The sequence below is a fragment of the Enterobacter cloacae complex sp. P2B genome (genome assembly GCF_014895985.1).
Taxonomy (GTDB): Bacteria; Pseudomonadota; Gammaproteobacteria; order Enterobacterales; family Enterobacteriaceae; genus Enterobacter; species Enterobacter bugandensis.
Genome location: NZ_JADBQQ010000027.1, coordinates 87,615 through 145,285, shown reverse-complemented (window position 1 = coordinate 145,285; position 57,671 = coordinate 87,615). Strand labels below are relative to the sequence as shown.

The 57,671-nt window shown below is 56.6% G+C and carries 52 protein-coding genes (2 of these 52 cut by a window edge); 26 read left to right on the top strand and 26 right to left on the bottom strand.

Annotated elements, in window-relative coordinates:
• The 9 genes from yejF to IM313_RS22095 form a co-directional block, all read right to left on the bottom strand.
• Positions 1-1,214 carry the 5' portion of a microcin C ABC transporter ATP-binding protein YejF gene (yejF, locus tag IM313_RS22135; protein WP_193034334.1) on the bottom strand. The gene continues 376 nt to the left of window position 1, outside the view, so the window shows 1,214 of its 1,590 coding nt (coding positions 1-1,214); its start codon is at positions 1,212-1,214; its stop codon lies off the left edge, out of view.
• A 1-nt stretch (position 1,215) separates the two neighbouring features.
• Entirely contained in the window at positions 1,216-2,241 is a 1,026-nt protein-coding gene (locus IM313_RS22130) for an ABC transporter permease (RefSeq protein WP_192971280.1), read from the bottom strand.
• A complete protein-coding gene (locus IM313_RS22125; RefSeq protein WP_028013880.1) occupies positions 2,241-3,335 on the bottom strand; it encodes a microcin C ABC transporter permease YejB in 1,095 nt (364 codons plus the stop codon). The genes IM313_RS22130 and IM313_RS22125 overlap by 1 nt, the downstream gene beginning before the upstream one ends.
• 9 nt (positions 3,336-3,344) lie before the next feature.
• A complete protein-coding gene (locus IM313_RS22120; RefSeq protein WP_028013879.1) occupies positions 3,345-5,150 on the bottom strand; it encodes an extracellular solute-binding protein in 1,806 nt (601 codons plus the stop codon).
• A gap of 74 nt (positions 5,151-5,224) precedes the next feature.
• Positions 5,225-6,781: a cyclic di-GMP phosphodiesterase gene (locus IM313_RS22115; protein ID WP_047367968.1), complete on the bottom strand. Its 1,557-nt coding sequence runs from the start codon at positions 6,779-6,781 to the stop codon at positions 5,225-5,227.
• Positions 6,782-6,909: 128 nt separating this feature from the next.
• On the bottom strand, positions 6,910-7,479 hold the full coding sequence (gene mepS / locus IM313_RS22110; protein ID WP_028013877.1) for a bifunctional murein DD-endopeptidase/murein LD-carboxypeptidase: 570 nt from the start codon (positions 7,477-7,479) through the stop codon (positions 6,910-6,912).
• Between the two features lie 415 nt (positions 7,480-7,894).
• Entirely contained in the window at positions 7,895-8,608 is a 714-nt protein-coding gene (locus IM313_RS22105) for a phosphatase PAP2 family protein (RefSeq protein WP_028013876.1), read from the bottom strand.
• 33 nt (positions 8,609-8,641) lie between these two features.
• Entirely contained in the window at positions 8,642-9,628 is a 987-nt protein-coding gene (locus IM313_RS22100) for a GTP-binding protein (protein ID WP_048960965.1), read from the bottom strand.
• Between the two features lie 123 nt (positions 9,629-9,751).
• Positions 9,752-11,218, bottom strand: coding sequence for a mannitol dehydrogenase family protein (locus IM313_RS22095; protein WP_045259725.1), 1,467 nt, complete (start codon positions 11,216-11,218; stop codon positions 9,752-9,754).
• A gap of 205 nt (positions 11,219-11,423) precedes the next feature.
• Here IM313_RS22095 and uxuA point away from each other — a divergent pair, with 205 nt between their 5' ends.
• The gene (uxuA, locus tag IM313_RS22090; protein ID WP_192971281.1) at positions 11,424-12,614 is read left to right on the top strand and encodes a mannonate dehydratase; all 1,191 of its coding nucleotides are present in this window, start codon (positions 11,424-11,426) and stop codon (positions 12,612-12,614) included.
• A 45-nt stretch (positions 12,615-12,659) separates the two neighbouring features.
• Here uxuA and yeiP read toward each other — a convergent pair whose 3' ends face one another.
• Positions 12,660-13,232, bottom strand: coding sequence for an elongation factor P-like protein YeiP (yeiP, locus tag IM313_RS22085; RefSeq protein ID WP_008500940.1), 573 nt, complete (start codon positions 13,230-13,232; stop codon positions 12,660-12,662).
• A 162-nt stretch (positions 13,233-13,394) separates the two neighbouring features.
• On the opposite strand from yeiP, the gene IM313_RS22080 reads away from it, so the two are divergent.
• Positions 13,395-13,649 carry a YkgJ family cysteine cluster protein gene (locus IM313_RS22080; protein WP_028013872.1) on the top strand — a complete coding sequence of 85 codons (255 nt, stop codon included), beginning with the start codon at positions 13,395-13,397 and terminating at the stop codon, positions 13,647-13,649.
• On the opposite strand, the gene setB is transcribed toward IM313_RS22080, so the two are convergent.
• Positions 13,646-14,827, bottom strand: coding sequence for a sugar efflux transporter SetB (gene setB, locus IM313_RS22075; protein WP_192971282.1), 1,182 nt, complete (start codon positions 14,825-14,827; stop codon positions 13,646-13,648). The two genes, IM313_RS22080 and setB, sit on opposite strands and share 4 nt — an antisense overlap.
• Positions 14,828-15,188: 361 nt before the next feature.
• Between setB and fruB the strand changes: the two genes are divergently transcribed.
• From fruB to fruA, 3 genes are read left to right on the top strand one after another with little or no spacing between them, the layout of a single operon-like run.
• Positions 15,189-16,319, top strand: coding sequence for a fused PTS fructose transporter subunit IIA/HPr protein (gene fruB, locus IM313_RS22070; protein WP_028013870.1), 1,131 nt, complete (start codon positions 15,189-15,191; stop codon positions 16,317-16,319).
• Complete coding sequence (gene fruK, locus IM313_RS22065) at positions 16,319-17,257, top strand: 1-phosphofructokinase (protein ID WP_010433510.1); 939 nt, start codon at positions 16,319-16,321, stop codon at positions 17,255-17,257. The genes fruB and fruK overlap by 1 nt, the downstream gene beginning before the upstream one ends.
• 16 nt (positions 17,258-17,273) lie before the next feature.
• A complete protein-coding gene (gene fruA / locus IM313_RS22060) occupies positions 17,274-18,959 on the top strand; it encodes a PTS fructose transporter subunit IIBC (protein ID WP_049000371.1) in 1,686 nt (561 codons plus the stop codon).
• A gap of 46 nt (positions 18,960-19,005) precedes the next feature.
• On the opposite strand, the gene nfo is transcribed toward fruA, so the two are convergent.
• Together nfo and IM313_RS22050 are read right to left on the bottom strand one after the other, a co-directional pair.
• Entirely contained in the window at positions 19,006-19,863 is an 858-nt protein-coding gene (gene nfo, locus IM313_RS22055; RefSeq protein WP_049000370.1) for a deoxyribonuclease IV, read from the bottom strand.
• Between the two features lie 64 nt (positions 19,864-19,927).
• On the bottom strand, positions 19,928-20,974 hold the full coding sequence (locus IM313_RS22050; protein WP_028013867.1) for a YeiH family protein: 1,047 nt from the start codon (positions 20,972-20,974) through the stop codon (positions 19,928-19,930).
• Positions 20,975-21,071: 97 nt separating this feature from the next.
• Between IM313_RS22050 and yieE the strand changes: the two genes are divergently transcribed.
• Together yieE and IM313_RS22040 are read left to right on the top strand one after the other, a co-directional pair.
• Positions 21,072-21,938 (top strand): DNA-binding transcriptional regulator YeiE, encoded by an 867-nt coding sequence (gene yieE, locus IM313_RS22045; protein ID WP_045629869.1) that lies wholly within the window; start codon positions 21,072-21,074, stop codon positions 21,936-21,938.
• A 158-nt stretch (positions 21,939-22,096) separates the two neighbouring features.
• Positions 22,097-23,566, top strand: a complete 1,470-nt coding sequence (locus tag IM313_RS22040; RefSeq protein ID WP_049000368.1) for an amino acid permease — start codon at positions 22,097-22,099, stop codon at positions 23,564-23,566.
• A gap of 55 nt (positions 23,567-23,621) precedes the next feature.
• Here IM313_RS22040 and IM313_RS22035 read toward each other — a convergent pair whose 3' ends face one another.
• Together IM313_RS22035 and fghA are read right to left on the bottom strand one after the other, a co-directional pair.
• A complete protein-coding gene (locus IM313_RS22035) occupies positions 23,622-25,607 on the bottom strand; it encodes a ligand-gated channel protein (protein WP_192971283.1) in 1,986 nt (661 codons plus the stop codon).
• A 268-nt stretch (positions 25,608-25,875) separates the two neighbouring features.
• The gene (gene fghA, locus IM313_RS22030) at positions 25,876-26,703 is read right to left on the bottom strand and encodes an S-formylglutathione hydrolase (protein WP_192971284.1); all 828 of its coding nucleotides are present in this window, start codon (positions 26,701-26,703) and stop codon (positions 25,876-25,878) included.
• Positions 26,704-26,841: 138 nt separating this feature from the next.
• Between fghA and IM313_RS22025 the strand changes: the two genes are divergently transcribed.
• From IM313_RS22025 to mglC, 7 genes are all read left to right on the top strand, one after another.
• Positions 26,842-27,990 (top strand): YbfB/YjiJ family MFS transporter, encoded by a 1,149-nt coding sequence (locus IM313_RS22025; RefSeq protein WP_041909011.1) that lies wholly within the window; start codon positions 26,842-26,844, stop codon positions 27,988-27,990.
• A gap of 102 nt (positions 27,991-28,092) precedes the next feature.
• A complete protein-coding gene (folE, locus tag IM313_RS22020; protein ID WP_047363083.1) occupies positions 28,093-28,761 on the top strand; it encodes a GTP cyclohydrolase I FolE in 669 nt (222 codons plus the stop codon).
• A gap of 18 nt (positions 28,762-28,779) precedes the next feature.
• Positions 28,780-29,937: a DUF418 domain-containing protein YeiB gene (gene yeiB, locus IM313_RS22015; RefSeq protein WP_047367961.1), complete on the top strand. Its 1,158-nt coding sequence runs from the start codon at positions 28,780-28,782 to the stop codon at positions 29,935-29,937.
• Positions 29,938-30,092: 155 nt separating this feature from the next.
• On the top strand, positions 30,093-31,115 hold the full coding sequence (gene galS, locus IM313_RS22010) for an HTH-type transcriptional regulator GalS (RefSeq protein ID WP_048960194.1): 1,023 nt from the start codon (positions 30,093-30,095) through the stop codon (positions 31,113-31,115).
• A gap of 294 nt (positions 31,116-31,409) precedes the next feature.
• Positions 31,410-32,408, top strand: a complete 999-nt coding sequence (gene mglB / locus IM313_RS22005; RefSeq protein ID WP_008500923.1) for a galactose/glucose ABC transporter substrate-binding protein MglB — start codon at positions 31,410-31,412, stop codon at positions 32,406-32,408.
• 79 nt (positions 32,409-32,487) lie between these two features.
• Positions 32,488-34,008 (top strand): galactose/methyl galactoside ABC transporter ATP-binding protein MglA, encoded by a 1,521-nt coding sequence (gene mglA / locus IM313_RS22000; RefSeq protein WP_028013859.1) that lies wholly within the window; start codon positions 32,488-32,490, stop codon positions 34,006-34,008.
• Between the two features lie 15 nt (positions 34,009-34,023).
• Positions 34,024-35,034 carry a galactose/methyl galactoside ABC transporter permease MglC gene (mglC, locus tag IM313_RS21995; protein ID WP_013097952.1) on the top strand — a complete coding sequence of 337 codons (1,011 nt, stop codon included), beginning with the start codon at positions 34,024-34,026 and terminating at the stop codon, positions 35,032-35,034.
• Between the two features lie 49 nt (positions 35,035-35,083).
• Here mglC and IM313_RS21990 read toward each other — a convergent pair whose 3' ends face one another.
• The 6 genes from IM313_RS21990 to IM313_RS21965 form a co-directional block, all read right to left on the bottom strand.
• Entirely contained in the window at positions 35,084-36,472 is a 1,389-nt protein-coding gene (locus IM313_RS21990) for a glutamine synthetase family protein (RefSeq protein WP_192971381.1), read from the bottom strand.
• Between the two features lie 121 nt (positions 36,473-36,593).
• The gene (gene sanA, locus IM313_RS21985) at positions 36,594-37,313 is read right to left on the bottom strand and encodes an outer membrane permeability protein SanA (RefSeq protein ID WP_028013857.1); all 720 of its coding nucleotides are present in this window, start codon (positions 37,311-37,313) and stop codon (positions 36,594-36,596) included.
• Between the two features lie 126 nt (positions 37,314-37,439).
• On the bottom strand, positions 37,440-38,324 hold the full coding sequence (gene cdd / locus IM313_RS21980; RefSeq protein WP_028013856.1) for a cytidine deaminase: 885 nt from the start codon (positions 38,322-38,324) through the stop codon (positions 37,440-37,442).
• A 129-nt stretch (positions 38,325-38,453) separates the two neighbouring features.
• Entirely contained in the window at positions 38,454-39,149 is a 696-nt protein-coding gene (locus IM313_RS21975; RefSeq protein WP_041909023.1) for a CidB/LrgB family autolysis modulator, read from the bottom strand.
• Positions 39,146-39,541: a CidA/LrgA family protein gene (locus IM313_RS21970; RefSeq protein ID WP_047363090.1), complete on the bottom strand. Its 396-nt coding sequence runs from the start codon at positions 39,539-39,541 to the stop codon at positions 39,146-39,148. Before IM313_RS21970 ends, IM313_RS21975 begins: the two co-directional genes overlap by 4 nt.
• 190 nt (positions 39,542-39,731) lie before the next feature.
• Positions 39,732-40,436, bottom strand: a complete 705-nt coding sequence (locus tag IM313_RS21965) for a type 1 glutamine amidotransferase (protein ID WP_028013853.1) — start codon at positions 40,434-40,436, stop codon at positions 39,732-39,734.
• A 59-nt stretch (positions 40,437-40,495) separates the two neighbouring features.
• Between IM313_RS21965 and IM313_RS21960 the strand changes: the two genes are divergently transcribed.
• From IM313_RS21960 to IM313_RS21945, 4 genes are all read left to right on the top strand, one after another.
• Complete coding sequence (locus IM313_RS21960) at positions 40,496-41,293, top strand: helix-turn-helix domain-containing protein (protein WP_049137320.1); 798 nt, start codon at positions 40,496-40,498, stop codon at positions 41,291-41,293.
• Positions 41,294-41,334: 41 nt separating this feature from the next.
• Entirely contained in the window at positions 41,335-42,267 is a 933-nt protein-coding gene (gene dusC, locus IM313_RS21955; protein WP_028013851.1) for a tRNA dihydrouridine(16) synthase DusC, read from the top strand.
• Positions 42,268-42,419: 152 nt separating this feature from the next.
• The gene (gene mdtQ, locus IM313_RS21950) at positions 42,420-43,838 is read left to right on the top strand and encodes a multidrug resistance outer membrane protein MdtQ (protein ID WP_192971285.1); all 1,419 of its coding nucleotides are present in this window, start codon (positions 42,420-42,422) and stop codon (positions 43,836-43,838) included.
• Between the two features lie 50 nt (positions 43,839-43,888).
• A complete protein-coding gene (locus IM313_RS21945; RefSeq protein ID WP_192971286.1) occupies positions 43,889-44,653 on the top strand; it encodes an SDR family oxidoreductase in 765 nt (254 codons plus the stop codon).
• A gap of 44 nt (positions 44,654-44,697) precedes the next feature.
• Here the strand turns inward: IM313_RS21945 and IM313_RS21940 are convergent, their stop codons facing one another.
• Complete coding sequence (locus IM313_RS21940; RefSeq protein WP_028013848.1) at positions 44,698-45,270, bottom strand: DedA family protein; 573 nt, start codon at positions 45,268-45,270, stop codon at positions 44,698-44,700.
• A gap of 157 nt (positions 45,271-45,427) precedes the next feature.
• Between IM313_RS21940 and IM313_RS21935 the strand changes: the two genes are divergently transcribed.
• The gene (locus IM313_RS21935; protein WP_028013847.1) at positions 45,428-46,015 is read left to right on the top strand and encodes a Yip1 family protein; all 588 of its coding nucleotides are present in this window, start codon (positions 45,428-45,430) and stop codon (positions 46,013-46,015) included.
• Positions 46,016-46,182: 167 nt separating this feature from the next.
• Positions 46,183-47,106: a D-alanyl-D-alanine endopeptidase gene (pbpG, locus tag IM313_RS21930; protein WP_028013846.1), complete on the top strand. Its 924-nt coding sequence runs from the start codon at positions 46,183-46,185 to the stop codon at positions 47,104-47,106.
• Between the two features lie 96 nt (positions 47,107-47,202).
• Here the strand turns inward: pbpG and IM313_RS21925 are convergent, their stop codons facing one another.
• Entirely contained in the window at positions 47,203-47,757 is a 555-nt protein-coding gene (locus IM313_RS21925; protein WP_028013845.1) for a GNAT family N-acetyltransferase, read from the bottom strand.
• A 112-nt stretch (positions 47,758-47,869) separates the two neighbouring features.
• On the bottom strand, positions 47,870-49,618 hold the full coding sequence (dld, locus tag IM313_RS21920; protein ID WP_192971287.1) for a D-lactate dehydrogenase: 1,749 nt from the start codon (positions 49,616-49,618) through the stop codon (positions 47,870-47,872).
• Between the two features lie 189 nt (positions 49,619-49,807).
• Here dld and bglX point away from each other — a divergent pair, with 189 nt between their 5' ends.
• The 5 genes from bglX to IM313_RS21895 all read left to right on the top strand — a co-directional run bounded on the left by bglX (position 49,808) and on the right by IM313_RS21895 (position 56,003).
• Positions 49,808-52,105, top strand: a complete 2,298-nt coding sequence (gene bglX, locus IM313_RS21915; protein WP_192971288.1) for a beta-glucosidase BglX — start codon at positions 49,808-49,810, stop codon at positions 52,103-52,105.
• A 146-nt stretch (positions 52,106-52,251) separates the two neighbouring features.
• The gene (locus IM313_RS21910) at positions 52,252-53,169 is read left to right on the top strand and encodes an ABC transporter substrate-binding protein (RefSeq protein WP_041909045.1); all 918 of its coding nucleotides are present in this window, start codon (positions 52,252-52,254) and stop codon (positions 53,167-53,169) included.
• Positions 53,170-53,181: 12 nt separating this feature from the next.
• Entirely contained in the window at positions 53,182-54,339 is a 1,158-nt protein-coding gene (locus IM313_RS21905; RefSeq protein WP_192971289.1) for an ABC transporter permease, read from the top strand.
• Complete coding sequence (locus tag IM313_RS21900; RefSeq protein WP_048957518.1) at positions 54,332-55,282, top strand: ABC transporter ATP-binding protein; 951 nt, start codon at positions 54,332-54,334, stop codon at positions 55,280-55,282. The genes IM313_RS21905 and IM313_RS21900 overlap by 8 nt, the downstream gene beginning before the upstream one ends.
• A complete protein-coding gene (locus IM313_RS21895) occupies positions 55,266-56,003 on the top strand; it encodes an ABC transporter permease (RefSeq protein ID WP_048957519.1) in 738 nt (245 codons plus the stop codon). Before IM313_RS21900 ends, IM313_RS21895 begins: the two co-directional genes overlap by 17 nt.
• Here IM313_RS21895 and IM313_RS21890 read toward each other — a convergent pair.
• Together IM313_RS21890 and mlrA are read right to left on the bottom strand one after the other, a co-directional pair.
• Complete coding sequence (locus IM313_RS21890) at positions 55,978-56,091, bottom strand: protein YohO (RefSeq protein ID WP_008500895.1); 114 nt, start codon at positions 56,089-56,091, stop codon at positions 55,978-55,980. The genes IM313_RS21895 and IM313_RS21890 overlap by 26 nt on opposite strands.
• 69 nt (positions 56,092-56,160) lie before the next feature.
• Entirely contained in the window at positions 56,161-56,901 is a 741-nt protein-coding gene (gene mlrA, locus IM313_RS21885; protein ID WP_028013838.1) for an HTH-type transcriptional regulator MlrA, read from the bottom strand.
• A gap of 218 nt (positions 56,902-57,119) precedes the next feature.
• Between mlrA and IM313_RS21880 the strand changes: the two genes are divergently transcribed.
• A protein-coding gene (locus tag IM313_RS21880) for a sensor histidine kinase (protein ID WP_192971290.1) crosses the window boundary here: on the top strand, positions 57,120-57,671 show its beginning. The gene runs 1,134 nt beyond the window's last position; only the first 552 of its 1,686 coding nucleotides appear in the window; the start codon lies at positions 57,120-57,122; its stop codon lies off the right edge, out of view.

Below are 57,671 nucleotides of genomic sequence, written 5' to 3'. Positions count from 1 at the left end.
ACCTCCTGTTCCCGCTGTTGCGCACTCAGGCCAGGCTGGTGAACGCGCAGGCCCTCTTCGATAATCTGCAACACGCTGAGGCGCGGGTTAAGCGAGGAGTTGGGATCCTGAAATACCACCTGCATGCGGGGCCGCACGGGCAGCATCTGGCGGCGGTTCCAGCGGTGCAGCGGCATATCGTCAAACAGGATCTCGCCCTGAGAGGCAATTAAGCGCAGCAGCGCCAGACCGGTAGTGCTTTTCCCCGAACCGGATTCGCCCACCAGCCCCAGGGATTCACCCGGTCGCAGCGAGAAGCGGATATTTTTCAGCACCGGGTTCTGGTCAACGATGCGCCGCAGAACGCCTTTGCGGATCGGGAACGAGACGGATAAATCATCGACGCGCAGCAGCGGTGTGCTGTCTGCCGTGAGAGGCACCGGGTCGCCGGAAGGTTCGCTGTCGAGCAGGCGCTGCGTATAGGGATGCTGCGGCGCGTTCAGCAGCGTGGACGCGGTATTCTGTTCAACGCAGCGTCCGTTTTGCATGACCTCGACGCTGTCGGCCAGCTTTTTCACGATGCTCAGGTTGTGCGTGATAAACAGCAGGCTCATGTCCAGCTCGTCACGCAGTTCCCTCAAGAGTGTCAGAATTTGCGCCTGCACCGTGACGTCCAGCGCCGTCGTCGGCTCGTCGGCAATCAACAGTTCGGGGCGCGTGAGCAGGGCCATGGCAATCATTACCCGCTGGCGTTCGCCGCCGGAGAGCTGATGCGGAAAATCATTCAGCCGTTTGGCCGCGTTGCGTATGCCTGTACGTTCCAGACAATCCAGAATTTCGCCCCGCGCGGCCTCTTTGCGCATCCCCCGATGAAGTGACAGCACTTCATAGAGCTGTTTTTCCAGCGTATGCAGTGGGTTGAGCGACACCATCGGCTCCTGGAAGATCATGGCAATCTTATTGCCGCGAATACCGCGCAGGGTATGTTCATCAGCGTGCAGCAGCGAACTGCCGTGGAACAGAATATCCCCTTGCGGATAGCTCACGGGCGGGGAGGGCAGCAGACGCAGGATGGAGAGCGCCGAGACGCTCTTGCCCGAACCGGATTCACCCACCAGCGCCAGCGTTTCACCGCGCTGGATCTGCAGCGACAGGTCGGTGACCACGGTACGGGTCTCGCCCTGCTTCGAGAAGGCAATCGACAGGCGATCAATACTGAGAAGAGGCTGCGTCATCTTATACCGCCTTGTTGGGATCGAAGGCATCGCGCACGGCTTCGCCAATAAAAATCAACAGCGAAAGCAGCACGGCCACGGAAAGAAAGGCGGTGATGCCCAGCCACGGCGCCTGCAGGTTGTTCTTGCCCTGCAGCAGCAGTTCGCCGAGCGACGGCGACCCCAGCGGCAGGCCGAAGCCCAGAAAGTCCAGCGAGGTGAGGGTGGTGATGGAGCTGCACAGAATAAAGGGCAGGAAGGTGAGAGTCGCCACCACCGCATTGGGAAGCATATGGCGGAAGATGATTGCGCGATCGCTCACGCCTAACGCCTGCGCGGCGCGAATATAGTCGAAATTACGGGTGCGCAGAAACTCTGCCCGCACCACGCCCACCAGCGCCATCCAGCCAAACAGAACGGTGATGCCCAGCAGCCACCAGAAGCCCGGCTGTACCACGCTGGAAAGCAGAATGATCAGAAACAGCGTTGGCATACCGGACCAGACTTCGATGATACGCTGCCCCCACAGGTCAATTTTTCCGCCGTAGTAGCCCTGAACGGCGCCGGCCACTACGCCCATTACGCTGGAGAAGACGGTCAGCATCAATCCAAAGAGAATAGAAATCCGCGTACCGTAGAGGATGCGCGCCAGCACGTCGCCGCCGTTGGCGTCTGTTCCCAGCCAGTTTTGCGCAGAGGGCGGAGAAGGGAAGGGGGTTGTGGTCGCGAAGTTAATGCTGTTGGCGCCAAAGCGCACCGGAGCCCAGAGGGCCCAGCCGTGCTGTTCGATCTGCTGGCGCAGCCACGGATCCTGGTACTCCGCCGGGGTGGCAAACGGGCCGCCGAAGTCGCTTTCACTGTAGTTAGCCAGTACCGGCACGTACCAGCGGTCGTTAAAGTGCACCAGCAACGGTTTGTCGTTGGCGATCAGCTCCGAACACATGCTCAGGACAAACAGGAAAGCAAAAATCCACAGCGACCAGTAGCCGCGGCGGTTATGGCGAAAACGGGCCCAGCGGGCCTGGTTAACGGGGCTTAAACGCGGCATCAGCGGCCCTCAAAATCAATTCGGGGATCGACCAGCGTATAGCTGATATCGCTGATGATATTCAGCAGCAGGCCAATCAGGGTGAAAATATAGAGCGTGCCAAACATTACCGGATAATCGCGCGATACGGTGGCTTCGTAGCCCAGCAGGCCGAGACCGTTGAGCGAGAACATCACCTCAATCAGCAGCGAGCCGGTAAAAAACATGCTGATGAACGTGGCTGGAAATCCGGCAATCACCAGCAGCATGGCGTTGCGGAAAACGTGTTTCCACATAATCTGCTTCTCGCTGACCCCTTTGGCGCGGGCGGTCACGACATACTGCTTGCGGATTTCATCGAGAAAGGCATTTTTCGTTAACATGGTCAGGGCGGCAAACCCGCCGATCACCGTCGCCAGCACCGGCAGCGTGATATGCCAGAGATAGTCGGTGATTTTCTGGTACCACGGCAGCGTGCTGAAATCGGCGGAGACCAGCCCCCGCAGGGGGAAGATGTCGAAATAGCTGCCTCCGGCAAAGAAGACAATCAGCAGAACGGCAAACAGAAACGCCGGAATAGCATAGCCGATGATGATGAAGGTGCTGCTCCAGATATCGAAGCGGCTGCCGTTATGCACCGCTTTTCGGATCCCGAGCGGTATAGAGACCAGATAGATAATCAGCGTGCCCCACAGCCCCAGCGTGACCGAAACTGGCAGGCTTTGCTTGATCAACGTTAATACGGACGCACTGCGGAACAGGCTATCGCCAAAATCAAAGCGGATATAATCCCAGAGCATCTTGAAATAGCGCTCGTGTATCGGCTTATCAAAGCCGTAGCGATGGGTGATCTCGGCGATCACTTCAGGATCCAGCCCGCGCCCGCCGCGGTAGTGGCTTTCACTAATATTCCCCACGCCGGTTCGCGCATGGCTGGCGCCCATGCCTTCTCCGCCGCCGCCGGGCATGCCGCCGCTGTTGCCAAACTCAATGGCGGCAATGGCCTGGTCGACCGGCCCGCCCGGGGCAATTTGCACGATAAAAAAGTTAATGGTGATAATGGCCCACAGCGTGGGAATGACCAGCAGAAGTCGGCGTATTAAATAGGCACCCATGAAAATTCCTTATCGCCGCTCGGCGGGCAGTCTGGCGGCTTTATTCACGTCATACCACCAGGTGTCAAAGCCCAGAGAATAGACAGGGCGCACGGCAGGCACGGAGAACTTGTCCCAGCGCGCAAGGCGGTCTTCGCCCATATACCACATGGGCAGCATGTAGTAGTTCCAGGTTAACACCCTGTCGAGGGCGCGACCAAGCGGCAAGAGCTTATCTTTATCGCCCTGCGCAGCCACAATTTTTGCAATCAGGGCATCAATCGCCGGGCTTTTTACGCCTGGCGCATTGTACGAGGAGTCGATGTAGCTGGAGGCCCAGGAGATTTGCAGATCCGAGCTGGGCCACGGCTGCGCGGGCCACAGGCGTTGCATCATGTCGTAATCGCGGCTGCGCATGCGGTTGGTGATCTGCGCGTTATCGACCTGGCGAATGTTCATGGTGATCCCCAGCCGCGCAAGGTTGTGCTTAAACGGCAGCACCCACTGATCGTTGCCGCCGGAGGAGAGCAGCAGTTCAAAGCTTAAAGGCTTGCCGGTTTTCGCATTGACGCGTTTCTGGTTCTTCAGCTGCCAGCCTGCCTCATCCAGCAGCTTGCTGGCCTTCAGCAGGTTGTCGCGGTCGTAGCCGTCACCCTTTGAAGCGGGCGGCTGAAACACCGTGGTAAACACCTCCGGCGGCACTTCCGCTTTCAGCGGCGCCAGCAGGAGCAGTTCGTCGGCTTTAGGGTAGTCGCGCGCGGCATATTCGGTGTTCTGGAAATAGCTGTTCGCGCGGCTGTATGCTCCGTAAAACAGGGCTTTGTTCATCCATTCAAAATCGAAGGCCAGGGAAATGGCTTCCCGAACGCGGCGGTCGGTAAATACCGGGCGCTGAATATTAAACGCCAGCCAGCGCGTGTCCTGGGCGGATTCGTTTTTGTGCTCGTCTTTCACGATGTAGCCTTTCGTGAAGTTTTTGCCGATATAGCGGGTCGCCCAGTTTTTGGCGCTGTTCTCCACGCGTAAATCGAAGGCGCCGGCCTTGAACGCTTCAAACGCCACGTTATCGTCGAGGTAGTAGTCATAGCGAAGGGTGTCGAAATTCCAGCGCCCGCGGTTTACCGGCAGGTTAGCCGCCCAGTAATCTTTCACGCGGGAATAGACCACGTACTGCCCCATGCGCCAGTCGGTAATGCGGTAAGGGCCACCGGCCAGCGGCGGCGTGGAGAGCGGGTCGCTTAACTTATGGTTTTTCCAGAACGATTCAGGCATAACCGGCAGCGAGAACAGGCTAAGCATATTCTCTTTGTTCGGTTCGCTCAGCTCAATGCGTACGGTGAGGGGGGCAATGGCGCGCACCGTTGCGCCTTTATACACAATGCGGAACTGAGGAACGCCTTCGGTCATAAATTTATGAAACGTAAAAGCGACGTCGCTGGCCTTGACCGGCGTGCCGTCGTGAAAGCGGGCCCGGGGGTTTAGGGTAATTTCGGCCCAGGCGAAGTTATCCGCGTAGCGCACGTTATCGGCAATCAGCGGGTAATAGCTGCCGGGCTCATCATCAGACGTGACAAAAAGCGTGTCATAGAGCGATTCCGTTCGCGCCGCGGCCACGCCGCGCAGGGCGAAGCGGTTAAAGTTGTCGAACGTTCCCGTAGCCGAGAGCGTGACCTTTCCACCCTTAGGGGCGGCAGGATTGACGTAATCGAAGTGCGTAAAATTGACCGCGTATTTTGGCTCGCCAATCACGGCGAACGCGATGTTCTCTTTGATGGTTTGCGCCTGGCTGGACAGGCTCACGACTGCCAACCAAAGCAACATAAAGCGCATAAACATCTCGCGGCGGCTCCCTCTTTTACAGACCGGCTCAGTTAAGCTGAATAATAAGTGACGCCACGGGCAATGTGAAATTATTCCCCGTCAGGCGACACCGTATTTTGCCACGTGCGGAACTGCTCCAGCGGCATCGGGCGGCTAATCCAGTAACCCTGCAGATAATTAACCCCATGCTCGCGCAGCCAGGCCGCCTGTTCCGGTGTTTCCACCCCTTCCGCAACGGTCGACATATTCAGTCGTCTTGCCAGCGTCAGTACGGCATCCAGCACCGGGGAGGTCACGGTTTCTGTGCCAATGGCGTTGACAAAACCACGGTCGATTTTCAGGTAGTCCATGGTGAAATGTTCAAGATAAATCAGCGCGCTGTGGCCGGTGCCGAAATCGTCGATGGCAATTTCAAACCCTTCGTTATGAAGCCATTCGAAGAGGCTGTTAGCTTCCCGATGGTTCAGCATGTCGCGCTCGGTAATTTCCAGTACGATCTGGAAGTAATCAGGCGGCAGCAGGGCTTTGAAGGTGCGCATATCGTCTTTGAAGCTTTCCGCATGCAGATGCCCCGGCGCGATATTAATGCCCACTTTGGCACCCGGCGGCAGCACGGTCTGTAGCACTGGCGCATCGTGAATAATCAGGTCAAAAAGATGCAGCGTGAGCGGAACAATCAGCTTCTGCGCTTCGGCAAAATTGATAAAGGCGTCCGGCGGGATTTCACCCATGGTCGGGTGCTTCCAGCGCATCAGCACTTCAAGCCCGGTCATCCTGAGCGATTTGGCGTCGACAACGGGCTGATAAACTACATAAAACTGGCCGCGCTTGATGGCGCTCAGAATCTCTTTGCCCGGATTGAGACGCGTCGTGAGGATGTAGAAGTTAAGCGACCCTGCCGCAATCCCGCACACCAGCCCGAAGAACAGGGCGTAAAGTATCTCATCGGTCGTCCACTCCTCGGCGTACAGGTTGATGGTCAGAGGAACGTCTTTGAGCGTCGCGGTGCGCGCCGGCGTTTCATGTAAATCCTTCGCTTTGACGAGGGCGCTTGAGGCAGTGGATAACGCATTGTCGCCGATGACGATCGCGATGCCTGCAAACTCGTCCTGGCGCGCGGTGTAAAGCAGGTAAGGCGTCAGGTTGAGATTCACCGAGGTGAATACGCCGCCGTCCTTCACAAGCGGATTACGATACCAGATGGCAATCGCGGGCTTATTGGGCAGCATGGGCGTGCCGGGGAGCAGTGCGATATCAACCTGCTTGTTGATGTGCAGCTCGGGTATCAGCTCCTCCATCGGGGCATTCATTGGCCCTGTGGCTGACGAGCAGAACGCCATTTTGTCTCTGACCAGCAGGAAGGCGCGTACGTTGAGGCTGAAGGCCGCGCGCGAGGTCAGCTCCGCGTTAACGTCCTGGCAATTATTGAGCGTCAGCGGCTGGAGCACGTCGATGGAGGCTTTCAGCTCGTCAAAATAGCTCTCCATGTAGATGCGCACATCCATGATCAACGTATCGAATCGGATTTCCCGCTTGTGGTAGCTCCAGAAAAATTGCAATGAACCCAGGAGCAGGGCGGCGATCAGGCCGGTAATGATACTGAGGAACAGTATCTTTCGATGACTGGAGAAGTAGCGGGTGAGCATAAACGTCGTGGTTCCTGAATTGCCGCTGATTGTATTCATTGTAACGGGCAAAAAAAAACACCGCCGAAGCAGTGCTTTTTTTTTATTGTATCGCCAGCCAAGGGATAACCAACGATACAATTATCATATTAACTGCGGGTCAGTACGCGGCGCGCTTCGTTGTAGCGCTTCTTCCAGTACGGTTCATTCATGCTGGAAATGGTCACACCGCTGCTGGTGGAGGCATGTACAAACTGGTCATTACCAATGTAGATGCCCACATGTCGACCGGTAGAACCTGCACGGAACAGCACTAAATCGCCGGTGCGCAGTTTGGTACGTGAAATCGACTTGCCCATCTCCTGCTGTTCGTAGGTCGAACGCGGAAGATCTAACCCAAATTGCTCGCGGAAGGTACGCTGTACAAAGCCGGAACAATCAATGCCTTTTTTAGTGCTGCCGCCAAGACGGTAACGCACGCCTTTCCAGTCAGCATACTGGTCCATAATGCGGGACTTCACGTCCAGATTACGTACCATATTTTCAAATTCATCCTGAGAGGCTTGCAGTGAAGAGGAATCTTCCATTCCCACAACACGCGTCTCAGGATGCATATTCTTTGCGGTGTTCGATGTACTACATGCAGATAACAGTACCGCGACTGCTATCGCCGGGATCCCCCGTAAGATATATCTCAGAAACGGTTGAGATTTGACCATTTTGTTTATTTTCCCTTGAAGTCCTTAACGACAAATATCGTTATAAAAATGCCAAACGTGACGAGACTAATTATCTGTTCACATTGAGACAATTGTTTCTGGTGACATTTGTGGTGCAGCGCACAAAATTATTCACCATCGAAATAATTATCTCCATGGGGCAAAACGAGTTCGAGATTAACCGATTGCCAGGGCTATTGCGAGTAAAAAGAGCCTTTTTTTTATAAGAAATTGTGATACAGAAAGTAAAAATTTGTCATTGCACAAAATAGCGGCAGATCCGCCGCGTAATCGTGCAATTGCTTCATTTTTATCACGAATGCGATGACAAGAATATGACAGCGCAGAAAGATCGCGGGAAGGGCATTATCAGGGATCGTGATGATCCCCGATAGTTTGCGTTAAAAAACGGTAATTATTTGTTCAATTTTTGTTGCTTTCTACGCGGAAGATAGCGATCGAAAAGGGTAATTAGGCGATCGCTCAAAGGCGTCATCAGAACCCACGGCAGACCAATCAGCACCGCGGAAAGGGAACCCACGACAATATCCGTCAGCCAGTGCGCGCCAATCATCACGCGTGGGAAGGCAAATATCACCACAATAAGCAGGGCGATTGCGAACGCCTTCTTACCGAAATAGCGCAGCATGAAGCCAGAAAAAATAAGCAGCATCATGCCGTGATCGCCCGGGAAACTGTCCTTCGAGGCATCTTTTGTTGGAATATGCAGCAGTTCACTCACGCGATAAATATTCGGGAAAGAGAGCGAAGGACTTGCACGTTTTACCGGCATCAGATGTTGTGCCAGCTGATTAATGATCACCGCAGCCAGAAGCATCACCAGTCCGATAATCAGGATGCGGCGACGCCCCGTGTCATCCTCTTTGAGCCAGAAAGAGAGCATCAGGCAGCCCATGGCCAGCAGGGAAAAGCCGTCAAAGGCGCGGTTATTGGTAATTGCCACCAGCCACAGAAAGGCGTCACTCTTCACCAGCCCCTGGTTGAAGAAATGAAACAGGGATGAATCCAGCGGGAACCAGAAACCGTGATTCACCGGGATATACCAGGAGAAAAAGAGCGCCAGACCGGCGACATTAAGCAGTAGTATCTGGGGAATTCGAGTCGTCATAACGTTCTGCATTGAGTGAAAACTGGGGCAACGTTAGCCGCCCGAACTTAAACGAAGCTTCAACAGGCTGGACTGCAGGGCATTCCAGTCGGCGTTAACCGCACTAATTAACTCTATTCGGCTGTCAGGTGGCGCGACGTTTTGCGTTTCGATAAAGAAATCGTCGCCCTGGCGGTTGATCCGAACCAGCCCGTCTGGCGTGCGCATGATCCCTTTCACGCGGTCGACCGGCGCAAGCCTGGCCCACTCAAGGATGCCAATGGTATCGAAAACGGTATCGGCATCGAAAATCCATCCGCAGGCCTGATACCCCTGACCGCTGTTAAGGTTACGACGCCAGCGCTGGTGTTCCGGCAGGCTAAGCGCGGCCAGACCCTGCTTTGCAGAATGGTGATGCGCATGCTCTGCGCTGGCCGGGAGTTGCGCCAGGTTCAGACGGGGAAGATCCAGCAGGGCGCTATCAATATTCCCTTGAGTGGCCTGCACCCGCGTCCGATTGCCGCCGAAATGTTGCCACCACGCGTCCAGCGCGGCCCGGCTTTCCGCCGTGGCGCGATCTTCTTTATTGGCGACAATAACGTCTGCTGCGGCGAGCTGATCGCGAAAGTTCTCATTGGCCACCGCTTTTTCATCCAGAAGCTGACGCGGATCGAGCAGGCACAGCGTGGCGCGAAGATCGATCCACGGCTCGTAAACCGGGGCGGTCAGTAAATCGAGGATCTGCTTCGGGTGGCCCAGACCGGTAGGTTCAATCAGCAGGCGGTCCGGTTTGCCCTGACGCAGCAGCGTATTGAGGCCTACCTGCATCGGTAAGCCGTTAACGCAGCACATGCATCCGCCGGGGATCTCTTTAATCATTGCGCCGCTGGATGACAGCAACGCGCCATCAATGCCCACTTCGCCGAATTCATTGACCAGCACGGCCCATTTCTCGGCGGGATCTTTATTCGCCAGCAGATGAAGAATAGAGGTGGTTTTACCGCTGCCGAGAAAACCGGTGATGAGGTTGGTTTTGGTCACGTGCGCTCCGCAAGAGAATTGTGATGCTATAACACTATGCTCTTATCCTGGCGAAAAACGGGCGCAATGAGAAGGGGGAGGGCGAACGGAGGCAATGTCCGTTCGCATTAAGCGCAATAATCGCTAAAGATTTAACGTTTCAATAACAGCCTGGCGTGCGCCACGGCGGATGATGCGCTGGTAGGCCTGGCTGACAGCCTCAGCGAAAACGCTATTTTGCGCGAGATCGTGACCGAAGACCTCGCTCAGCCCCAGCAGCGCATCTACGCGGTCGGCGTCGCTGCTGGCCTCGACAATCGTGCGGATTTTATCGCTGAGGGGATCGCGAACGTCAATCGCGTTGCCGCGTTCGTCGAACCCGCTGACGTAGCGTATCCAGCCAGCGACGCCCAGCGCCAGCAGCGGCCATTCTGTTTTACGCTCAAGGTGGACGCGGATGCCATCCAGCATTCGCTGCGGCAGCTTCTGGCTACCGTCCATCGCGATTTGCCAGGTACGGTGCTGCAGCGCCGGGTTAGCAAAGCGATCGATCAGACTGTCGGCATAAGCAGTCAGGTCGACATCCTTTATACGCAGCGTAGGCGCCTGTTCATCCAGCATTAGCCGCCGGGCGGCTTCGCGGAAGGTGGCGTCCTCCATGCATTCATTAATATGCGCGTACCCGGCGAGATACCCCAGATACGCCAGGAAAGAGTGGCTGCCGTTAAGCATGCGTAATTTCATCTGCTCCCACGGCAGAACGTCCTGCACCATCTGAACGCCCGCCACTTCCCACTCCGGACGCCCGGCGACAAAATTATCTTCCACTACCCACTGAATAAACGGCTCGCAGCTTATGGCGCAGGGATCGTCAACGCCGAGCGCGTCGGCGATTTCCGCAAGCGAGGCCTCCGTCGCGGCGGGAACAATTCTGTCGACCATCGTTCCCGGAAAACTCACGTGGCCCTCGATCCACTCCGCCAGCGCCGGGGAGCGCTTTTGCGCCATGCCAAGCACCGCATTTTTCACCACGTGGCCGTTGTCCGGAATGTTGTCGCAGGAAAGCACGGTAAACGCAGGCAAGCCGCGCTCGCGACGGCGATTAAGGGCTTCGACCAGGATCCCCGGCGCGGAATGCGGCTCAGCGGGATTTTCCAGATCGTGGACGATCCGGGCGTTTTGTAAATCCAGCTTACCGGTCGCGGGATCGATGCAGTAGCCTTTCTCCGTAATGGTGAGCGACACAATCGCCACCTGCGGCTCGCAAAACTTCTCTATTATCGCGGGCAGAGAGTCCAGCTTTGCATTCAGGCATTCATGTACGGCCCCGACAATAATCGGCTGATTTCCTTCAGCACCTTTCTCCAGCACGGTAAACAGGTGATCCTGCGCGCGCAGCTGGCTCATCAGCACGTCGCCGCTGAACAGGCTAATCTCACAAATTCCCCAGTCGCCGCCTTTTTCATTCAGCACCCGGTTTGTTAACAATGCCTGATGCGCGCGGTGAAACGCACCGAAGCCGAAATGGACGATGCGGGAGCGCAGTTGATGACGATCGTAGCGCGGTTGTTGAACCTGGGCTGGAAGGGCGGTTGAGGCAATTGTCTTCATGAAATACACACCTGATTAACCATTAATTAACAATGTCAGTCTAAAGTTATATGACAGCAAATAAAATTGGTAAGCCGTAAATATCCCCGTTCTGTGAGTTTGATCAATCAATGTGTGGCGGCGTGTTGACCCTTCACGGCAAACATGTATGGTAGTCGTCATTGCAGTAACCGATATTGGTATAACAACTTGAGAGGATGAGGCAATGGAACAAACCTGGCGTTGGTACGGGCCGAACGATCCGGTTTCTCTTGATGATGTGCGTCAGGCTGGCGCAACGGGTGTCGTCACGGCGCTGCATCACATTCCTAACGGCCAGGTATGGCCGGTTGAGGAGATTCAACAGCGTCAGGCGCTGCTGGCGGAGAAGGGGTTAACCTGGTCTGTGGTAGAAAGCATTCCGGTTCACGAAGATATCAAAACCCATTCCGGGGAATACCGGACCTGGATAGCAAACTATCAGCAGAGCATTCGCAACCTGGCGGCCTGCGGCATTGATACGGTCTGCTATAACTTCATGCCAATTCTGGACTGGACGCGTACCGACCTGGAATATCAGATGCCGGACGGCTCGAAAGCGCTGCGTTTTGACCAGATTGCCTTTGCGGCGTTTGAGCTGCACATTCTGAAACGCGCGGGCGCCGAAGCGGATTACACCGCTGAAGAGCAGCAGCAGGCCCTTGAATGGTTCAATGCCGCCAGTGAAGCGGACGTTGAGAAGCTGACCCGCAATATCATTGCTGGCCTGCCGGGTGCGGAAGAGGGGTACACGCTGGACCAGTTCCGCGCGCGTCTGGCGGAATACGGCAATATTGATAAGCAGCAGCTGCGTGAAAACATGGCGTATTTCCTGCGCGCTATCGTTCCGGTTGCGGAAGAAGCCGGCGTGCGTCTGGCGGTACATCCGGACGATCCGCCGCGTCCTATCCTCGGCCTGCCGCGTATCGTGTCTACGATTGAAGATATGCAATGGCTGAAAGAGACGGTCGACAGCATCTATAACGGCTTTACCATGTGTACCGGCTCCTACGGCGTGCGCGCTGATAACGATCTGGTACGGATGATTGAAACCTTCGGCGATCGCATTCACTTTACGCATCTGCGTGCGACCTGCCGTGAAGAGAACCCAAAAACCTTCCACGAGGCGGCGCACCTTGGCGGTGATGTGAATATGGTGGCGGTGGTCGACGCTATTCTGGCTGAAGAGGCGCGTCGCAAGCAGGCGGGCGATGTGCGTCCTATTCCGTTCCGTCCGGATCACGGACACCAGATGCTGGACGATCTGCGTAAGAAAACCAACCCGGGCTATTCGGCGATTGGCCGCCTGAAGGGGATGGCGGAAGTGCGAGGGGTCGAGCTGGCGCTGAAGATGACGAAGTATCCGGAGCTTCTGTAACCGGAATTGTCGGGTGGCGAAGCCGCCACCCGACAAATGCCATAATCAGTCAGCACGACCCATATAGCGTTTTTCTTCAATATGGATGCGGATCTTCTCGCCAGCGGAGAGATATTCCGGCACCTGCACAACCAGCCCGGTAGTCAGGGTCGCTGGTTTGTTGCGCGCACTTGCTGACGCGCCTTTGATGCCCGGCGCGGTTTCAACGATTTCCAGATCCACGGTCTGCGGCAGTTCAAGCGCCAGCAGCACGCCGTCCCAGGTCAGTACCTGCATGTCTGGCATACCGCCTTCAGGAATGAACAGCAGCTCTTCTTCGATCTGATCTTTGGTGAAGATGTACGGGGTGTAATCTTCTTTATCCATGAACACGTATTCGTTGCCGTCGATGTAGGAGAAATCAACGTAGCGGCGGGTCAGGGTCACGGTATCAACGATATCGTCACCTTTAAAACGTTCTTCCACCTTCAGGCCGGTACGCACATCGGCGAAACGCATTTTGTACAGCGTCGCTGCACCACGGGCGCTTGGTGCCTGAATGTCGATGTCTTTCACAATCAGCAATTTGCCGTTGTAATTCAGTACCATACCTTTCTTAATTTCGTTCGCTCTTGGCATTGCAGTAATCCTGTCTACGGGAGGTAAAAAATATCGCGCCAAATTACTCGCGCGCGGCCTTTCAGGCAAGTGGAATTCGTGGCTTTTGCTATCAATACGCAAAAGGTGTTACTGTGCGCCCGATGCCCGACTGTACGGGTGTTCGCCACCGAGAGAGCATGTATGGATTGTCGTCCAGATTGCGGCGCGTGCTGTACCGCTCCGTCCATTTCAAGCCCCATTCCAGGCATGCCTGAAGGCAAGCCCGCCAATACCCGCTGCGTTCAGCTCTCTGAATCCAACCTGTGTATGATCTTTGAGTCTCCCCTGCGCCCGAAGGTCTGTTCCGGGCTTCAGCCATCAGCTGAAATGTGCGGCAGCACGCGCGCGCAGGCAATGACATGGCTGCTGGAGCTGGAAGCGCTCACCGCGCCTTAAACGTCTTTGATCCTCGCCAGACAGCCAATCGTCAGCGTACACATCACCAGCGCAATCCAGAACACCGTGTGGTAGTTCCAGATCTCGGCAACGATACCTGCCATCGAGCCCGCGATAATCCAGCCCACGCGGGTGGTATTAGTATAAAGGGTGGTGGCGGCACCTGCCTGCCCCGGCATCAGATCCTGGAAGTAGAGCATGCCAATCCCCGCCAGGATGCCGATATACACGGCGTTCAGCAGCTGTAAAGCAAGAAGCAGGGCTGGCGCATGGACCGTCAGCATGCCAACGTAGAATAGCAGCCCGGCGACGGCCGCGATGCGCATTAAAAAACGCTTTCCAAAACGCTTCGCATAATAGCCTGCAATCAGCATGGTTGGGATCTCAAGACCCGCGGCGGTGCCCATCATAATGCCGGCCAGCTTCTCCGGCAGGTGTAGCTCATCAATAATAAACAGCGGCATGTTAATGATATACAGGCTGTTAGTGCCCCACATCAGCGTGCAGATAACAAACAGGAGCAGGGCATCGCGGCGGTTACGACGCGGCGCTTCCAGCACGCCCGTTGCCACTTTGGGCTCTTTGCGCATTGACGGCAGAAAAAACCATACCATTGCGCCGCACGCCACAAACGCGACCGCCGCGCTCAGGTACATCACCGTAAAGCCAAACCCCATCGCCAGCGCGTAGGCCAGCGGCGGGCCAATTACCCATGCCAGCGACACCTGAGCGCGCAATATCGAGCTGAACATCACCGCTTCCCGCCCGGTATGGTCGGCATGTTCGCGGGCAAGGGCAAACAGCTGCGGGTTGGCGGTTGAGCCAAAGCTGCTCAGAAAAACGCCGATGAACAGCAAAACGAAATAGTTACGGTTCCAGGCAAACAGGACGCAGGCCAGCACCCCCAGCAGACAGCAGAAAACGATCAGGCTTTTACGATCGCCTTTGCGGTCGGAACGACCGGCGAGAAACTGGCTGACGAGAATGCCGATGATGGCGCTTCCGGTAAAAAAGAAGCCAACCATCGCCGGACGAGCGTGAACTTCGTTAGTCAGGAACAGGCTCAGCGTCGGGGTTTGCAACGCACCGGCGATGCCCGTGAAGAAGGCAACAATCAGGAACGCCGTTGACGTCAAATCAAAGGGCTTCGGCGCGGTGGCCGCTGGGGTGTTATGCATGTTTTATAATTAGCGAGTAACAGAGAGGGGCGGAGTTTACGCCGTCAGTTAAAAAATAAACAGTGGGTGAAGTCAATTACCCCACGAAAAATCAAAATGGCATTTCAACTTACTCCCCACCTGGCTGAACTTAGCTGAAACTGGTTTGCTGAAGTTCAGCAAAATTCAGCTGAACGCAGAAGAAATGTGCAGTATCTCTAAATTCTGATATCGGAAATACGACATTTCTTGCAAGCCATTGCAGAAAGCGCAAGACTTTTTGAAACGTTTCAGCGCTATCTTGTTTTAACAAACGGAGCAGGCTAGCGCATTTTTTCTCATGTAAGCTGAAACGATTCACTTTCAGCAGGAGAGGAGAACCATGTTCCAGTTATCTGTTCAGGATATTCACCCGGGCGCTCAGGCCGGGGATAAAGAAGAGGCTATTCGTCAGGTTGCCGCTGCCCTTGTGCAGGCGGGTAACGTCGCGGACGGCTACGTAAACGGTATGCTGGCGCGCGAGCAGCAGACCTCCACCTTCCTCGGCAATGGCATTGCCATTCCGCACGGCACAACCGACACCCGCGACCAGGTGCTGAAAACCGGCGTTAAGGTTTATCAGTTCCCGCAGGGCGTGCTCTGGGGCGACGGCCAGGTGGCTTATGTTGCTATCGGTATCGCGGCGAGCAGCGACGAACACTTAGGCCTGCTGCGTCAGCTGACGCATGTCCTGAGCGATGACTCCGTGGCGGAACAGCTGAAGTCTGCAACAACCGCTGAAGAGCTGCGGGCGTTGCTGATGGGCGAAAAACAGAGTGAAGCGCTGAAGCTGGATAACGACACGCTGACGCTGGATGTTGTGGCCTCCGACCTGGTCACGCTGCAGGCGCTGAACGCGGGTCGCCTGAAAGAAGCGGGTGCCGCTGATGCCACCTTTGTGACGCGCGTGATTAACGATAAACCGCTGAATCTCGGCCAGGGCATCTGGCTGAACGACAGCGCTGAAGGCAACCTGCGCAGCGCAATTGCAGTGAGCCGCGCCGCCACCGCGTTCGACGTTGAGGGCGAGACAGCAGCCATGCTGGTGACTGTGGCGATGAACGATGAGCAGCCGGTTTCGGTGCTGAAGCGTCTGGGCGATCTGCTGCTGAACAATAAAGCTGAAAAACTGCTGAACGCCGATGCGGCGACCGTGCTGGCGCTGCTGACCAGCGACGACGCGCTAACGGACGACGTGCTGAACGCCGAGTTCGTGGTGCGTAACGAACACGGCCTGCATGCCCGTCCGGGCACCATGCTGGTCAACACCATTAAACAATTTGAAAGCGAGATTACCGTGACCAACCTGGATGGTTCGGGCAAACCGGCCAACGGCCGCAGCCTGATGAAAGTCGTCGCGCTGGGCGTGAAGAAAGGCCATCGCCTGCGCTTCACCGCGCAGGGCGCAGATGCTGAACAGGCGCTGAAAGCAATTGGCGACGCCATCGCGGCAGGTCTGGGGGAGGGCGCATAATGAGCAGACGTGTTGCGACTATTACGCTGAACCCGGCTTATGACCTGGTGGGGTTTTGCCCGGAAATTGAGCGCGGCGAAGTTAACCTCGTGCGTACCACTGGCCTGCATGCTGCGGGCAAAGGGATTAACGTCGCGAAGGTGCTCAAGGATCTCGGTATCGACGTCACCGTAGGCGGATTCCTCGGTAAAGATAACCAGGATGGCTTCCAGCAGCTGTTCAGCGAGCTGGGCATTGCCAACCGTTTCCAGGTTGTGCAGGGCCGTACCCGCATCAACGTTAAGCTGACGGAAAAAGACGGCGAAGTGACCGATCTTAACTTCTCAGGTTTCGAAGTGACGCCAGCTGACTGGGAGCGCTTTGTTACCGACTCCCTGACCTGGCTGGGCCAGTTCGACATGGTGTGCGTCAGCGGCAGCCTGCCGTCCGGCGTCAGCCCGGAAGCGTTTACCGACTGGATGACGCGCCTGCGCAGCCAGTGCCCGTGCATTATCTTCGACAGCAGCCGCGATGCGCTGGTGGCGGGGCTGAAAGCGTCTCCATGGCTGGTGAAGCCAAACCGCCGCGAGCTGGAGATCTGGGCAGGCCGCAAGCTGCCGGAATTAAAAGATGTGATTGAGGCCGCCCATGCGCTGCGCGAGCAGGGTATTGCTCACGTGGTAATCTCGCTGGGTGCAGAAGGGGCGTTGTGGGTTAACGCTTCAGGTGAATGGATTGCCAAACCGCCGTCAATGGAAGTAGTGAGCACCGTTGGCGCAGGGGATTCTATGGTTGGCGGCCTGATTTACGGCCTGCTGATGCGTGAATCCAGTGAACATACGTTACGTCTTGCCACCGCCGTTGCAGCCCTGGCCGTGAGCCAGAGCAATGTCGGTATTACCGATCGTACCCAGTTAGCCGCGATGATGGCGCGCGTTGACTTAAAACCTTTTAACTAACAGCAGGAGAGGAATAATGAAAACGCTGCTGATCATTGACTCCGGTCTCGGACAGGCTCGCGCCTACATGGCGAAGACCCTGCTGGGCGCGGCGGCACAAAAAGCACACCTGGACATCATTGATAACCCAGGCGATGCCGAACTGGCGATTGTCCTGGGCGATAAAATTCCCGCTGACAGCGCGCTGAACGGCAAAAAAGTGTGGCTGGGCGATATTAATCGCGCGGTGGCACACCCGGAACTGTTCCTGAGCGAAGCGAAAGGTCACGCGACCGTCTACAGCGCGCCTGTCGCGGCGGCTCCTGCTGCGGCCTCGGGTCCGAAACGCGTTGTCGCGGTCACGGCCTGCCCGACGGGCGTGGCGCACACCTTTATGGCGGCTGAAGCCATTGAAACCGAAGCGAAAAAACGCGGCTGGTGGGTGAAGGTTGAAACCCGTGGCTCCGTGGGGGCGGGCAATGCCATTACGCCGGAAGAGGTCGCTGAGGCCGATCTGGTGATTGTGGCGGCAGATATCGAAGTGGATCTGGCGAAATTTGCCGGCAAACCGATGTACCGCACCTCTACCGGCCTGGCGCTGAAAAAGACCGCGCAGGAGTTTGATAAGGCCCTGGCAGAAGCCAAACCGTATCAGGCCACCGGCGCAGTAAAAACGCCGACCGAAGGCAAAAAAGAGTCTGCGGGCGCATACCGTCACCTGCTGACCGGCGTGTCCTACATGCTGCCGATGGTGGTTGCGGGCGGCCTGTGTATCGCACTGTCGTTCGCGTTTGGTATTACGGCATTTAAAGAAGAAGGGACGCTTGCGGCTGCGCTGATGCAGATCGGCGGCGGTTCAGCGTTCGCGCTGATGGTGCCGGTGCTGGCGGGCTTTATCGCCTTCTCCATTGCTGACCGTCCGGGTCTGACCCCGGGTCTTATCGGCGGTATGCTGGCGGTGAGCACCGGCTCCGGCTTTATTGGCGGTATCATCGCCGGTTTCCTCGCAGGTTACGTCGCGAAGCTGATTAGCTCGAAGCTGAAGCTGCCGCAGAGTATGGAGGCGCTGAAGCCAATCCTGATCATTCCGCTCATCTCCAGCCTGGTGGTCGGTCTGGCGATGATCTACCTGATTGGTAAGCCGGTTGCGGGTATCCTGGCGGGCCTGACCCACTGGCTGCAAACCATGGGCACGGCGAACGCGGTGCTGCTGGGCGCAATCCTCGGCGGCATGATGTGTACCGACATGGGTGGCCCGGTGAACAAAGCGGCATACGCCTTTGGCGTTGGCCTGCTGAGTACCCAGACTTACGCGCCGATGGCGGCGATCATGGCGGCCGGTATGGTGCCACCGCTGGCGCTTGGCCTGGCGACGATTATTGCCCGTCGTAAGTTCGACAAAGCGCAGCAGGAAGGCGGTAAAGCGGCGCTGGTGCTGGGCCTGTGCTTCATCACCGAAGGTGCGATTCCGTTCGCGGCGCGTGACCCAATGCGTGTTCTGCCGTGCTGTATCGTCGGCGGCGCGGTAACGGGTGCCATCTCCATGGCGATTGGCGCGAAGCTGATGGCACCGCACGGCGGTCTGTTCGTCCTGCTGATCCCTGGCGCCATCACCCCGGTACTGGGTTATCTGCTGGCGATTGTTGCCGGTACGCTGGTGGCAGGCCTGTCTTACGCGGTGCTGAAACGTCCGGAAGCGGAAGTTGTGGCAAAAGCAGCGTAAGCAGTAAGCAATAAAAAAGCCGGGTGCTAATGCAACCCGGCTTTTTTTATGCCGCCTGTTCTGCGGTTTGCTGTGCCTTCAGCCAGGCAATCTCCTCCGCCCAGATATCCGGATTGATGGTTTCCAGCACCATCGGAATACCGTCGAAGCGGGCGTCCTGCATAATAAAGCGGAAGGCATCGTGACCGATATTGCCTTCGCCCAGGCTGTGGTGGCGGTCAACGCGGCTGCCGAACGCGCTTTTCGCATCGTTCAGGTGCATACCGCGAAGATATTTAAAGCCAACAACGCGCTCGAACTCCTCGAAAGTATTTTTCGTGGCCTCGGTGGTGCGCAGGTCATACCCGGCGGCAAACGCGTGGCAGGTATCAATGCATACGCCCACGCGAGACTTATCTTCCACGCCGTCAATGATTGCCGCCAGATGTTCAAACCTAAAGCCGAGGTTGCTGCCCTGACCAGCGGTGTTTTCAATCACTGCGGTGACGCCTTTGGTCTTATCCAGCGTCATGTTGATGGATTCGGCAATGCGCGCCAGACAGGCATCTTCATCAATCTGCATCAGATGACTACCCGGATGGAAGTTCAGCAGCGTCAGCCCGAGCTGTTCGCAGCGCTGCACTTCATCAAGGAACGCCTCGCGGGACTTATCCAGCGCTTCCTGCACCGGATGCCCGAGGTTAATCAGATAGCTGTCGTGGGGAAGGATCTGGCCCGGCCCGTAATGGTATTTTTCACAGGCGGCTTTGAAATCATCAATCACGTCGGCGGTGAGCGGCGCGGCGCGCCACTGGCGCTGGTTTTTGGTGAACAGGGCGAAAGCGGTCGCCTCAATTTCGGCGGCGCGAATGGCGGCATTCGCCAGGCCACCTGCAGCGCTGACGTGCGCTCCAACGTATTTCATAAAAAAACTCCTGTTAACCCGAAACGCTTATGATAGCGGGTTAACAGGAGAAGGACGAGATGGTTTATGCCATCAGGCTGTGCACGGCGAGGTTAATCGCACCGCCGCCGACAATCAGCCAGATGAAGAGTACCAGCGCCATCAGCAGCGGCTTCGCACCGGCTTTTTTCAGCGCGCTGACGTGCGTGGTCACCCCCAGCGCCGCCATCGCCATCGCCAGCAGCACCGTATCCAGCGTCACCAGCATCTCCACTACCGCTTTTGGCAGCAGGTGGAAGGAGTTAAAGATAGCGACCACGATGAACAGGATCGCAAACCACGGAATGGTAATTTTGCTCTTCTCGCTGCCGCCAGCCGGTGCCAGCTGTTTAACACGGGCCGCGAGGAAAATCAGGAACGGGGCCAGCATCATCACGCGCAGCATTTTGGCAATGACCGCCGCGTTTTCCGCTTCCGGGTTAATGGCGTGACCTGCCGCCACCACCTGCGCCACTTCGTGCATGGTTGAGCCAATATAAATGCCGTAGGTTTCCGGGCTAAACCAGTGCGCCACCAGCGGGTACATGGCCGGATACAGGAAGATTGCCAGCGTACCGAAGATAACCACCGTCGCGACCGCCACCGTCACTTTACTGGCTTCGGCTTTAACGACGGGTTCTGTTGCCAGCACTGCCGCCGCGCCGCAGATGCTGCTGCCTGCGCCGATTAACCAGCTGGTTTGCTTATCCAGGCCAAACACTTTCTGACCGATAAAGCACGCCAGTAAAAAGGTGCTGGTCAGCGTCAGGACGTCAATGGCAATCCCGCTGACGCCCACGTCCGCAATCTGCGAAAAGGTGAGACGGAAGCCGTAAAGGATAATCCCGAGACGTAATAAATGCTGCTTGGCGAAAATCACGCCGCCGTCGCAGGATTTCCAGATGTGGGGGTAAACGGTGTTCCCGACCACCATGCCGAGCAAAATGGCCAGCGTCAACGCGCTGAACCCTGCACCGGCCACTGCCGGAATACTGCCGCCCCATAAGGCCACGCCGGTGACGACGGCGCTGAGCGCAAGGCCGGGCACGAAGTGCCACACTGTACGATGATGTTGTAAGGTGATTTCTGACATAACCTTCTCCTTTGTCTGGCTAAAGGTTACGGCGCGCTGGCTTAAAAATAAAATTGATTATATATTTATAATCAATCTTTATAAGTGGTAAGCAACCATGCACATTACATTGCGTCAGCTGGAAGTGTTTGCCGAGGTGCTGAAAAGCGGCTCGACGACCCAGGCGTCACAAATGCTGGCGCTCTCGCAGTCTGCCGTCAGCGCGGCGTTGACCGATCTCGAAGGCCAGCTGGGCGTCCAGCTGTTTGACAGGGTAGGGAAGCGACTGGTGGTCAACGAACATGGCCGCCTGCTTTACCCGCGCGCGCTGGCGCTGCTGGAGCAGGCTATTGAAATCGAGCAACTGTTCCGCGAGGACAACGGCGCGATCCGCGTATTTGCCAGCAGCACCATCGGCAACTACATCCTGCCGGAAGTGATTGCCCGCTACCGCCGGGACTTCCCGACCCTGCCGCTGGAAATGAGCGTGGGTAACAGCCAGGACGTGATCAACGCGGTGATTGATTTCCGCGTGGATATCGGTCTTATCGAAGGTCCTTGCCACAACGTCGATATCATTGCCGAGCCCTGGCTGGAGGATGAGCTGGTGGTGTTTGCGTCTCCGGCCTCGTCGTTATTGCAGGGCGAGGTGACGCTGGAGCGGCTGGCGCAGGCGCAGTGGATCCTCCGCGAGCAGGGTTCCGGCACGCGCGAGATTGTCGACTACCTGCTGCTGTCGCATCTGCCGCATTTCCAGCTGGGAATGGAGCTGGGAAACTCAGAGGCGATTAAGCACGCGGTGCGTCATGGCCTGGGCATCAGCTGTCTTTCCCGGCGGGTGATTGCCGAACAGCTGGAGACCGGATCGCTGGTGGAAATCCCCGTTCCGCTGCCAAAACTGGTGCGCACGCTGTGGTGCATCCACCATCGTCAGAAACACCTGTCCAGTTCGCTGCAGCGTTTTCTGCGCTACTGCGAGATGTAAAAGCGCCCCTCACCCCAAAGGGGAGAGGGAAAAATAATGCGTTACTTATAATCCTGGACGCGTCATGAAGCTCTCTTATAACAGGGTATTTCTGCCGGAAGGAACGCAGATCGTCTGCTACAATCGCGCCTCATTTATTAAATGGACAGCATTTTCACATGGTTTCAGAAACTAAAACCACAGAAGCGCCCACGCTACGTCGTGAACTCAAGGCGCGTCACCTGACGATGATCGCCATTGGCGGCTCAATCGGTACAGGTCTTTTCGTTGCCTCTGGCGCAACGATTTCGGCAGCCGGCCCGGGTGGGGCATTATTCTCTTATATCCTGATTGGCCTGATGGTTTATTTCCTGATGACCAGCCTGGGCGAACTGGCGGCATACATGCCGGTGTCAGGTTCGTTTTCGACCTACGGACAAAAATACGTTGAGGAAGGCTTCGGCTTCGCGCTGGGCTGGAACTACTGGTACAACTGGGCCGTCACCATCGCCGTAGACCTCGTCGCCGCGCAGCTGGTGATGACCTGGTGGTTCCCGGACACGCCGGGCTGGATCTGGAGCGCCCTGTTCCTCGCCGTCATCTTCCTGCTGAACTACATCTCCGTGCGCGGCTTTGGCGAAGCGGAATACTGGTTCTCTTTGATCAAAGTGGCAACCGTCATCATCTTTATCGTCGTCGGCGTGGCGATGATCGTGGGTATTTTCAAAGGGGCTGAACCTGCGGGCTGGAGTAACTGGACCATCGGCGATGCGCCGTTTGCCGGGGGCTTCTCGGCGATGATTGGCGTGGCGATGATTGTCGGCTTCTCCTTCCAGGGCACGGAGCTGATTGGTATCGCGGCCGGTGAATCCGAAAACCCGGAGAAGAACATTCCTCGCGCGGTGCGTCAGGTGTTCTGGCGTATCCTGCTGTTCTACGTGTTCGCTATTTTGATTATCAGCCTGATCATTCCGTATACCGATCCAAGCCTGCTGCGTAACGACGTGAAAGACATCAGCGTCAGCCCGTTCACCCTGGTCTTCCAGCACGCGGGCCTGCTCTCAGCGGCGGCGGTAATGAATGCGGTGATCCTGACGGCGGTGCTGTCGGCGGGTAACTCCGGCATGTACGCCTCCACCCGTATGCTTTATACCCTGGCCTGCGACGGCAAAGCGCCGCGCATTTTCTCGAAACTGTCCCGCGGCGGCGTACCGCGCAACGCGCTGTATGCCACCACGGTGATTGCCGGCCTGTGCTTCCTGACCTCCATGTTCGGCAACCAGACGGTGTACCTGTGGCTGCTTAACACCTCCGGGATGACGGGCTTTATCGCCTGGCTGGGCATTGCCATCAGCCACTACCGTTTCCGTCGCGGCTACGTCATGCAGGGTCATGACCTGAATAACCTGCCGTACCGTTCAGGGTTCTTCCCGCTGGGGCCGATTTTCGCCTTCGTTCTGTGCCTGATCATTACTCTGGGTCAGAACTATGAGGCCTTCCTTGCGGACACCATTGACTGGGGTGCCGTCACGGCGACCTACATTGGTATTCCGCTGTTCCTGGTCATCTGGTTTGGCTACAAACTGACGAAAGGAACCCGCTTCGTTCGCTACAGTGAAATGGATTTCCCGGAACGATTTAAACAATAACCGCGCTTCCTCTCTTTCAGCCCGCTCACTCGAGCGGGCTTTTTTTATGGGCAGATCAGAAGCTGTAGGTCATGCCAACCGTATAGCGACGCCCGTCCAGCACGGTGTCATATGTGTCGTAGTCAATCTGCTTATCCAGCACGTTATACACACCGGCGGTAACCAGCAGGTTTTTGTTCGCGTTGTAGCGCAGACCGACATCAACCTGAGTGTAGGACGGTGTGCCCTGGGTCATTGACGTGCGGCTCAGGTACTCAGACGTTTTACCGCGAAGGTTCAGACGGCTCCAGAAACCTACGTCGGGCGTCGCCTGCCAGTCCAGGGTGGTGTTGAACATGTGCTTCGGCATCTTGTTCAGCGGCTTGCCTGAGAACTGACCGCTCTTCTGCTCAGATTCGGTATAGGTATAGTTTGCGGTCCAGTTTACATCGCGCGAGATTTTCCAGCCGAAGGAGGACTCCACGCCGCGCATGTTGGCTTTGTCCACGTTAACGCGGTCGCTCACGAAATCATAGCTGTGATCGCCAATCGTACAGGCGGGATCGGCGCTGCTGTTACAGCGGCGAACTTCCGTAATCTTGTCCTTGAAGTCGGTATTAAACAGCGTCACGCCGGCATTCAGGTTATCGTTGTTATCCCAGAGCAGGGCGAGCTCTTCGCTCAGGCTCTTCTCTGGTTTCAGATCCGGGTTGCCAACGATGATACCGTCAAGACGGCCGCCACCCGTTACCTGGCCCCAACTGGCAGACGACTGCCGCAGATCCGGCGCACGATAGCCAGCCGAAACCCCGCCTTTCAACGTCCAGTGATCGGCCAGGTGCCATACGCCGTAACCGCGCGGCGTCCAGTTCGTCCCGTAGTTTTGGTCTTTGTCCATACGCAGGCCGCCGGTCAATGTAAAGCTTTCCGTCATTGACCATTCATCTTCGGCAAACAGGGCCCAGCTCCAGCGCGTCAGTTTGTTCAGGCCGTCCGCAGCTTCCAGCTGATTGCCCTCGTCGCGCAGTTTCTCATACCGATACTGCCCGCCGAGGGTCAACGTATGATCGCCGAGGAAAATCTGGTTCTGGTTGTTGAAGGTGGTGTTATACGAGCGCATTTTGCGACCTGGATTATTGGTCTCTTCCTGCTGGATATAGCTGGTGGTATTGAAGTCGTCGTAATACCCGCTGTGGGTTAAGGAGTAAGTTGTGTGCTCATAGCGTGAGTCGCTTTTAGTATTTGGCGTACAGGTCGTTCCCCGGCAGGTTTCAGCCGCTTTCGACATCCCTGGCGTGCTGTTTCTGTCCTGAAGCTCGCGAGCAAAATCAAGATCGAAATCGTTCTTCTCATCCGGGGTGAAGTTCAGGGTAATGCCACCGTTACGCATTTTCTGCTCGTTATACCCGTTCACGATTTTATCTTCGGCGCGGCGTGACAACAGCCCCGTCACTTTTGCGCCAAGCAGACCGTCAATCAGGGGACCAGAAGCGTAGGCGTTGGTCTGGAAGATATCGCCGGAATCATGGTTTTCCTGGAAGGTTGCATCGCCGTGCAACGAACCGGTCCAGGCTTTAGTGTTTGAGACTTTTTTGGTAATGACGTTGATGACGCCACCCATCGCATCGGAGCCGTAAAGTGAGGACATCGGGCCGCGGATAACCTCAATGCGCTCAATGGACTCCAGCGGCGGCAGCCAGCCTTGTTCAATACCCGAGTTGTCGCTGTTTGGGCGGGTGCTTCGCGTACTGACGCGTTTGCCGTTCACGAGGAACAAGGTGTACTGAGATGCCATGCCGCGAATGCTGATATCACTGCTACTCCCGCCGCCGGTGACGACCACGCCCGGGACGTCTCTCAGGGCATCGGTAACATCACGGTAGGCTTTATCTTCAATCTGCTGTTTCGAAATAACAGAGATGGAGGCGGGGGCATTCTGGATCTTTTGTTCAAAACCCGTCGCGGTGACGACAACGGTGTCCTGATCGGCTGCGTGAACGAGAGGGGTGAATGTGGCAGCGCCAACGGCGACGGCCAGGAGCTTAATGCGGGGTATTGTCATTTGTACATTCCGTATAAAAATGAATAAAACTCCATCGGGATAACCCTGAGAACTGTATGTTTTTGTCTTTTAAGAACTCTTTAAGATGGAGAAGAGCCTGGAATTGTACAAAAGAATGTAGAATTGTAAACACAAATGATAATTGAAATCATTTGTGTTTGAAGGAGGTGAAAGGAAACCAGCCTGGATTCAAGCGGATAGAACTATGTAAATGAGGGGGAGGGGAAAGGCCCGGTATGCAGGAGGCTACCGGGCAAAAAGGCTGAACTTACCTGAACAGATGTTCCGCATGGAAGCGGAGATGATCTTCAATAAAGGACGCCATAAAGTAATAGCTGTGATCGTATCCCGCCTGAATGCGCAGCGTCAGCGGCCAGTCCTTCTGGCGCGCCGCTTCAGCCAGAACCGCAGGCTGTAACTGTCCGGCGAGGAACTGATCCGCATCACCCTGGTCGATAAGCATCGGAATCGCATCTTCCGTCCGGCTTGCCAGCATCAGCGCGCAGCTATCCCATTCCTGCCATTTCTCTTCATCTTTACCCAGATAGTTTGTGAAAGCTTTTTGTCCCCACGGCACCTGCGTTGGGTTCACAATCGGCGCGAACGCAGAGACGCTGGTGTATTTCCCCGGGTTTTTCAGCGCCATGATTAACGCCCCGTGCCCGCCCATGGAGTGGCCGCTGATGGCGCAGCGGTCGCTCACCGTAAATTCGGCCTTAATCAGCGCTGGCAGCTCGTCGCGAATGTAGTGATACATGCGGTAATGGCTCGCCCACGGCTGCTCGGTGGCGTTGAGATAAAATCCGGCACCTTTGCCCAGGTCGTACCCGGCATCGTCCGCCACATCATCGCCGCGCGGGCTGGTGTCGGGCATCACCAGCGCAATGCCCAGCTCGGCCGCAATACGCTGCGCGCCCGCTTTGGTAGTGAAGTTTTCGTCATTACACGTCAGGCCTGAAAGCCAGAACAGAACCGGCGGATTTTCCGTCGGGGGCAGGAAAATGCTAAACGTCATGGCGCAGTTCAGCGTGGTGGAGTCGTGCCGCCAGCGCTGCTGTCGACCTTCAAAACAACGGTGCTCTTCGAGCAGTTCCATGCAGGGCTCCTTAATGAGAATAGCTATTCATTAGAGCCATAATACAGCGTTTTCATTTACCTGTGAGCAACTTTCACTTTCGCGGAACGGCGAGATGCTGCATCATAAATTTACTTTTCTTTAACAATTGGAGCGGTCATGGCGCTGCGTATTGCGCTTAGTGGGTTTGTCGTTCTGGTGGTGGCGATGGGGATAGGGCGCTTCGCCTTTACGCCTCAGGTGCCGCTGATGATTGCCGCCGGGCAACTCACGCTCACCAGCGCAGGTCTGGTGGCGGCGATGAATTATCTGGGCTATCTGGTGGGCGCATGGGATGCCATGCGGGCGCACCGCTTTGTTGAAACGCGACTCTGGCTTGGCATCACCGGTGCGGTTGCGCTGACCCTGCTCTCCGCCGCCGCGGATAACGCCGTTGTGCACGGCCTGCTGCGCTTTGTGATTGGCTGCATGAGCGGCTGGTCAATGGTGCTGATTGCCGCCTGGAGCAACGAGCGGCTGGGGCAGCTGGGTAAACCGGGGCTCAGCGCCGCCGTGTTTGCCGGACCAGGCGCGGGCATCGCCCTGAGCGGCCTGCTCGCGGTCTATATTCAGGCGAAATCCCTTTCGGCCGGTGCGGCGTGGCAAATCTACGGCGTGCTGGCGCTGGTATTGGTCGCGCTGGTGGCGCGCTATCTGCCGCGTTCCGGACAGCTTCATCGACCCGGCAGCGCGCCAGAGCCGCTGGTGCTGACGACGGATCTCAAGCGCCTGGTCTGGAGCTACAGCCTGGCGGGATTTGGCTATATCCTTCCGGCGACCTTCCTTTCGCAAATGGCGGCGGTGCGTTTTCCCGGCAGCCTGTTTGCCCAGTTTGTCTGGCCGATTTTTGGTGCCGCGGCCGTGGTGGGGATTGCGCTCAGCATTCTTTTGCGCCACACCTCAACGGCTAACCGCAGGCTGGCTATCGTGCTGTGGTTACAGGGCGCGGGCGTGCTGGCGGCCTGGCTGCTGCCGGGCATTGGCGGCTTGCTGACGGGCGGGCTGCTGGTGGGAGGCGGGTTCCTCTGCGCGGTGCAGCTCTCTCTTTTATACGGCCGCGAGCTGGCACCGAACCACACGCGCTATATGGCGGGGCTGCTCACCACCGGGTATGCCATCGGGCAATTGGTGGGGCCGGTGACCTCGGCGTTATCAACCTGGCTAACCCACCGGCTGGAGCCTGCGCTGGGGCTGGCTGGCGTTGCGCTGTTTGTCGCGGGTGCCCTGGTCTGGAATCGCCACGCTGAAAGGCAACAGCAATTGCAATAATTATCGTCGTGAATACTGGATTATGTGCGTCGCCTCACGCACAATGAGCGCATACTTTTGCCACAACGAGGGCGAAAGACGCCACACCTGCAGGAGAACAAAATGTCATCACTCAGTAAAGAAGCTGCCCTGGTCCACGAAGCCCTGCTCGCGCGCGGTCTTGAAACGCCACTGCGTCCGCCCGTTCAGGATATGGACAATGAAACCCGTAAAAGATTGATTTCCGGGCATATGACCGAGATCATGCAACTGCTGAATCTCGATCTGAGCGATGACAGCCTGATGGAGACGCCCAAGCGTATCGCTAAAATGTACGTTGACGAAATTTTCTCCGGACTGGATTACGCCAACTTCCCGAAAATTACCGTCATCGAAAACAAGATGAAGGTGGATGAGATGGTGACGGTCCGTGATATTACGCTGACCAGCACCTGCGAGCACCATTTCGTGACCATCGACGGTAAAGCGACCGTGGCGTATATCCCGAAAGACACGGTGATTGGCCTGTCGAAGATCAACCGTATTGTGCAGTTCTTCGCGCAGCGCCCTCAGGTGCAGGAGCGTCTGACGCAGCAGATCCTGATCGCGCTACAAACGCTGCTGGGTACCAATAACGTGGCGGTCTCTATTGATGCGGTGCACTACTGCGTGAAAGCGCGCGGCGTGCGTGATGCGACCAGTGCGACCACCACCACCTCGCTGGGCGGCCTGTTTAAATCGAGCCAGAACACCCGCCAGGAGTTCCTGCGCGCAGTGCGTCACCACAACTAATCAGACAGGGCAGGGACCATGGAGCGAAACGTCACGCTCGATTTTGTTCGCGGCGTCGCCATTCTGGGTATCCTGCTGCTGAATATCAGCGCCTTCGGTCTGCCGAAGGCCGCTTACCTCAATCCCGCCTGGTACGGCGACATCACCCGAAGCGATGCCTGGACGTGGGCGATCCTCGACCTGTTTGCTCAGGTTAAATTCCTCACGCTGTTTGCGCTGCTGTTTGGCGCGGGCCTGCAGCTTCTGCTCAAACGCGGCACGCGCTGGATCCAGTCGCGCTTAACGCTACTGGCAATTCTCGGCTTTATCCATGGCCTGTTCTTCTGGGATGGTGATATTCTTCTCGCTTATGGGTTAGTCGGGCTAATCTGCTGGCGGCTGATTCGCGACGCGCACAGCGTGAAAAGCCTGTTTAACACCGGCGTGATGCTCTATCTCATGGGACTCGGCGTACTGCTTTTGCTGGGGCTGATCTCCGGTGACGCGACAAACCGTTCCTGGATCCCGGACGCCGCTAACCTCCAGTACGAGCAGTACTGGAAGCTGAAGGGCGGTACGGAAGCGATAAGCAACCGTGCGGATATGCTGGGCGACAATCTGCTTGCCTTGGGGGCGCAATACGGCTGGCAGCTGGCGGGCATGATGCTGATGGGCGCGTCACTGATGCGCACCGGCTGGCTGAAAGGGGAATTCAGCCTGCGTCACTACCGCCGCACCGGCGCGGGGCTGGTCCTGCTGGGCGTGCTGATTAACCTTCCGGCGGTGATGGCGCAGTGGCACCTTCACTGGGATTACCGCTGGTGCGCATTCCTGCTGCAGGCGCCGCGTGAATTGAGCTCGCCGTTCCAGACCATCGGCTATGCGGCGCTGATCTATGGTTTCTGGCCGCAGCTTTCTCGCCTGTGGATCGTCAGCGCCGTAGCCTGCGTTGGGCGGATGGCGTTAAGCAATTACCTCCTGCAGACGCTGATCTGCACCACGCTTTTCTATCGCTTTGGCCTGTTTATGAAATTCGACCGCCTCGGACTACTGGCGTTTGTTATTCCGGTCTGGATAGTAAACCTGGCGTTTTCTGTCATCTGGCTGCGTTATTTCCGCCAGGGACCGCTGGAGTGGGTGTGGCGTCAGTTAACCGCACATGCTTCGGGGGTATCATTGAGTAATACATCCAGATAACGATCTGGATCACAATCATTAACAAAACGGATGTAAGCGTTTTCATGAGTGTGAGCTTCTTCACGTAGTCCCCTTTCTCTCGCTGCCAAAATAGCCACCTTGCTAAACACAGGGGGTGTCTGTGAGTTGCTGCAATTCTTTGAAGGATGGTGAATATGATCACCATTCGTGACGTCGCCCGTCTGGCGGGCGTTTCTGTGGCTACCGTCTCCCGCGTGCTGAACAACAGCGCGCTGGTCAGCCCTGAAACCCGTGAAACCGTAATGAAAGCCGTGACTCAGCTCGGGTACCGGCCAAATGCCAACGCACAGGCGCTGGCAACACAGGTCAGCGATACCATCGGCGTGGTGGTAATGGATGTCTCGGACGCCTTTTTCGGTGCGCTGGTGAAAGCGGTCGATGTGGTCGCCCAGCAGCATCAGAAATACGTGCTGATTGGCAACAGCTATCACGAGGCGGAAAAGGAGCGTTATGCCATTGAAGTGCTGATCCGCCAGCGCTGCAACGCCCTGATTGTTCACTCAAAAGCCTTAAGCGATGAAGAGCTGGTCGGGTTTATGGAGCAGATCCCGGGCATGGTGTTAATCAACCGCATCGTCCCGGGCTATGCCCACCGCTGTGTCGGGCTGGATAACGTCAGCGGCGCCATGATGGCCACCAAAATGCTCATCAATAACGGCCATCAGCGGATCGGCTATCTGGCATCCAGCCATCACATTGAAGATGACGAGCTGCGGCGTGAGGGGTGGCAAAACGCCCTGAAAGAGCACGGTATTACGCCATCAGAAAGCTGGATTGGCACCGGCACGCCGGATATGCAGGGCGGTGAGGCGGCAATGGTGGAACTGCTGGGCCGCAATCTGCAGCTTTCTGCCGTGTTTGCCTATAACGACAGCATGGCGGCAGGTGCGCTGACTGCGCTGAAGGATAACGGCATTGCGGTGCCACAGCATTTGTCATTGATTGGTTTCGATGATATTCCGATTGCCCGTTACACCGACCCGCAGCTGACTACGGTGCGCTATCCCATTGCTTCTATGGCAAAACTGGCGACCGAGCTGGCGCTGCAGGGAGCGGCAGGGCTGCTGGATCCGGGGGCAACTCACTGCTTCATGCCGACGCTGGTGCGTCGTCATTCCGTCGCCGCCCGGCAAATTGTGGTTCCGATCACTAACTGATTACACCAGGTGATGTAACCGTTTTCAATCTGTGAGTAAATTCACAGTATCTTAACAAGGCGCTGACTATGATGTCAGCGTTTTAGGGGCTGAAACGCTATGTAACGGTGATTATTCGCTTTCACCATAGCCAATGTGCCGCAAACAACGAATAAAACGCATTTCTGGAGCGTTACCGACCACGGAAGATAGAAATTTTATAAGTGAACGTCGGCTGTCAGTAACGTTTTATTAACACCTGCCTGCCGATCGTTATTCACAAGAACTACCCTGCATAAAAAAACCGGAGATACCATGAATAAGAAGGTGTTGACCCTGTCTGCTGTAATGGCAAGCATGCTTTTTGGTGCAGCAGCGCACGCTGCGGATACCCGTATTGGTGTGACCATCTATAAATACGACGACAACTTCATGTCTGTTGTGCGTAAAGCAATTGAGAAAGATGCGAAAGCAGCGCCAGACGTACAGCTGCTGATGAATGACTCCCAGAACGACCAGTCCAAACAGAACGATCAGATCGACGTTCTGCTGGCTAAAGGCGTTAAGGCCCTGGCGATCAACCTGGTTGACCCGGCTGCAGCAGGCACGGTTATTGAGAAAGCGCGCGGCCAGAACGTGCCAATCGTCTTCTTCAACAAAGAACCTTCCCGTAAAGCGCTGGACAGCTATGACAAAGCGTATTACGTCGGTACTGACTCTAAAGAGTCCGGCATTATTCAGGGCGATCTGATCGCGAAGCACTGGGCGGCGAACCCGAACTGGGACCTGAACAAAGACGGTCAGATCCAGTTCGTGCTGCTGAAAGGCGAACCTGGCCACCCGGATGCTGAAGCGCGTACCACCTATGTTATCAAAGAGCTGAACGACAAAGGCCTGAAAACCCAGCAGTTGGCGTTAGATACCGCGATGTGGGACACCGCTCAGGCGAAAGATAAGATGGACGCGTGGCTGTCTGGCCCGAACGCGAACAAAATCGAAGTGGTCATTGCCAACAACGATGCGATGGCAATGGGTGCGGTTGAAGCGCTGAAAGCCCACAATAAATCGTCCATCCCGGTATTTGGCGTGGATGCCCTGCCGGAAGCGCTGGCGCTGGTTAAATCTGGCGCGATGGCCGGTACCGTTCTGAACGATGCCAACAACCAGGCGAAAGCGACCTTCGATCTGGCGAAAAACCTTGCCGACGGTAAAGGCGCGGCGGATGGCACCAACTGGAAAATTGACAACAAAATCGTTCGCGTACCTTACGTGGGCGTAGACCAGTCCAACCTGGCTGAGTTTATCGGTAAATAAGATCTTTGTTTTGTCTTCACTGGGCGCAATTCGTTGCGCCCTTTTATAACGCGATATGCGAGGCCAACAAGGTATAATTATGGTCAGCACAACTACTCAGTCGTCCGGTGAATACTTGTTGGAAATGACAGGCGTCAACAAGTCCTTCCCCGGTGTTAAGGCACTCGATAATGTTAATTTAAAAGTCCGTCCTCACTCTATTCATGCATTAATGGGGGAGAACGGTGCGGGTAAATCAACGTTATTAAAATGTCTTTTTGGGATCTATCAAAAAGATTCTGGCAGCATTCTTTTTCAGGGGAAAGAGATCGATTTCCATTCAGCGAAAGAAGCGCTGGAAAACGGTATCTCGATGGTTCACCAGGAATTAAACCTGGTACTGCAACGCTCGGTAATGGATAACATGTGGTTGGGACGTTACCCAACCAAAGGTGTGTTTGTCGATCAGGATAAAATGTATCGCGACACCAAAGCGATTTTCGATGAGCTGGATATTGATATCGATCCGCGCGCCCGCGTGGGGACATTATCCGTTTCCCAGATGCAGATGATCGAAATTGCCAAAGCGTTCTCCTATGATGCGAAAATCGTCATCATGGATGAACCTACCTCGTCATTAACGGAAAAAGAGGTTAATCACCTTTTTACCATTATTCGTAAGCTGAAAGAACGCGGCTGCGGCATTGTGTACATCTCGCACAAAATGGAAGAGATCTTCCAGCTGTGCGATGAAATTACCATCCTGCGCGACGGCCAGTGGATTGCCACGCAGCCGCTTGAAGGGCTGGACATGGACAAGATCATCGCCATGATGGTCGGCCGTTCCCTGAACCAGCGCTTCCCGGACAAAGAGAACAAGCCAGGTGAAGTAATCCTCGAAGTGCGCAATCTGACCTCGCTGCGCCAGCCGTCCATCCGCGATGTTTCTTTCGACCTTCACAAAGGCGAAATTCTTGGCATTGCTGGCCTGGTAGGGGCAAAGCGTACCGACATCGTGGAAACCCTGTTTGGCATCCGCGAGAAGGCCGACGGCACCATCACGCTGCACGGGAAGAAAATTAACAACCATAATGCCAACGAAGCCATTAATAACGGTTTTGCGCTGGTGACGGAAGAACGTCGTTCGACCGGTATTTATGCTTATCTGGATATTAACTTTAACTCGTTAATCTCTAATATTCGCAATTACAAAAACAAAGTCGGGCTGCTGGATAACTCCCGCATGAAGAGCGATACCCAGTGGGTAATTGACTCCATGCGCGTGAAAACGCCAGGCCACCGTACCCAAATCGGTTCGCTTTCCGGTGGTAACCAGCAAAAAGTTATTATTGGCCGTTGGTTATTAACCCAGCCAGAAATTCTGATGCTGGATGAACCGACCCGCGGTATTGACGTCGGCGCGAAGTTTGAAATTTATCAGCTGATTGCCGAGCTGGCGAAAAAGAATAAAGGGATCATTATTATTTCTTCCGAAATGCCGGAACTGTTAGGGATCACGGACCGTATTCTGGTTATGAGCAATGGTCTCGTTGCCGGTATTGTTGACACCAAAACGACAACGCAAAACGAAATTTTGCGTCTTGCGTCTTTGCACCTTTAAGATCAGGGGCTCCTCATGAGTGCGTTAAATAAAAAAAGTTTTCTCACTTACCTGAAAGAAGGCGGTATTTACGTTGTTCTTTTAGTCCTGCTGGCCATTATTATTTTCCAGGACCCTACGTTCTTAAGCCTGCTGAACCTGAGTAATATTCTGACCCAGTCCTCCGTGCGTATCATCATTGCGCTGGGCGTGGCGGGCCTTATCGTCACCCAGGGAACGGACCTTTCTGCCGGTCGTCAGGTCGGCCTGGCGGCGGTTATTGCGGCAACCCTGCTGCAGTCGATGGAAAACGCCAACAAGGTGTTCCCGGAGATGGCGACCATGCCGATTTTCGTGGTGATCCTGATTGTCTGCGCCATCGGGGCGGTGATTGGCCTGATCAACGGTATTATCATCGCTTACCTGAACGTGACGCCATTTATCACCACGCTGGGTACGATGATCATCGTTTACGGTATCAACTCCCTGTACTACGACTTTGTGGGCGCGTCGCCGATTTCGGGCTTTGACAGCGGCTTCTCCACCTTCACGCAGGGGTTTATCGCGCTGGGTAGCTTCCGCCTGTCGTACATTACCTTCTATGCGCTGATTGCGGTGGCGTTCGTCTGGATCCTGTGGAACAAAACGCGCTTCGGTAAAAACATCTTCGCTATCGGCGGTAACCCGGAAGCGGCGAAAGTGTCCGGGGTAAACGTTGCCCTGAACCTGCTGATGATTTACGCGCTGTCCGGTGTGTTCTACGCCTTCGGTGGGATGCTTGAAGCAGGCCGTATCGGCTCCGCAACGAACAACCTTGGCTTCATGTACGAGCTGGATGCGATTGCGGCCTGCGTGGTCGGCGGCGTCTCCTTCAGCGGCGGGGTGGGTACCGTGCTCGGCGTGGTCACCGGTGTGATCATCTTTACCGTCATCAACTACGGTTTGACCTACATCGGCGTGAACCCGTACTGGCAGTACATCATCAAGGGCGCCATCATTATCTTCGCGGTGGCGCTGGATTCACTGAAGTACGCCCGTAAGAAGTAATCGTCACTCGCCATACCCGGCCCGCTCACCGAGCGGGCTTTTTTATGGCCTATGCCAGATGGGACTCTTCTTGAGTCACAATGCGCTCAAACCACTCGAGTTCAGAAAGCTTGCAGGCGACCCACTGTTCGGAAAAGGCGTCGCCCAGGCTGTCGGTGAGATACTGACAGCGGGCGAAGGCCTCAATTGCCTCCTGCTGGAACAGCGGGAGTTCCGGATGGTCCTGCTGCGGTTCCGGGAGTTCCCCCTCGTCGATATGTTCCAGCCCGTACAGCATGCCAGTCAGGATTGTGGCCGCCACCAGATACGGATTCGCATCGGCTCCGGCCAGTCGGTACTCGATACGACGGTTGCTCACTTCCGAGCAGGGAATGCGCAGGGCAGCGGAGCGGGTGTTATAGCCCCACGAGTTAAAGACGGGTTCCGTCAGGTTTTTTCGCAGGCGACGAAACGCGTTGACCCCCGGCGCAAGAATGGCGACGGAGGCGGGCATCAGCGCCAGCTGGCCCGCGATGCACAAGCGCATCATGCTGCTCAGCGCGTTCACCGGCGAGGCAAAAACGTTCTCGCCACGGCTGTTGTTCAGGCTGAAATGGATGTGCAAACCGCTGCCGGAGAGCTGGCTGAAGGGCTTAGCCATAAAGTTAGCCTGAAGACCGTGCTTTTCAGCGACATAGCGGGTCAGGCGGCGCAAGGCCAGCACGTTATCACAGATCTCTACGACGCGCTGGCTGTGCTTCAGGTTTAATTCGTACTGTCCGGACTCGGCTTCTGCTACCACCCCTGACAGCGGGATGCGCTGAAGGTGCGCCAGCTGTTCCAGCTCGTCAAAAAGCGCCGCGTGCGCCGACGAGGTGTCCATGTGAAAACAGCCCTGATTTTGCGGATCGCGATCGCCCTGTCCCGTCAGGTAAAACTCGATTTCCGGGGCAATGACCGGGAAAAGGCCGTGCTGGTGGAAGCGGGCCACGACGTTCTGCAGTATCGCGCGTGGCTCAAGAGGGCAGGGGTTACCGTCGCTGTCCTTCATCGTCAGCAGGATCTGCGCGGTATGCTCCGGATCCTGCGGACAGGGACGCAGAGAACCGGCGACCGGGACGCACAGCCGGTCGGGTTCATCATAAACCGGGGCGGCGATTTTTCCCTTCTGATCCATGGAGTAGACGGAAAGCGGAAAATAACAGCCTTTTTCCAGACTCAGCATGCTCTCCACCGTGAGGCGCTTGCCGCGCATCGTGCCGTTGATATCGTTCAGGTAAACGTCAACGTGTTTCGTCTGCGGGTAGCTTTCAAGATAGTCGGCCACTTCCACGGCAATATTGTGCTGCAGGGCGTCAATTTTTTCATCCAGCCAGAGACCAGAATTAAGTGCGCCGGGGAGTGATAAACCGGGGAAGTTAAAATACGGGCGAAGACTTTTGAGGAAAAACGCATTCATTATCGAGTTCATAGTCATTCTTCAATGAAGCCGTAGCGGCAGTGAACTCAGGTTAAAAGAGCTGGCGTAAAGGGGGGATAAAAAGCGTCAGTACCGGCGTAAAGAAAGTATAAAAGCAGGCCTACTTTTTCTCTTTTTTCTGCATATCCAGCAGCTGCTCCGGCGTCACCGCCGGGTAACCCTGCGCGTCTTCCGGCACTTCATGCATCGCCGGAATGGGCACCAGAGGGCCTAAAAAACGCGGTTCGCGTTTGAAGATATAGAGATCGGCCAGGGCACCAAAGCGGGCACCAAACTCGCGGACGCGCACGCTCAGCATATCTTTTGGCGACGGCACCGCGTAGCACTGGGCCTGAATGCCCATGTGCAGGGCGATAAACAGCGCGCGCTCGCAGTGGAAGCGCTGGGTGATGATGATGAAGTCGTTGGTGTCGAAGACCTTACGGGTCCTCACGATGGAGTCCAGGGTGCGGAAGCCCGCGTAGTCGAGCACGATATCGGCCGGATCGACGCCTGCGGCAATCAAATCTTTACGCATCGTCACCGGCTCGTTATAGCTTTGCAGCGCGTTATCACCACTCAGCAGCAGGTAGTTCACCTTGCCGCTGTTGTAGGCGTTCAGCGCGCCCTGAATGCGGTAGCGATAATACTGGTTGATAACGCCGGTGCGGTAATACTTGGCGGTGCCGAGCACCACGCCCACCTGACGATAGGGGAGATCCTGCAGGTCATCAAAGATGTAGGGGGCGGTTTTCCAGCTCATCCAGCGGTCGAGACCCAGCACGATAAACAGCAGTATGCCGACCAGGACAGACAGGCTGTAAAAAACGCGCTTTAACATGAAGATGGCTCGTTCGTGGATGAAATTTAACTCAGGCTACTTTACCCGCCTGGTTAGCGCAAGAAACAGCGACTCAACTGAGGGGTTTTTCAGCAACGTGGCGGACATTTCTGTCCGCCGTAAGGTTTACGCCAGCAGGACGCGGTCGATCGTCGTGCAGCCTAACGCCTTGAGCGTTGCGGCGGTGGCATCCCACTGAATCAGCGGCGCATCGGCCTTTTCGGCCAGAACGGCACGCTGAATGTCCGGATAATCGTAGCCGTTCAGGCTCAGCAGGTTGAGTGCGCCCTGCAGCGGCGGCAGCGTTGGGTTAAACGCGGCGTTTTCCGCATAGCTGCCGGTGAAGATACGGCCATCGCGGCACTGCAGTGCCACGCCGCTCGGGGAGTTGCTGTACGGAGTGTGACTCTTGTTCGCCGCGCGTATGGCCGCCTGGTTCAGGTCATCGCCGGAAAGGGCGAATCCGTGATCCTGCTCGTCCATCAGCAGGGTTTTGATCTCCAGATCTTTCGGGCCGAAGGCGTCAGGCAGGTAGTCCCCCAGCGTGTGCGGCGCGCGGCCCGGCAGGTTAATGCGCAGCTGCAGCCCGCTGTTCAGCTCGTTCATAAACTGGCGGCAGTGGCCGCATGGGGTGTAGTTTACGGTGATGGCGCTCAGGGCTTTCTCACCGCGCAGCCAGGCGTGGCTGATGGCGCTCTGCTCGGCGTGAACGGTCTGCTGCATGGTTGCGCCGAGGAACTCCATGTTCCCGCCGAAGTACCAGGTTCCGCTGACGCCGCGCGCGATGGCGCCGACGTTAAAGTGGGAAAGATCGGCCCGGGCGCAGGCGGCAGCCAGGGGCAGCAGTGCGAAAGCCAGCGCGTCTTCATCCAGCCCGGTTGCCTGTTTAAGCACCGTGACCTGCTCCGCCGTCAGCAGGGCGGGGAAATGTGCGTCTGCCAGAACGGGAGCCAGGGCTGACTGCAAATTCTCTGCAAGCTGAGCGAAGGCAGCTTGAAAACGTGGGTGCATGGCGTTTGCCTCATAAAGGTTAATGGATCGGTAGTTTACGGAGCCGCAAGGCCTTTATATGTGATCCACATCTCATTATGTATGCAACTTATGAAATCAAAATGAAATTTGCGCGACGCATCGCAAATTTTAGCCCATCACCGCCAGAATCAGCGGGAAAATGAACGGGGCGAGCAGGGAGGTGATAATCCCGCAGATCACCAGCGCAAGCGAGCTAAACGCCCCTTCCTGATAGTCCAGCTCCGCGCAGCGGGCGGTACCCAGCGCGTGCGAGGCGGTGCCCATCGACAGACCGCGCGCCGCTTTGGTGTGAATACGCATCCCGTTCAGCAGAGTGTGGCCAAACACCGCGCCGAGAATACCGACGAAAATCACGCACATCGCGCTGATGGCCGGAATACCGCCGAGGCTGCCGCCTACCGCCATCGCGATAGGCGTGGTCACTGATTTAGGCAGGATAGAGGCGGCAATTTGCGGGGAGGCCCCCATCAACAGCGCCACCGACGTGCCGGTAATCATCGCCACCAGGCTTCCCACAAAACAGATAGTAATGATGGACTTCCACCGTGCGCGGATCTGGTGCAGCTGCTCATATAAAGGAAAGGCAAGCGCGACAACGGCGGGCTGCAGGAGGTCGTTTAAAATTTTGCTGCCCGCAAAGTAACGCTCATAAGGAATGCCGGTGAGCAGCAGGAAGGGAATAATCACCACCATCGCCACCAGCAGGGGGTTCAGCAAGGGCATTTTAAATCGTGCGGCAAGCTTGCGCGCGGCGAAGAATACCAGCAGGGTTAACGGCAGTGACCACCAGATATTAGCCATCATTTTTTTGTTTTCTCCCCGACCACGTTACGTTCTCCATGTACCAGATGAGAACTCCAGCTCACCACCAGGAAAACCACCAGCGTACTGACCGCGCAGGAAACGACAATCGGGCCGAACTGCGCCTTGAGCAAATCAAAATACTGCATGACGCCCACGCCGATAGGCACGAACAGCAGCGCCATGTAGCGGATAAGAATGAAGCAGCCTGGGTTGACCCACTTTGCAGGCAGAATTTGCAGCGCCAGTAAAACGAAGAGGATCAGCATACCGATAATGCTGCCGGGAATGGTGATGGGCAGCAGCGACGCGATGAAAATGCCGGCATACAGGCAGGCGTAAATCAGGACGAATGCGCGCAGATATTGCCAGATAATGTTCAATGATTTGCTCATGGTGATAGTCCTTGCTGAAACGCATTCATCATACAATTAAACCTAAAAATGTGCCACGGATCACATCATGAATTTTGAGCATACCAGACATTCCGGAATGGAACGTCCGGTATCACCTTACTGGTGCAGGCTACAGTTTAGAGGAAAGGGATTGCGCTGGCGAAGTCACGCGCCAGAGAAGGTATCAGCGTCAGGCGGTCAGTTTATCGAGAAAAGAAAACAGCACCTGGTTCATTTCGCGATAATCATGCGAGCGGAGTTTTTCCGCCGTTTCGACAAAACGGAATTCACCCGCACGGCGGAGGTCATTCTGCGAATGCTCAATCAGCAACTCTACCACCTCCGGCGTCAGCTCCATATGGCACTGGAAACCGTAAACCCGTTCGCTGTATTGCACGATCTGGCGGGGACAGCCCTCGCTGTAAGCCAGAACCTTAGCCTGCGGCGTCAACCCAGGCATATCGTTATGCCAGTGACCGACGTTCAGCACGCTGCCAAAGTCCTCAAACAGCGGGTTCGCCTTGCCTGCATCTGTGAGCCTGACGGGAAATTTGCCGATCTCTTTTTCCGGGCTGTGGCAAAACGCTGCGCCCAGCGCTTCGCCGATAAGCTGTGAGCCCAGACAAACGCCTATCACCGTTTTACCTGCCTCTATCGCGCGGCTGATGAGTGCCTTTTCCGCCTGCGCATCAAACCAGGGGCATTCCTCGAGCGTGGTAGCGGGGGATTGCGGGCCTCCCATGATGATAAGCAGGTCTGTGCCCCCCAGTTCCTCAGGTAAAGGTTCGCCCTGATACACTCTGGTGTAGCTCAGACTGCAGCCGCGACTTTTCCCCCAGATTTCATAGGCGCCTGGCGCCTCGAAATGTTCATGAATAATAAAATGGATGTGCATTGCGTCTCTCTCTGGTTACGTGTACAAGCAGCATCATAAGAGGAAGGGGGGAATGTGAAATGCCAACCGTTATCGATAAAACGCCAATTCACGACGATGCTATCGGATGGTCAAGAGGGGCAATTCGCTATACGCGCGGCGAAGTCGATCCGCCTCACCAGCATTCGCAGGGACAACTTTTGTTTGCCATTAAGGGGGTTATGCTGGTTGAAACCGGCAGCAAACGCTGGGTCATACCGCCGCAGCGCGCGCTTTGGATCCCTCCCTTTCAGGAGCATACCTACAGCGTGTTATCCGCAACGGAGCTTCGCGCGGTCTGGTTTAGCCCGGCACTGATTTCGCAATGCGAACCTTTTAAGCGGAAAGACGAGGTTCACGTGATTATGGCCACAGCGTTGTTCAAAGAGCTGATTGCCGGGCTGTTCAGCGCGGAATACCGGCCGGCAAGCCAGCGCAGCATGGCCGTTTTGCTGCTCGACATCCTCAGTGAGACGCAGCAGATTTCTGCCGAACTGCCGATGCCCGTGGATGAGCGCTTACATCGCGTGGCCTGTGACATCATTGCCAACAATCTCTGGGATCTCTCTCTGGAAAGGCTGGCGGAACGGGTCGCGATGTCTGAACGCACATTTTCACGTGCGTTTATCAACGATACCGGCTTTAGCTTCCGGGCCTGGCGACAGCGCGCAAGGATTTGTGCCTCGCTGGATCTCCTCGCCAACGGATACCCGGTTAAGCAGGTGGCCTGGATGCTGGGGTTTTCCGGCCCGGCGGCATTTGCGGCGGCGTTTCGCGCAATTGTTGGGGCAACGCCGGGTGACTTTCTGCCTGAACAGAAGCGCTTCCCAGCGATATAGAGAGCGGCTACTATAGCGCGTCTTTTTTCACAGGTACTGTTATGCGTGTTTTACTGGCCCCAATGGAAGGCGTGCTCGACTCCCTCGTGCGCGAACTTCTGACCGAGGTGAACGATTACGATCTCTGCGTGACGGAGTTCCTGCGCGTGGTCGATATGTTGCTGCCAGAAAAGTCATTCTATCGTCTCTGCCCTGAACTGCATCGCCAGAGCCGGACCCCTTCCGGTACGCTGGTGCGTATTCAGCTGCTCGGCCAGTATCCTGAATGGCTGGCGGAAAATGCCGCCCGCGCGGTAGCGCTTGGCTCTTACGGGGTGGATCTTAACTGCGGCTGCCCGTCGAAGCTGGTAAACGGCAGCGGCGGTGGAGCGACGTTGCTGAAAGATCCTGAGCTGATTTACCGCGGCGCGAAAGCCATGCGTGAGGCCGTGCCCTCGCATTTGCCGGTGACGGTTAAGGTGCGCCTGGGGTGGGACAGCGATGCCCGACAGTTTGAAATTGCCGATGCGGTGCAGCAGGCCGGGGCCACCGAGCTGGTGGTGCATGGCCGCACTAAAGAAGACGGCTACAAAGCCGAGCGCATTAACTGGCAGGCGATTGGTGAGATCCGCAAACGACTTACTATTCCGGTGATCGCCAACGGCGAAATCTGGGATTACGAGAGCGCGCAGGCGTGCCTGAAAGCCACCGGCTGCGATGCGGTGATGATTGGCCGCGGCGCGCTGAACGTGCCGAACCTCAGCCGGGTGGTGAAATATAACGAACCGCGGATGCCGTGGGCAGATGTCGTCACGCTGCTGCAAAAATACAGCCGTCTGGAGAAGCAGGGCGACACCGGTTTGTATCACGTCGCGCGAATTAAACAGTGGCTGAGTTATTTACGCAAAGAGTACAGCGAAGCGCTGGGATTATTTCAGGAGATCCGCACGCTGCAAACGTCGGCTGATATTGCGCGAGTTATACAGTCAAAATAAACGGCAATTATATTTAAAAATAAATAATTCACTCGGTGAATATTTTGCCGAGTATGTAAGTGTATGACAATTTGCGGATTGCCACGCGTTACTAAAAAATAGCGCGTCATCAAGCGTAAGTTGCGCCTTTATTTTTTTGAGTGCATGGCGTAATGAAACGTTTTCTTATTTTATCTCTGAGTGCTTCCCTTGTTTTTATGCTGGCTGCCTGCGCACCGGAACATTCCACGGTGTCGCCAATTCAAACGCAAACGACAGCCGCGTCCGTTAATGCCCAACTTCGTCATGCGGATTGGCCGAAAAATGAATGGTGGAAAGAATATAACGACCCGCAGTTAAATTCGCTTATTGCCAAAGCCATAGCGGATGCGCCCGATATGCAAATTGCCCGGCAGCGCATTACGCTTGCCGAAGCGCAGGCCAGAGCCGCTATCGCAGCCGATGGCCCACAAATGGATTTTTCAGCGGATGTTGAACGGCAAAAAATGTCGGCAGAGGGGCTGATGGGGCCGTTTGCCCTTACCGACCCGGCGGCGGGCACCACCGGCCCATGGTATACCAACGGCACCTTTGGCCTGACGGCGGGCTGGGATCTCGATCTATGGGGAAAAAACCGCGCCCGGATTGCAGCGCGTATCGGTAAAGTGAATGCGCAAAAAGCGGAGCTGGAGCAGACCCGCCAGCTGCTTTCAACCAGCGTTGCGCGCCTTTACTGGGCGTGGCAGACCCAGGCCGAAGCAGGGGAAGTTCTTACCCGGATTAAACAGGAGCAGGAAAATATTATCGACGCCGATCGCGAACTGTATCAGCACGGTATTACCTCCTCGGTGGAGGGCGTCGAAACCGATATACACGCCAGTAAGACTAATGAACAGCTGGCCGACGTAAAGGGCAAAATGAAGGCCATTGAAGCGCGTCTGGATGCGCTGACCGGCACCCCGGCGACACACCTTACGCGCCACCCGTTGCCTGCAGCCGAAGCCTCGCTACCGTCAACGCTGGGATATGAACTGCTGGCACGCCGTCCGGATCTGCAGGAGGCGCATTGGTATATCGAAGCCTCCATGAGCGAGGTGGAAGCCGCCAGAGCGGCGTTCTATCCTGACGTGAACCTGATGGCGTTCTTACAGCAGGATGCCCTGCACCTGAGCGATCTGTTCCGCTCTTCAGCCCAGCAGATGGGCGTGACTGCCGGACTGACGCTGCCGATCTTCGACAGCGGCAGGCTGAACGCTAATCTGGATATCGCCCAGGCGCAGAATAACCTCTCGGTCGCGAACTACAACAAAGCGGTGGTGGAGGCGGTCAATCAGGTGGCGCGTACGGCAAGTGAAGTTGAAACCCTGACGGCAAAAAATCGTCACCAGCAGCAGATCGAAAAAGACGCGGCGCGCGTGGTGGCGCTGGCGCAGGCGCGTTTTAGCGCAGGTATTATTGCCGGTTCGCGGGTCAGCGAAGCCAGAATCCCGGCACTGAAAGAGCATCTCGAAGGCGTCATGTTGAAAGGCCAGTATCTCGACGCCACGCTGCAGCTGACGTCAGCGCTGGGCGGCGGCTATCATCATGGCTAAACAGGGCCATTATCTATACTTACCTCTTTGCAGTTTTTCAGGAGGTGAGTATGAACAGAGTAGCGATTGTAACCGCATCGGATTCAGGGATCGGTAAAACCACGGCGCTGATGCTGGCAGAGCGCGGGTTTGATATTGGCGTCACCTGGCATTCGGATGAAAAAGGGGCGCTGGAAACCTGCCGTGAAGTTGAAGCGCGTGGGCAGCGTGCAGAGGCTATCCATCTTGATTTAAGCACGCTCCCGGACGGCGCTGAAGCCATTGAAACGCTCATTGCACGTTTCGGCCGGCTGGACGTGCTGGTTAACAATGCCGGAGCGATGACCAAAGCGCCATTTCTTGAGATGGCGTTTGACGACTGGCGGAACATTTTTACCGTCGACGTGGAAGGCGCGTTTCTCTGCTCGCAGATTGCGGCACGGCAGATGGTGAAGCAGGGGGAAGGCGGGCGGATTGTGAACATCACCTCGGTGCATGAGCACACGCCGCTGCCTGATGCCAGCGCTTACACGGCTGCGAAACATGCGCTCGGCGGCTTAACCAAATCTATGGCGATGGAGCTGGTGAAGCACAAGATTCTGGTGAACGCCGTCGCGCCGGGGGCCATTGCCACGCCGATGAACGATATGGACGACAGCGAAGTGAAGGAAGGGTCAATGCCGGAAATCCCGCTGGCAAGGCCGGGCCACACCAAAGAAATCGCCAGCCTGGTGGCGTGGCTGTGTGACAGCGACGCCAGCTATACCACAGGGCAATCATTTATCGTCGACGGGGGCTTTATGCTGGCGAACCCTCAGTTTAAGCCGGAAGGGTAACAGGTTTCCCCTCTCCCCAAAGGGGTGAGGGGCACCAGGCTGACTCACTCCTCATCCCGCTTCTTCTCTCTGTGCCGCATCCACAGCCTGACCCCAATCACCGCCACAACCACCAGAATCAACCACGCCCAGTGCTTCAGGTGTTGGTCAAGGTTATGCAGCCACGGGCCAATCACCTCGCCACCCACGTAACCAAGCGTCGTGAAGATCAGCGCCCAGGCTATCGCGCCAACAATATTCAGCGGCAGGAAAATTTTTGGCGGCAGGCGGCTGGCACCAATCAGTATCGGCCCGATGATCCTGAAGCCGTACATAAAGCGGGTGCCTATGACGAACAGATAAGGGTGACGCTGGATCAGGCGCTGCGCGCGGTTGATTTTCTTTTTGTGTTTAACGAAACGCTTGAGCAGCGTCGGGCCAAAGCGTAGCCCCAGGAAGTAGAGCAGCTGATCGCCAATCATGCCGCCCAGCGCGACCGCAGCGACGACCAGCGGAAACTTCAGTAAGCCCTGATGCGCGGCGACGCCGCCCAGCAGCGTGATGGTTTCACCTTCCGCCACGCTGCCGATGACCAGCGCGGCATATCCATATTGTTCAATGAGTGCGTTAATATCCATTACGTAACGGTTATCTCCCTCTGCGTACCTCGTTTAATCATATACCTCATGAATCAACCGCGCGGCAATCAACGGAAATTTCCCACTGTACATAAAATAATCTAAAGCCTGCATTATACTTAAGGTATCGCTGACGGGCCGACAACAAGGGGGCGCTATGAACCATGTCTGGGGACTTTTCTCCCATCCCGATCGTGAAATGCATGTCATCAAAAGTGAGAACGAAACGGTCTCGCATCATTACACCCACCATGTGCTGCTGATGGCCGCGGTGCCGGTAATATGCGCGTTTATTGGCACAACACAAATCGGCTGGAACTTCGGTGACGGTACCGTGGTTCAGCTCTCCTGGTTTACCGGGCTTTATCTGGCCATTCTCTTTTATGGCCTGATGCTGGCAGGGGTGGCGGTCATGGGGCGCGTCATTCACTGGATGGCGCGTAACTATCCACAGCGCCCATCGCTGGCACACTGTATGGTCTTCGCCGGATACGTCGCGACCCCGCTGTTCTTAAGCGGTATTGTTGCGCTCTATCCACTGGTCTGGCTGTGCGCGCTGATCGGTACTGTTGCGCTCTTTTACACCGGTTATCTGCTGTATCTGGGCGTTCCAACCTTCCTGAATATCAATAAAGAAGAGGGCCTGAGCTTCTCCGGTTCCACGCTTGCCATCGGGGTGCTGGTACTGGAGGTGTTACTGGCACTGACGGTTATTCTCTGGGGTTATGGATACCGTCTCTTCTAAGCTCACTGCATTGCTGGTGTAAATGCCAGCAATGCAGCATCTGTTCACGATTATCCGCTGGCGACAAAGCACTGTGACCGCTATGATGCCGAAGCCAGCCTGTGTTTATCCGTCGACACAGGCGGTGTACGTCATTACGTGCGTGAATAATTATCAGAAGTCTCACCATGCTGAAATTTCGTGTCTCCTTACTTAGCCTGGCGCTGCTGCTGGGCGCGTCCGCTGCCGTGCCAGCCGTCGCCAAAACGCCCGCGGTGACCACCGCTGCTGCCCAGCCGCAAATTGCGTCCGGCAGCGCGATGATTGTTGATCTCAACACCAATAAGGTGATTTACGCCAGCCACCCGGACCTGGTGCGCCCGATCGCCTCAATAACCAAATTAATGACCGCGATGGTGGTGCTTGATGCTCGCCTGCCGCTGGACGAAAAGCTGAAAGTGGATATCAGCCACACGCCGGAGATGAAAGGGATCTACTCTCGCGTGCGCCTGAACAGTGAAATTAGCCGTAAAAATATGCTGCTGCTGGCGCTGATGTCGTCCGAAAACCGTGCGGCGGCAAGTCTGGCGCACCACTATCCTGGCGGTTACGATGCTTTTATCCGCGCGATGAACGCCAAAGCCAAAGCGCTGGGGATGAGCAATACTCATTTTGTTGAACCGACGGGGCTGTCGATTAACAACGTCTCGACGGCCCGCGATCTGACGAAACTGCTGATTGCCAGCAAGCAGTACCCGCTGCTCGGCCAGCTCAGCACCACGCGTGAGGACATGGCGACATTCTCGAATCCGTCTTACACGCTGCCGTTTCGCAACACGAACCATCTGGTGTACCGCGAGAACTGGAATATTCAGTTAACCAAAACCGGGTTTACTAATGCGGCAGGCCACTGCCTGGTGATGCGCACCGTGTTTAACGGTAAGCCGGTGGCGCTGGTGGTGATGGATGCCTTCGGGAAATATACCCACTTCGCGGATGCGAGCCGCCTGCGGACCTGGATTGAGACCGGGAAAGTGCAGCCCGTTCCGGCTGCGGCATTGACCTATAAAAAGCAGAAAGCGGAGCAGATGGCGACGGCGCAAAACGATTAGGTAAAAGCAAAACGGTAACATGCGTTACCGTTTTTTATGTTTTCTCCCTCTCCCTGTGGGAGAGGGCCGGGGTGAGGGCACCAGACCGCACTGCGTTTATTCCGGCAGCGTCCAGTCACCGTCGTTGAGCGGGCGCTGCATTATCACCGTATCCCGCCAGTCGCCTTTCTTATACCCCACGCTGCGAAGCTGACCGACAATCTCAAAGCCGTGTTTTTTATGCAGCCGTAACGAGCCGGAATTATTATTGCCATCTCCCACAACGGCAATCATCTGCCGCCACGGGCCCTGCTCGCAGCGCGCGATCAGCGCGTTCATTAATGCGGTGCCAAAACCGCGTCCGGTGATGCTGGCATCCACGTAAATCGACTCTTCCAGGGTATAGCGATAGGCCTGACGCGGTCGGTAAGGGGTGGCGTAACAATAGCCCACCACGATGCCGCGATAGAGCGCGATTAGCCACGGTAAACCGTTCTCGGCCACGCTTTTCATGCGCTGACGCATTTCGTCGATGGTGGGGGGGACTTCTTCGAATGACGCGCGTCCGTGAAGCACATGCCAGGCATAGATGGCGGCGATGGCATGCACATCATCAGGAAGGGCGTCGCGCACTTCCAGTTCGGTTTCGGATAAAACATCAACAGCCGACATGATGCGCCTGCTCCTCGTTATAGAATGCCGGAGAAACATTTCTCCGGCGACAGACCGCTACTCTATTACGATTAAGGCGCGCGAAACAATCTCTCAAATTTGGCTGTAGGGTTTAATCAGACGCTTGCGTTATGCGCTGCTCCGCGTCTGCACTCTCTTTCCAGTATTTCTTCCGCGTTGTTTTCCCGATCCCGGGGTTCATGCTGTTTGTAGGGTCATTCTCGCGATAAAACTGCTTAAGGGCGTCAGGGGCCTTATAAAGATGCCCGACGTTGTGTTCCGCAGGATATTGTGCGCCACGCTCGCGCAGCAGGGCGAGCATCTGCTCCTTCAGTTCGTGAGCATCTACCCCTTTTTTGACGATGTAGTCCTGATGGAAGACGTAGCACATAAAGTGGCCGTAATAGAGCTTATGCACCAGCTTGCTGTCGATTTCCGGCGGCAGATGCTCAAACCATTCGGTGTCGTTGCGTCGCAGGGCGATATCCAGCGCCAGAATATCTTCCACCTCTTCGGAATGTACCGCCTGGTAACGGATAGCGGCACCCGCCGCGGCGAAGCGGTGCAGGAAGGCTTTGCTGCCTTCTTCCGGCGTGCAGGCAAAGAAATCACCCTCAGCCGTCCTGAAGAACTCGGTCAGCCAGCTCTGCGCTTCGGCGATCCCGTCCCCGGCCATTTTCAGCAGCAGGTGATGTTCGTACTTATCACGCCAGGTTTTCATTCGCTCCGGCAGATGCGCAGGGAACACGTTGCCCAGCTTCTGCATAAAGCGGTCGGTAAAGTGGGGCTTGAACAGCGGCACTTTCTCCAGCATCGCGTCGGTGCGTCCCTTCATGGTGAAGAAGAACGGCATTTTGTCGGTGCCAAGCTTATCGATCATCAGGAAGGTGTCTTTCCCGTAGCGCTCCGCGATGTCGTAAATATCCCGATGCATGTACTCGCCCGCCACCGGCAGGTGGGTGAATTCGCCCAGAATATGGCGACGAATTTTGGTCAGGACCTCAGGCTGATTGGTGCCGATGTAAAATACCTGCTGCTTTTTCTCTGCCGGGAAGGTGTCGAGACGCACCGCAAAAACCGCCAGCTTGCCCGCGCAGCCGGACGATTCAAACAGGCGATCCGGATCGGCGTTGTAGCGCGCCGGGGTATCGGCCTCGATATCGCGTACGCGGGTGATGTAATCATGGTCGTGCGCGTGGCGACCATCGTGCTGCACGTCTTCGTCCCTCACGCGGTCGTCGTCGAGCTTGCTGAGGATCTGTTCCGGCGTTACGCCCAGATCGATGCCCAGGTGGTTCACCAGCGTCAGCTTGCCGTTTTCATCAATGCGGGCAAAAAGTGACATTTCGGTGTAGGCCGGGCCGCGCTGGACCAGCGAACCGCCGGAGTTATTGCAAATCCCACCGACCACCGAGGCGCCAATGCAGGAGGAGCCGATCACCGAGTGCGGCTCGCGGCCCAGCGGCTTAAGTGCTTTTTCCAGCGAGTAGAGCGTGGTGCCCGGGAACGCGAGCACCTGCTCGCCTTTGTCCAGCAGGTGCAGCTTGTCGAGGCGCAGGGTGCTGATAATCACGATATCGCGATCGTAATCGTTGCCGTTCGGCGTGGAACCTTCGGTCAAGCCGGTGTTGGCCGCCTGCATTAAAATAATCTTGTCCGCCGCAACGCAGGCGCTCAGCACGCGCCACAGCTCCAGCAGCGTGCCGGGGAAGACCACCGCCAGCGCGTCGCCCTGGCCGGAGCGGAAACCCTTACGGTAGCGGGCGGTTTTGGCCGGGTCGGTAAGCAGGTGAGAGGAGCCAACCAGGCGCGACAGTTCGTTAAAAAATGTTTTGTTATCGTCAGTTCGAACAGAAGTCATCTTCCACTCCTTGTGGTGGGGCAAATTTCTCGCTGTAAAGCATAGCGCGATTAACTGTTCAGCGGTCGAGTATTCACGAGAAAAATCAGAGAATAACCCTGCAACGTTCAGAGGGTTTATGGCACACTGCGCTTTTCGCACGGTCTGGCCGGGTGCTTCCCACGGTTATTGATGAGAGAGAATAACAACATGAAATGGCTATGTTCTGTAGGTGTCGCCGTCAGCCTGGCGCTGCAACCTGCGCTGGCAGAGGATTTGTTTGGTAATCACCCGCTCACGCCTGAAGCCCGCGACGCGTTTGTCACGGAGTTGCTTAAGAAGATGACGGTCGATGAAAAAATCGGCCAGCTGCGTCTGATCAGCGTTGGCCCGGATAACCCGAAAGAGGCCATCCGCGAGATGATCAAAGAGAACCAGGTGGGCGCGATTTTTAACACCGTCACCCGCCAGGATATCCGCGCCATGCAGGATCAGGTGATGCAGCTCAGCCGGCTGAAAATCCCGCTGTTCTTCGCCTATGACGTGGTGCACGGCCAACGCACCGTCTTCCCGATCAGCCTCGGCTTAGCCTCCTCGTTTAACCTCGACGCGGTGAAAACCGTCGGGCGCGTGTCGGCCTATGAAGCGGCGGACGACGGCCTGAACATGACCTGGGCACCGATGGTGGACGTCTCGCGCGATCCGCGCTGGGGCCGCGCCTCGGAAGGCTTCGGTGAAGACACCTATTTAACGGCCACGATGGGCAAAACCATGGTGGAAGCGATGCAGGGCAAGAGCCCGGCGGACCGCTACTCGGTGATGACCAGCGTTAAACACTTCGCGGCCTACGGCGCCGTGGAAGGCGGTAAAGAGTACAACACCGTCGACATGAGCCCACAGCGCCTGTTTAACGACTACATGCCGCCGTACAAGGCAGGGCTGGATGCGGGCAGCGGCGCGGTGATGGTGGCGCTGAACTCGCTGAACGGCACGCCTGCGACCTCCGATTCCTGGCTGCTGAAAGACGTGCTGCGCGACCAGTGGGGCTTTAAGGGCATCACCGTTTCCGACCACGGCGCGATTAAAGAGCTGATCAAGCACGGCACGGCGTCCGATCCGGAAGACGCCGTGCGCGTGGCGCTCAAGTCCGGCATCAACATGAGCATGAGCGACGAGTACTACAGCAAATACCTGCCGGGGCTGGTGAAGAGCGGCAAGGTAACGATGGCGGAGCTGGACGATGCCGCGCGCCACGTGCTGAACGTGAAATATGACATGGGGCTGTTTAACGATCCGTACAGCCACCTGGGGCCGAAAGATTCTGACCCGGCGGACACCAATGCCGAAAGCCGCCTGCACCGTAAAGAAGCGCGCGATGTGGCGCGCGAAAGCCTGGTGCTGCTGAAGAACCGCCTCGACACGCTGCCGCTGAAAAAATCCGGCACCATTGCTGTGGTCGGCCCGCTGGCCGACAGCAAGCGTGACGTGATGGGGAGCTGGTCTGCTGCGGGCGTGGCCGATCAGTCCGTTACCGTCCTGACCGGCATCAAGAGCGCCGTCGGTGAAAACGCCAAAGTGGTGTACGCCAAAGGGGCGAACGTCACCGACGATAAAGACATCGTCACCTTCCTCAACCAGTACGAGGAAGCGGTGAAGGTCGATCCGCGTACGCCGAAGGAGATGATCGACGAAGCGGTCAATGCGGCGAAGCAGTCTGACGTCGTTGTCGCGGTCGTGGGGGAAGCGCAGGGTATGGCGCACGAAGCCTCCAGCCGTACTGACATCACCATCCCGCAGAGCCAGCGCGATCTGATCGCCGCCCTGAAAGCGACCGGCAAGCCGCTTGTGCTGGTGCTGATGAACGGTCGTCCGCTGGCGCTGGTGAAAGAGGACCAGCAGGCTGACGCCATTCTGGAAACCTGGTTCGCCGGCACCGAAGGCGGTAACGCCATCGCCGACGTATTGTTTGGCGATTACAACCCGTCGGGCAAGCTGCCGATGTCCTTCCCGCGCTCCGTCGGGCAGATCCCGGTTTACTACAGCCACCTGAACACCGGCCGCCCGTACAACGCCGACAAGCCGAACAAATACACGTCTCGTTACTTTGACGAAGCTAACGGCCCGCTCTACCCGTTTGGTTATGGCCTGAGCTACACCACCTTCAAGGTCTCTGACGTCAAAATGTCGGCGCCGAGCCTGAAGCGTGACGGCAAGGTCACCGCAAGCGTCGAGGTGACCAACACCGGCAAGCGTGAAGGGGCAACGGTGATTCAGATGTACGTGCAGGATGTCACCGCCTCGATGAGCCGTCCTGTGAAGCAGCTGCGCGGCTTTGAGAAGGTCAATCTCAAGCCTGGCGAAACCAAAACCATCAGCTTCCCGATTGACGTGGATGCCCTGAAGTTCTGGAACCAGCAGATGAAATATGATGCGGAACCGGGCAAGTTTAACGTCTTTATCGGGGTGGATTCCGCCCGCGTAAATAAAGGCGAGTTCGAGCTGCTGTAACCTTTCCCTCCTTTGCATCCCCCGTCCATCGGGGGATGCCTCTTACCTTATGCTAAAAAGGCATTTTGCCGGGTAAATCCGCCGTTTTAAGCTACGCTTTTCTCTCAAGCCTCTGAAAAAGGCAGCAAAAAAATGAGGATAGTGGAATGACGATTAAATCGGGGATGGTAGTTTCTGCGGCGCTACTCGCGGCGCTAAGCCTGCCGTTACAGGCGGCGGAGCCGGTAAAAGTGGGCTCAAAGATCGATACCGAGGGCGCGCTGCTCGGGAATATTATTCTCCAGGTGCTGGAAAGCCACGGCGTGAAAACCGTCAATAAAGTTCAACTGGGCACCACGCCCGTCGTGCGCGGCGCGATTACCTCCGGCGAGCTGGATATCTATCCTGAATATACCGGCAACGGCGCGTTCTTCTTTAAAGAAGAGAACGATCCAGCATGGAAAAACGCCAAAGCTGGCTATGAAAAAGTCAAAAAACTCGACGCGGAACAGAACAAGCTGGTCTGGCTGACCCCGGCCCCGGCCAACAATACCTGGACTATCGCCGTGCGTAAGGACGTGGCGGAGAAAGGGAAGCTCACCTCGCTTGCGGATCTCAGCCGCTACCTGAAAGAGAAGGGCGACTTCAAGCTCGCGGCGTCCGCGGAGTTTATCGAGCGTCCCGACGCGCTCCCTGCATTCGAAAAAGCGTACGACTTCAAGCTCGACCAGGCGCAACTGCTCTCGCTGGCGGGCGGAGATACGGCGGTAACCATTAAGGCGGCGGCACAGCAAACCTCCGGCGTTAACGCGGCGATGGCCTACGGCACCGACGGCCCGGTCGCGGCGCTGGGCCTGCAAACCCTGACCGATCCAAAAGGCGTTCAGCCGATTTACGCTCCTACCCCGGTTGTGCGTGAGGCGGTGCTGAAAGCCTACCCGGATATTGCTGAATGGCTCAAACCGGTCTTCGAAAAGCTGGATGAAAAAACGCTGCAACAGCTGAATGCCAGCATTGCCGTCGAGGGACTGGATGCCAAAAAAGTGGCCGCCGACTTCCTGAAACAACAAGGGCTTGTGAAGTAACGGGAAAGGGCTGTGCCAATAAAATGTCATAACCGCGTACTGCTGCTGTTGGCCTGCGTGGCCATCGCGGCGGTTGCGTTACCGTTTGTGAACGTCGCGCCTAACCGCCTGATGTCAGGGGAAGGGCGTGCTCTCTGGGACGTATGGTTGTTCACGCCGTGGTGGCTGGCGGCTGCGCTGGCCGCGTGGGTTGCACTGTCGCTCTGGCAAGGGCGAACGGCGCAGTGGCTGACGCTGCTGCTCTCGGAAGGTCTCTTTATCGCGCTGTTCTGGAGCGCGGGGCTGGCGGCAACGCATATGGCCTCGGCGGAAAGTCCGCTGGCGAGAACCACGCCAGGCAGCGGCCTGTGGCTCTGGCTGGCTTTGTGTTTACTGGCCAGCAGCGATGCGATTCGTCGTCTCATCGCCAGTTCTGTCTGGCGCTGGGTGCTTAATGCGCAGATATGGTCTATTCCGCTGCTGTTATTGTTCAGTGGTGAACTGAACAACCTCTCGCTGTTAAAAGAGTACGCCAACCGTCAGGAGGTGTTTGATGATGCCCTGGCGCAACATCTGACGATCCTTTTCGGCACGCTGATCCCGGCGCTGATGATCGGGATACCGCTCGGCATGTGGTGTTATCGTCATCCCTCACGTCAGGGTAGCATCTTTGCCGTGCTCAACGTCATCCAGACCATTCCCTCCGTTGCGCTGTTTGGCCTGCTGATTGCCCCCCTGGCCGGGCTGGTGAAGTCGTTTCCCGCGCTGGGCGCGGTGGGTATCGCCGGAACGGGGTTAACGCCCGCGCTGATTGCGCTGGTACTGTACGCGCTGCTCCCGCTGGTGCGCGGCGTGGTCGCGGGCTTAAGCCAGGTTGCGCCGGATGTGCTGGAAAGCGCCCATGCGATGGGGATGAGCACGCGACAGTGTTTCTGGAAGATTCAGCTCCCGCTGGCGCTGCCCCTGCTGCTGCGCAGCCTGCGTGTGGTGGCGGTTCAGACCGTTGGCATGGCGGTGATTGCCGCGCTGATTGGAGCAGGCGGCTTTGGCGCGCTGGTGTTCCAGGGGCTGCTGAGCAGCGCCCTCGATCTGGTGTTGTTAGGCGTAGTCCCTACCATTGCGCTGGCGGTTGTCGTCGACGCCCTGTTTGCCTTATGGCTCGCGCTGCTCAGGAGAAGAGCCAATGATTGAATTTCATGATGTGAGTAAAACCTTTGCCGGCCGCCCGGCGGCAAGCCATCTGAACCTGAACTTTGCCGAGGGGGCATTTTCCGTGCTGATTGGCACTTCGGGCTCGGGAAAATCCACCACGCTGAAGATGATCAACCGGCTGGTGGAGCATGACAGCGGGTTAATTCGCTTTGCCGGGGAAGAGATCCGCAGCCTGCCGGTGCTGGAGCTGCGCCGCCGAATGGGCTATGCCATTCAGTCTATCGGCCTGTTTCCGCACTGGACGGTGGCACAGAACATCGCCACCGTGCTGCAGCTGGAGAAATGGTCGCGGGCTAAAATCGCTGACCGCGTTGATGAACTGATGTCTCTGCTGGGGCTGGAGCCCGCGTTGCGCGACCGCTATCCTCACCAGCTCTCCGGTGGGCAACAGCAGCGCGTGGGCGTGGCGCGCGCGCTGGCGGCTAACCCGCAGGTGCTGCTGATGGATGAACCCTTTGGCGCGCTGGATCCCGTTACGCGCGGGGCGCTGCAAACGGAGATGACCCGCATTCACCGCATTCTTGGTCGAACCATCGTCCTCGTGACGCACGATATAGATGAAGCCCTGCGCCTGGCCGACCATCTGGTGCTGATGGACCACGGCGAGGTGGTGCAGCAGGGCGCGCCGCTTGCGCTGCTGACCAGCCCGAAGAATGACTTTGTACGCGAGTTTTTTGGCCGCAGCGAGCTGGGCGTCAGGCTGCTCTCCCTGCGGACGGTCGGAGACTATATGCGCCGGGAGAATGCACCGCCTGGCGGGGAACCGCTACAGGAGCAGATGAGCCTGCGGGATGCCCTCTCCGCGTTTGTCGCGCGCCGGTGCGAAGTCCTGCCCGTGGCGGATGTCCGGGGTGCGCCGTGCGGGAGCCTGCATTTTCGCGATCTGCTGGCCGGGGAGGTGACGCGTGAAGGCACTGCGTGATCCACTCCTCTGGCTGGTAGCGCTCTTTGTCGCCTTACTGTTTCTGATGCCTCACAGCGCGGCGCTGTTTAACACTCTTTTTCCGGGGCTACCGCGGCCAGTTTATCAGCAGGAGAGCTTTATTAACCTTGCCCTGGCGCATCTCTGGCTGGTGGCGCTCTCAAGCGTCATCGCGGTGGTGCTGGGAGTAGGGGCGGGCATCGCGGTCACGCGACCTGCGGGCCGGGAGTTTCGTCCGCTGGTGGAGACGGTTGCGGCCATTGGACAGACGTTTCCGCCGGTGGCGGTGCTGGCGATAGCGGTGCCGGTGATGGGTTTTGGTCAGCAGCCCGCGATTATTGCGCTGATTCTGTACGGCGTGTTGCCCGTTCTGCAGGGTACTCTGGCGGGCGTTGCGGCGGTCCCGGCGTCTGTTTTAAGCGTGGCGGAAGGGATGGGGATGAGCCGCTGGCAGCGGCTGCGCAAGGTAGAACTGCCGCTTGCGGCACCGGTTATTATTGCCGGGATCCGCACGTCGGTGATCATTAACATCGGGACGGCGACCATTGCGTCTACGGTCGGTGCCAATACGCTGGGAACGCCGATCATCATCGGCTTAAGCGGGTTTAATACGGCTTATATTGTGCAGGGGGCGGTGCTGGTCGCGCTGGCGGCCATCGTTGTCGATCGCCTTTTTGAGCGGCTGGCGCTGTACCTCAGCCGACACCGCCACGAACGATAAACGAGTATCCTGCAAGCATCACGCCGCCGATACCGCTTACAGCCATCAGGACAAAAAGGGTAATAATGGCGAGTTTGGTTGCCTTCATCATGTGCTCCTGTTGTTAACGGAACAATTATACGGTGAAGCGCAGCTGTTAATGAACCATTAAATGCCGTTATGGCTCATCCGGGCCAAGGGAATAAACCGGATAACCATGCTCACGCCACTCCGTCAGCAGCTGTTGCTGCGTGGCGGACGGCACTTCGCCACACCAGACCAGCAGGGTCTGGCCGTCGAAAAACTCGGGTTTGAGCTGCCCCAGCGAGTGCGCAAGGACATCCACGCGCCAGCCCTTTTGGGTGGCGATCCACGCTTCCAGCCACAGACGGGTGGTATCGTGCACGTTCCAGCCGACCACCAGCGCATCTTTTCCTGCCTTATTCTTCGCCGAGGCAAGACAGACGGCGATATAGTTGATCAGCACCCCGTCAAGCATGCTGAGCAGCGCCTGCAGGGTAGACTGTTGGCACTGCAGGCGCCGACGGAGCGGAATGAAAAGATGGGTGATAAGCGTTTTCGCCGGATAATCGCGACCCTGCTCTTTGATCCAGGCGCGCAGTCGCTGCAGGTTACCCGCCTGCAGGAGCCGCAGCAGCGTTTCCTGCTGCTCGCGCCAGAGGCGTTGCGTGTCCGGGTCGTCGTGGCTCAGCAGGGACTTCACTTTCCCGACCTGCACCCCGTTGTCGATCCAGCTTTTGATTTCGCGGATCCGGTCGATATCGGCATCGTTGAAAAGGCGATGACCACCGTCCGTCCTCTGCGGTTTGAGCAATCCATACCGTCGCTGCCACGCCCGTAGGGTAACGGGATTGATATCACAAAGGAGTGCCACTTCACCGATTGTGTAAAGCGCCATATTTGCCCCCTGGCTTACGCGTCCCCAGCTTAACTGTAGACCCACTTTGCCGAACCAGGAAGGGTTGATTAATTTTTAAACAAATAATGCGAAGCATGCGCGATGTGCAGAAAAAGATGTGATAACGGACACGATTTTGCGCTTTTTTGGGGCGCTTCAAAGAAAGTTCAGCCGCATCCGTGTATGTTACGCGTTTTTTAGCGTGTGCGGTTTTGAGTATGTACGAGTTTAACCTGGTGCTGCTGTTGCTTCAGCAGATGTGCGTGTTTCTGGTCATTGCCTGGCTGATGAGCAAAACGCGTCTTTTCATTCCGCTGATGCAGGTCACCGTACGTCTGCCGCACAAGCTGCTCTGCTACGTCACCTTCTCTATTTTTTGCATCATGGGGACCTACTTCGGCCTCCACATCGAAGACTCTATTGCTAATACGCGCGCCATCGGCGCGGTGATGGGCGGGCTGCTGGGCGGCCCGGTCGTCGGTTGCCTTGTCGGTTTAACCGGTGGGCTGCATCGCTATTCCATGGGCGGGATGACGGCGCTCAGCTGCATGATCTCCACGATCGTCGAAGGACTGCTGGGTGGCTTGGTGCACAGCTATATGATTAAGCGCGGTCGCCCGGACAAGGTGTTTAGCCCGCTTACCGCCGGGGCCATTACATTTGTGGCTGAAATGGCGCAGATGGCGATCATTCTGCTGATTGCCCGCCCGTTCGAGGATGCTCTGCACCTGGTCAGCAGTATTGCCGCCCCGATGATGGTGACCAACACC

What these genes read in the sequence shown, in the direction of transcription:
- IM313_RS22130 (WP_192971280.1), bottom strand. Translation starts at nt 2,241, where the DNA reads ATGCCGCGTTTAAGCCCCGTTAACCAGGCCCGCTGGGCCCGTTTTCGC.
- IM313_RS22125 (WP_028013880.1), bottom strand. Translation starts at nt 3,335, where the DNA reads ATGGGTGCCTATTTAATACGCCGACTTCTGCTGGTCATTCCCACGCTG.
- IM313_RS22120 (WP_028013879.1), bottom strand. Translation starts at nt 5,150, where the DNA reads ATGTTTATGCGCTTTATGTTGCTTTGGTTGGCAGTCGTGAGCCTGTCC.
- IM313_RS22115 (WP_047367968.1), bottom strand. Translation starts at nt 6,781, where the DNA reads ATGCTCACCCGCTACTTCTCCAGTCATCGAAAGATACTGTTCCTCAGT.
- mepS (WP_028013877.1), bottom strand. Translation starts at nt 7,479, where the DNA reads ATGGTCAAATCTCAACCGTTTCTGAGATATATCTTACGGGGGATCCCG.
- IM313_RS22105 (WP_028013876.1), bottom strand. Translation starts at nt 8,608, where the DNA reads ATGACGACTCGAATTCCCCAGATACTACTGCTTAATGTCGCCGGTCTG.
- IM313_RS22095 (WP_045259725.1), bottom strand. Translation starts at nt 11,218, where the DNA reads ATGAAGACAATTGCCTCAACCGCCCTTCCAGCCCAGGTTCAACAACCG.
- uxuA (WP_192971281.1), top strand. Translation starts at nt 11,424, where the DNA reads ATGGAACAAACCTGGCGTTGGTACGGGCCGAACGATCCGGTTTCTCTT.
- yeiP (WP_008500940.1), bottom strand. Translation starts at nt 13,232, where the DNA reads ATGCCAAGAGCGAACGAAATTAAGAAAGGTATGGTACTGAATTACAAC.
- IM313_RS22080 (WP_028013872.1), top strand. Translation starts at nt 13,395, where the DNA reads ATGGATTGTCGTCCAGATTGCGGCGCGTGCTGTACCGCTCCGTCCATT.
- setB (WP_192971282.1), bottom strand. Translation starts at nt 14,827, where the DNA reads ATGCATAACACCCCAGCGGCCACCGCGCCGAAGCCCTTTGATTTGACG.
- fruB (WP_028013870.1), top strand. Translation starts at nt 15,189, where the DNA reads ATGTTCCAGTTATCTGTTCAGGATATTCACCCGGGCGCTCAGGCCGGG.
- fruK (WP_010433510.1), top strand. Translation starts at nt 16,319, where the DNA reads ATGAGCAGACGTGTTGCGACTATTACGCTGAACCCGGCTTATGACCTG.
- fruA (WP_049000371.1), top strand. Translation starts at nt 17,274, where the DNA reads ATGAAAACGCTGCTGATCATTGACTCCGGTCTCGGACAGGCTCGCGCC.
- nfo (WP_049000370.1), bottom strand. Translation starts at nt 19,863, where the DNA reads ATGAAATACGTTGGAGCGCACGTCAGCGCTGCAGGTGGCCTGGCGAAT.
- IM313_RS22050 (WP_028013867.1), bottom strand. Translation starts at nt 20,974, where the DNA reads ATGTCAGAAATCACCTTACAACATCATCGTACAGTGTGGCACTTCGTG.
- yieE (WP_045629869.1), top strand. Translation starts at nt 21,072, where the DNA reads ATGCACATTACATTGCGTCAGCTGGAAGTGTTTGCCGAGGTGCTGAAA.
- IM313_RS22040 (WP_049000368.1), top strand. Translation starts at nt 22,097, where the DNA reads ATGGTTTCAGAAACTAAAACCACAGAAGCGCCCACGCTACGTCGTGAA.
- IM313_RS22035 (WP_192971283.1), bottom strand. Translation starts at nt 25,607, where the DNA reads ATGACAATACCCCGCATTAAGCTCCTGGCCGTCGCCGTTGGCGCTGCC.
- fghA (WP_192971284.1), bottom strand. Translation starts at nt 26,703, where the DNA reads ATGGAACTGCTCGAAGAGCACCGTTGTTTTGAAGGTCGACAGCAGCGC.
- IM313_RS22025 (WP_041909011.1), top strand. Translation starts at nt 26,842, where the DNA reads ATGGCGCTGCGTATTGCGCTTAGTGGGTTTGTCGTTCTGGTGGTGGCG.
- folE (WP_047363083.1), top strand. Translation starts at nt 28,093, where the DNA reads ATGTCATCACTCAGTAAAGAAGCTGCCCTGGTCCACGAAGCCCTGCTC.
- yeiB (WP_047367961.1), top strand. Translation starts at nt 28,780, where the DNA reads ATGGAGCGAAACGTCACGCTCGATTTTGTTCGCGGCGTCGCCATTCTG.
- galS (WP_048960194.1), top strand. Translation starts at nt 30,093, where the DNA reads ATGATCACCATTCGTGACGTCGCCCGTCTGGCGGGCGTTTCTGTGGCT.
- mglB (WP_008500923.1), top strand. Translation starts at nt 31,410, where the DNA reads ATGAATAAGAAGGTGTTGACCCTGTCTGCTGTAATGGCAAGCATGCTT.
- mglA (WP_028013859.1), top strand. Translation starts at nt 32,488, where the DNA reads ATGGTCAGCACAACTACTCAGTCGTCCGGTGAATACTTGTTGGAAATG.
- mglC (WP_013097952.1), top strand. Translation starts at nt 34,024, where the DNA reads ATGAGTGCGTTAAATAAAAAAAGTTTTCTCACTTACCTGAAAGAAGGC.
- IM313_RS21990 (WP_192971381.1), bottom strand. Translation starts at nt 36,472, where the DNA reads ATGAATGCGTTTTTCCTCAAAAGTCTTCGCCCGTATTTTAACTTCCCC.
- sanA (WP_028013857.1), bottom strand. Translation starts at nt 37,313, where the DNA reads ATGTTAAAGCGCGTTTTTTACAGCCTGTCTGTCCTGGTCGGCATACTG.
- cdd (WP_028013856.1), bottom strand. Translation starts at nt 38,324, where the DNA reads ATGCACCCACGTTTTCAAGCTGCCTTCGCTCAGCTTGCAGAGAATTTG.
- IM313_RS21975 (WP_041909023.1), bottom strand. Translation starts at nt 39,149, where the DNA reads ATGATGGCTAATATCTGGTGGTCACTGCCGTTAACCCTGCTGGTATTC.
- IM313_RS21970 (WP_047363090.1), bottom strand. Translation starts at nt 39,541, where the DNA reads ATGAGCAAATCATTGAACATTATCTGGCAATATCTGCGCGCATTCGTC.
- IM313_RS21965 (WP_028013853.1), bottom strand. Translation starts at nt 40,436, where the DNA reads ATGCACATCCATTTTATTATTCATGAACATTTCGAGGCGCCAGGCGCC.
- IM313_RS21960 (WP_049137320.1), top strand. Translation starts at nt 40,496, where the DNA reads ATGCCAACCGTTATCGATAAAACGCCAATTCACGACGATGCTATCGGA.
- dusC (WP_028013851.1), top strand. Translation starts at nt 41,335, where the DNA reads ATGCGTGTTTTACTGGCCCCAATGGAAGGCGTGCTCGACTCCCTCGTG.
- mdtQ (WP_192971285.1), top strand. Translation starts at nt 42,420, where the DNA reads ATGAAACGTTTTCTTATTTTATCTCTGAGTGCTTCCCTTGTTTTTATG.
- IM313_RS21945 (WP_192971286.1), top strand. Translation starts at nt 43,889, where the DNA reads ATGAACAGAGTAGCGATTGTAACCGCATCGGATTCAGGGATCGGTAAA.
- IM313_RS21940 (WP_028013848.1), bottom strand. Translation starts at nt 45,270, where the DNA reads ATGGATATTAACGCACTCATTGAACAATATGGATATGCCGCGCTGGTC.
- IM313_RS21935 (WP_028013847.1), top strand. Translation starts at nt 45,428, where the DNA reads ATGAACCATGTCTGGGGACTTTTCTCCCATCCCGATCGTGAAATGCAT.
- pbpG (WP_028013846.1), top strand. Translation starts at nt 46,183, where the DNA reads ATGCTGAAATTTCGTGTCTCCTTACTTAGCCTGGCGCTGCTGCTGGGC.
- IM313_RS21925 (WP_028013845.1), bottom strand. Translation starts at nt 47,757, where the DNA reads ATGTCGGCTGTTGATGTTTTATCCGAAACCGAACTGGAAGTGCGCGAC.
- dld (WP_192971287.1), bottom strand. Translation starts at nt 49,618, where the DNA reads ATGACTTCTGTTCGAACTGACGATAACAAAACATTTTTTAACGAACTG.
- bglX (WP_192971288.1), top strand. Translation starts at nt 49,808, where the DNA reads ATGAAATGGCTATGTTCTGTAGGTGTCGCCGTCAGCCTGGCGCTGCAA.
- IM313_RS21910 (WP_041909045.1), top strand. Translation starts at nt 52,252, where the DNA reads ATGACGATTAAATCGGGGATGGTAGTTTCTGCGGCGCTACTCGCGGCG.
- IM313_RS21900 (WP_048957518.1), top strand. Translation starts at nt 54,332, where the DNA reads ATGATTGAATTTCATGATGTGAGTAAAACCTTTGCCGGCCGCCCGGCG.
- IM313_RS21890 (WP_008500895.1), bottom strand. Translation starts at nt 56,091, where the DNA reads ATGAAGGCAACCAAACTCGCCATTATTACCCTTTTTGTCCTGATGGCT.
- mlrA (WP_028013838.1), bottom strand. Translation starts at nt 56,901, where the DNA reads ATGGCGCTTTACACAATCGGTGAAGTGGCACTCCTTTGTGATATCAAT.